Source organism: Actinokineospora globicatena, assembly GCF_024171945.1.
Classification (GTDB): domain Bacteria; phylum Actinomycetota; class Actinomycetes; order Mycobacteriales; family Pseudonocardiaceae; genus Actinokineospora; species Actinokineospora globicatena.
Genome location: NZ_JAMTCR010000003.1, coordinates 346,029 through 400,993, shown reverse-complemented (window position 1 = coordinate 400,993; position 54,965 = coordinate 346,029). Strand labels below are relative to the sequence as shown.

Genomic DNA, 54,965 nt, shown 5'->3' with positions numbered 1-54,965 from the left:
GCCGGTGCCGGGGCGGGGGCCGTTCCGGGGTTTCCGCGAGTTCGCCGACCGCAACTCGCTGCTGCGGGGGTGTCTGCGGACCCCGCGCGATTTCCATGACCTGGCGGTGGAGTTCTGCGCGGACGAGGCGGCGCAGGGCACCCGGTACGCGGAGGTCACGTTCACCGCGGCCTCCCACGGTGAGCGCCTCGGTGACCTGGGGATGCCGCTGGACGCCGTGATCACCGGGTTGCGGGAGGGGCAACGCGCGCACGGGGTGGTGGTGCGGGTGTTGCTGGACCACTCCCGGCGCCAGTCCGTGGCCCGCCTGGAGCGCACCGTGGAACTCGCCCTGGCCCACGACGAGGTGGTCGGGGTAGGGGTGGCCGGTGATGAGGCGTTCCCGTTGGCGCCGTTCGCGGGGGTGCTGCGGGAGGCGCGCGCGGCCGGGTTGCGGTTGGTGCACCACGCCGGGGAGTCGGCGGGTCCCGAGAGTGTTCGGGAGGCGGTGGAGCTCGGCGGCGCCGAGCGGGTCGGGCACGGGTTCCGGGCGGTGGAGGACCCGTCGGTGGTGGCGTTGCTGCGTGAGCGCGGGGTGGCGCTGGAGGTGTGCGTGTCGTCGAACGTGGCGTTGGGGTTGGTCTCCTCCGCCGCGGCGCACCCGTTGCCGCGGCTGCTGGAGGCGGGGCTCGTGGTCACGGTCAACACCGATGTCCCGGACGTGACGGGGCGCGCGTTGGCCGAGGAGTACGCGGTGGCGAGAGCGGCGTTCGGGCTCGACGACGGGGACCTGGCCGCGCTCGCGGTGGCCTCGGCGCGGGCGTCGTTCGCGCCGGACGGGGTGAAAGCCGAGGTGACGCGTGGGGTCGACCGATGGCTGGGGTAGGTCGGGGGCAGGCCAGGGGTGGTGATTCCTTGGCGGGCGCGCGAACCTGCCGATAAGGCCTGTGATCGGTGCCACGCGGTCGGCGGGGATCTGGGGAGGTCTTGTGATGACGGACGACGAGAGGCGCGCGCTGCGTCACGCCGCGGAGGGCGCCGTGCTGTTCCACTCCGGGCTGTGGGGTGTGCCGACGGGGTTCCTGTGGGCGGGGCCCGATGGTGGCCCGGCCGGTCGGGTGCCCCAGTGGGTGACCGAGGCGTTGACCGTGCTGGAACGCCGCGGCCTGGTGGTGTTCCGCGTGGTCCTGGGCACCAAGGACGTCGCGGTCCGGGTCACCGAGGCGGGCCTGCGGGCCCTGGGCCGCAAGAACACCGCCTGACCGGTTACTCGCCGGTGGTGCCGTCGAGGTGCTCGCGCAGGATGTCGAGGTGCCCGACGTGGCGGGCGGTTTCCTGGATGACGTGGGTGAGGGTCCAGCGCACGGTCCGGTCCGGATCGGCCCGCGCGGGGTCGCCCGCGCGCAGCCCAGCCATGGCGCGCTCGGCGAGGGCCCATTCGTCCCGGTAGGCGCCGGTCACCGCGGCGAGGGTGTCGGCGGGACCCAGGCGCCATTCGGCGTGGACGTCGTCGGGCTCCCACAGCATCGGCTCGTCGGCGCCCCCGGCGACGCGGGTGAGCCAGTACCGCTCCACGGCGGTGAGGTGCTTGACCAGGCCCAGCACGCTCATCAGCGGTGAGGTGGTCAGCGGGGTCTCGGTGGCTTGGGCGGGGGTGAGCCCGGTGGTCTTGATGAGCGCGGTGGCGCGCAGGAAGGCGAGGAACTCCCACTGGAGTCGGAGTTCGTCGTCGGCGTCGGTGCGGGGCCAGGCGCGATCCGGCCCGGTGATCGACATGGGCTCGATTCTAGGCGAACCCGGGCCTCGTCGCGGGCCGCGAACATAACCGTGAAGTCGAGGGTTGCCCCACCCGAGTGTGAACCTCAAGTTGAGGTTGATGGTCGGGTCAGGGCAGGTAGTGGACCTCGGTGGTGTCGGCGTCGGGGTCGGTGACCGCCAGCAGCCGCCGTGCCTCGGCCTCCACCTCGCGCTTGGTCCGCGCGGTGAGCTTCCCGAACTGGGTCACCTCCACCACCGCGGTCCGCTTGACCCGCCGGGTGCCCCACATGCCCACCACCCGACCGTCGACCAGGACCGTGGGCCGGACGTTGCCGTTGCCCGTGCCCATGATCACCGGCTTGCGGTGCTCGTCGTCGATCACCCGGGTCCGGTCGGCGTGGGAGAGGACCAGGTTGTCGAACGCGGCCACCAACCGCACCGGCGCCGGGGTGTCCTGCGGTGGGCGCGGTGCCTCGGGCAGGTCGTAGAGGACCCGGCCGGACTCGTCGTGGAACACCAGCAGGTCGGGTTGGCGCTCGAACACCTCCCGCAGCCCCGTGAGCCCGCTCCACGCCTGCGCGTCAGCCGGGCTCGCGGGCCCGAACGCCGCCAGGTACCGGCGCACCAACACGTCCGGCGACAGCGGGGACACGGCCCCCTCCCCCAGCCACGCGCCGAGGGTCGTGTGCCGGGCCTGCCCGGAGGACCCCCACAGCCCCCGCGGCGGCACCTGCACCAACCCGACCCGGGTCCGCACGAGCGCCGCGAGCCGGTCCGGCTCGTGACCGGGCCACCGCACCGCCAACCGCCTGCCCAACTCCGCGGCCGTCAACGGCTCCCCCGCCACGATCTCGGCACCCATCGCCGCGACCTGCTCGTGGTCGACGTCGTCGAACGCGCGCCCCACCGTCGAGCGGAACCCCCGCTCGAACACCGGGCCCAGCACCGCCCGCAACGGCTCCGCGTCGACCGAGGCGACCAGGTGGATCGTGGAGCGCATCAACGCCAACCGCACCACCCGCCGGGAGCTGAGCAACTCGGCCAGGTCCGCGAACGCGAACCCCGCCAACCGCGACCACAACCCCACATACGGCGGGTTCGGCGCCTGCGCCTGCATCCCCACCAGGTGCGTCACCGCCTCCAACGGCGAGAGCGGCACCCGCTCCAGCAGGAACTGGCGGGCGAGCAGGGCGCGGTTGAGCGCGCGTCGGGTCAGCACCGGGGTCGTCACGGTGGGAGAACCTACCGAGCATTGCGGACCGGTGTGGTCCGCAACGGCTGTCAGACTGGACGGCATGTTGGAGACCTCCGCGCGGCTGCTGCGCCTGCTCTCGCTGCTGCAGACCCGCCGCGACTGGTCCGGCGCCGACCTCGCCGACCGGCTCGGCGTCACCGACCGCACCGTGCGCCGCGACGTCGACAAACTCCGCTCCCTGGGCTACCCCGTGCACGCCAGCACCGGCACCACCGGCGGCTACCGGCTCGGCGCCGGGGCCGCCCTGCCGCCGCTGCTGCTCGACGACGAGGAAGCCGTCGCCGTCGCCATCGGCCTGCGCGGCGCCGCGGGCGGCACGGTCGCCGGGATCGAGGAGACCTCCGTGCGGGCACTGGCCAAACTCGAACAGGTCCTGCCCTCGCGGCTGCGCAACCAGGTCAACGCGCTGCAGTCGGCGATGCTGCCGCTACCGGGCCGCGGACCCACCGTCGACCCCGCCACCCTCTCGGTCATCGCCGCCACCTGCCGCGACCACGAACGGCTCCGATTCGACTACCGCGACCACGACGGCGACCACACCCTGCGCCAGGTCGAACCCCTGCGCCTGGTCCACACCGGCCGCCGCTGGTACCTCGTCGCCTTCGACGTCGACCGCGACGACTGGCGCACCTTCCGCGTCGACCGCCTCACCCCCCGAACCCCCACGGGCCCCCGCTTCACCCCCCGCGAACCCCCCGACACCGACCTCGCCGCCTACACCTCCTACAAGCTCTCCAACTCCGCCTACCGCTACCAGGGCGTGTTCACCCTCCACATGCCCCTGGCCGCCGCCACCGAACAGATCACCGCCACCGCGGGCGTCCTCGAACCCCTCGACGACACCAGCTGCACCCTGCGCGCCGGATCCAACTCCCTCGACGGCCTCGCCATGTGGATCGCGATGATCGGCTGCGAGTTCCAGGTCCACTCCCCACCCGAACTCGTCACCCGCCTCGCAGGCCTCGCCGCCCGCCTCACCCGCGCCGCCACCGACACCTGAACCCACCCGCGATGCTCCAAGTGGACGGTGAGAGGTGCTGGGGTGGGAAACCACGGAGGACCCTCCAGCCTTCGTGAACGGCATCCCGGTGGGATGGGTGTTGGGGTGCGACACCCGAGCTTCACTCGGCGGATACCGGCGGTGCACTCGAACGGCGGTATCCGCCGTGAGAGCCTTGTGCCGATGGCCACCTCACCCCCGGCGCTGCCCGCCACCGCGTGTTCCGCGGCGTCCCGCGCCCACGACGAACCCCTCGCGGGTAGCGCCGCGACGGCCACCACCTGGCTCTGCCTGGAACAACCAGGACCCTGGGGCCGCGACGCCCTCACACAGAGCCACCTCGACACCGGTCTCGCCGCCGAACTCGCGGCCCGCGCCAAGGGGACCGGTGTCCGCGTCCTGCTGATCCGCCGCCCAGGGCCCCACCCCGACCGGCACCGCCCCACGCCCCGCCGCGTCTATCTCGCCCACACCGTGCCCGGTCGCGCGTTCCTGCGCCGCGACACCTTCGCCGACCCGAAGCTCCTGCTCGACCTCGATTTCGCCGCCGCCGGGTCCGGTGAGGTCGGCGGTTTCGGTGATCCCGTGACCTGGCCCGTGCTGCTGGTGTGCACCAACGGCCGCCGCGACGTGTGCTGCGCCGTCCTCGGCCGCCGCGTCGCCGCCGACCTGGCCGCGACCCACGGTGACGCCGTCTGGGAGTGCACCCACATCGGCGGTCACCGCTTCGCCCCCACCGGTGTCCTGCTGCCCACCGGCTACACCTACGGCGACCTCGACACCACCCGCGCCCGCGCGCTGCTCACCGACACCGCCGTGGTCACCGACCGCTGCCGGGGCCGTTCCACCTGGGCCCCCGCCGGGCAGACCGCCGAACTCGCCGTCCGCGACCTCACCAACACCACCCACCCGGACGTGTTGCGGGTGCGCGACCCCGAACTCGACGACGACGGCAACTGGCGCGTCACCGTCCGCCACGTCGACGGCCGCGGCTGGCGGGTCACCGTCGCCGAGCACACCACCGGCCCCGACCGGCCCGCCAGCTGCGGCGCCTACCCCGGGCCCGTCACCACCCACCACGTCCTGCGCATCGACTAAGGGGTGGACATGGACATCCCCCGCCACCAGGTCCTCGCCCACCGCGCCCTCCGCCACGGCCTGCACCGCGACCAACCCGACCCCGCGCGCCTGACCGTGTTCGACCTCGGCGTCCAAGACGCGGGCGCCCGCTCACCGCAGGTCGCCCTCGCCGCCCGCCTCCCCGCCGACGCCCCACTCGACGGGTTCACCACCGTCTGGGCCCACCGCGGCGCACCCCACCTGCTGCGCACCACCGACCTACCCGCCCTCGCCACCGCGTTGTGGCCGCGCACCGACGCCGACGCCATCGCCCGCCTCAACGCCAGCGGCACCACCCTGCGCCGCGCCGGGATCCCCGGCCTCACCGCCTACACCACCGCCGCCACCGCGATGCGCGAGGTCGTCGACACCGAGAAACCCCGCGGCCAGGTCAGCACCGAACTCACCGCCCGGCTACCCGCCGACTACTCCTACGACTGCGCCCCCTGCGCCGCCACCCACGTCTACGGCAGCATCTTCCAGATCGTCGGCCTCTTCGCCGGGGTCACCGTGCACGCCGAGTCCCGCCCCACCCTGCTGCGCCCCCTCCCCCACCGGCACCCCGTCCCCACCGAGTCCACCGGGCCGGGCCCGATCATCGACGCCTACCTGCGCCTGCACGGACCCGCCACCCCCGCCGACGTCGCCGCGTTCCTCGACACCACCCAAGCCCAGGTCAAACCCGCCTGGCCCGCTGGCCTCGTCCAGACCACCGACGGCCGCTGGTTCCCCGAAGCCGAACTCGACGCCCTGCGCGACGCCCCACCCCCGGACTTCCTGCGGCTCCTCCCGCCCCTGGACCCGTGGCTGCAAACCCGCGACCGCGCCCTCATCGTCCCCGACCCCGCCCACCACAAACGGCTCTGGCGGATGATAGGCAACCCCGGCGCCGTCCTGCACCGCGGCGAGATCACCGGCACCTGGCGCACCAAGACCACCGGCAAGACCCTCACCATCACCCTCGACGCCTTCGACACACCGATCCCCACCAAAGCCGTCGACGCCGAGGCCCACCGCGTCGCCGCCGCCCGAGGCCTCACCGACGTCCGCGTCACCACCACCTGACCCCGCCGGTACCGTGCCCCGGTGGCCAGGTCCAGCAGCGACACCGCGATCCAAGACGCCTTCACCGCAGCCGACCTGACCCGCCACCAACGCGCCCTCCTGCACCACACCCTGCGCGCCCTCGACCCCGGCTCCGCCCTCGGATTCCACGCCTCCACCACCGACAGCGCCCTCGCCGCCCTCATCCGCGCACACGACGCACTCGACAACCACGCCGCCCACGAGCAACCCCAACGCCCCCTGCTCCTACGGGTCTTACGCACCAGCGCCCTGTGCCTGCGCGCCGCGCTCCCGATCTTCCCGCCCCGCACCGGACGCCCCCACCTGCGCGCCGCCATCACCGAACTCACCACGACCACCACCGCGCTCAGCGACGCCGAACCCGCCCACCACCGCGCCCTCGCCCGCCACAGCGCCACCACCCTCGAACCCCTGATCACCGCCATCACCGACGCGATCACCGACCACCTCCGCACCCTCTGGGACACCACCACCGGCGACCCCACCCGCGACACCCGAGCCGCCGCCGAGATCGCCGTGTCCGTCTACCTGCGCGGCCGCGACGGCGAAGCACTCAAGAACGACCTCACCGCGCTGCTCACCACCCGAACACCCACCGCCGACGACATCGCCGCCCTGCTCTGGCCACCACCACGCCGCCACCACCTCACCGCCCTGGTCAGCGGCGCACGCCACCTCACCGACTCGACCACCTGCTCCCCGGCTCCCGCCAGTGGCCCGTCACCGTCGACGACACCCGCCCCCGACCCGCCCCGCACACCGCGCTCCTGGCCACCCTCGCCCCCATCACCCGCGCGGGCGCCCTCATCGAGGTCCCCGTCGACGCCACCGACCTCGGCACCGCCGCCGTCCTCGGCCGCCGCGCCATCAGCGAGGCACTCGACCAGTACGTCGCGGGCAACCGCGTCGCCGACCTCACCCTCACCGGCCCCGACGACAACCCGGTCATCGGCGCACCCACCCGCGCGGGCGTCTACCGCGCCACCCCGCTGTCACCCTCCTGGTCCGAGGCACTGCGCCCCGCCCTGCGCATCGCCCACATCGCCACCCAGGTCGAGGCCCCCATGGCCAGCGCCGCCCTGAGCTGGAGCGCCATCGAGGCCACCGGCCTGCTCGTCGAGAAAACCGGCCGACTCGCCCGCGCCTGCGCACTGCAAACCCTGCGCCACCAGATCATCGACGCCCACACCCAACTGCGGCTGCGCGTCACCGAGGAACTCCGCCGCCTCGCCGACCGCGCCGACAAGGCCCACACCGCCCACCGCCGCGCCGAACGCGTCCTCGCCCGACGCACGGAACTGGACCGCACCACCCCCGCCGAGACCCAGGCCCTCACCGACACCGTCGCCCGCACACGGCAGCAGTGGCACGACCACACCACCACCCACGACCACGCCGCCACCGACACCGCCGCGCTCATGGCCCTCGTCGACGCCCACGTCCCCAGGACCACCGGAAACCCACCCTCGTCGAACCCGACCGCTGGCTCGACCTGCTCCTACCCGCCCGCGACGACGACACCCCGGAACTCCACGCCGCCCGCCACGCCGTCACCACCCTCAGCGCCTTCGCCGGGGGACTCACCGAGCACACCATCGACCTGTGGCGCCACCGCCTCGCCACCCCACCGCTGCTCGCCACGTGGCTGCAAGACAAGCAGGACACCTTCCACGCCCAGCTCGACTGGCTCTACACCACCCGCAACATCACCCTCCACCACGGCCGCTTCGCCGGACCCGTCGACCTCGCCACCGCCCACGCCGGACGCGCCATCGTCGACGTCACCCTCGAGATCCTCGGCCGCTGGCACAGCACCCAACACGCCCGCGGCCAGGACCTCACCCCACCCGAACAGATCCTCAAGCTCCTCGCCCAACGCAAGGACACCCTCAGCACCGCCCTCGCCAAGGCCACCACCTGCCACCCGCTGTCCATCCAGCACCTCACCGGACCCGACGAGGTCCACTGGACGACCAACCCCTGACCCAGGAGACCCATGCCCGTCAAGACCCTGCGGATCCCCACCCCCGACGGCCACTCCGACGCCATCGCCGCCACCCCCGACCACGGCGACCACCACCCCGCGGTGCTCATGTACGGCGACGCCTTCGGCATCCGCCCCGCACTCCGCGACATGGCCCTCGAACTCGCCCGCCACGGCTACTACGTCCTCGTCCCCAACTACTTCTACCGACACGGCCCCACACCCGTCGTCGACCTCCCCGACCACATCGCAGGCGACGCCCGCACCGCGATCATCGACCAACTGATGCCCCTCATCCACGCCCACACCACCGACCGCGTCCACCGCGACGCCGACGCCTACCTCGAGTTCCTCGCCGCACAACCCGAGGTCAGCGCCGGCCCCGTCGCGGTGACCGGCTACTGCATCGGCGGCCTGCTGGCCGTGCGCACCGCCCGCACCCACCCCGACCAGGTCGCCGCCGTCGCGGCCTTCCACAGCCCCGTCGCCGCCTTCCACAGCCCCGTCGCCGCCGACGGACTCGACAGCCTCACCGAACTCACCGCCCAGGTCCACTTCGGCCACGCCGAAACCGACCTCACCCCCGAAGCCCTCACCGACCTCAACCACGCCCTCGACACCGCAGGCATCACCCACACCTCGGAGATCTACCCCGGCACCGTCCACGGCTTCACCATGGCCGACACCGACGCCTACCACCCCGACGCCGCCCAACACCACTGGGACCGGCTCCTGGCCCTGCTCGACCGCACCCTCACCAGCTGACCCCGGGTCGTCCGGCGAAAACCGCGTGCGGCCGCCGATACCGTCGAACCATGGATCATGACACCCGGCTGCCCGCCGACTACGTCACCCGAGTCCGGGCCTGGCACGAACACGCCTACCAGGAGTCCCGCGCCCGACCCGACACCACCGTCGACTACCTCGGCCGCACCCTCGTGATCCCCAACGGCATCCAACCCATCACCCCCGTCTCCCACCTGCTCGGCGACGCCGTCCTCACCGAGGTCCGCCCCGACGACCGCGTCCTCGACATGGGCACCGGCAGCGGGGTCAACGCCATCCTCGCCGCCGCCACCGCCCACCACGTCACCGCCGTCGACCTCAACCCCCACGCCGTCACCACCGCCCGCGCCAACGCCGAACGCAACAACGTCACCATCGACGCCCACCACAGCGACGTCTTCAGCCACGTCACCGGCCAGTACGACCTCATCGTCTTCGACCCGCCGTTCCGCTGGTTCGCCCCCCGCGACACCACCGAACTGGCCACCACCGACCACGGCTACCGCGCCATGAACACCTTCTTCGCCCAGGTCGACACCCACCTCACCACCCGAGGCCGACTCCTCATCTTCTTCGGCACCTCCGGCGACCTCGACCACCTGCACACCCAGGCCACCGCCGCCGGGCTCACCAGCGAGACCCTCGCCACCGCGCACCACACCCGAGACGGCTGGACCGTCGACTACTTCACCTACCGCATGACCCGCGCCTGACTCACACCACCGAGCAGAACAACGACTCCCCCGCGTCCCGCGCTGCCCGTGCCACCCGCACCAACGACACCACCCACTGCACGACCTCCGCCCCCGGCTCCAACTCCTCACCCCGCGCCCACGCCACCGCCACCCGCGCCACGTCCTCATCGGACACCGATGCCAACGCGGCCAACGCGTCCCGGGTCGCGACGTCCCACTCGGACACGAACGGCCCCGTCAACCACGGATCACCCGCAGCCACAGGCCCCTCAGGGTCCGGACCCGCGGGCCACACCTGACACTCCACAATCACGTGCTCGTCCACACCACGCGCCAACGCCACCAACCGGTCCATCGCCGCGTCGAACCCGAACCACTCCGCCTCGACACCATCGAAATCCGGGAACGTCGCCCGATCCGCCACACCCGCCAGCACCGCCCCCACACCCGGCGCCTGGAAGTACACCGCCGCGACACCCACTAGAGGCACATCCAGCAGTACAACCGCTCCCCCGCCGCCCGAGCCCGACGCGCCAACGCCGCCAACTCGGCCACCACCGGCTCCCACTCCCCCGCCGACGCCCCGTCCAACTCCTCGGCCGTCGCCACCAACCTCGCCGCCACCACCCCGGGATCAGTGATCGACGCCAACGCGTCGTGCGCCTCGACCCCCACCTCGTAGACCCACGGACCCTCCGCCCACGGATCCCCGTCCTCCGGGACACCCGTCGGCTCCGGCGTCGTCGGCCACACCGCCTCGTGCTCACCGACCCGGTACGACTCACCAGTCGCGGCCACCACCAACCGACCCAACACGACCAGCACCTCAAGCCACTTCGCCGACACACCGTCGAACTCGCCAACAGGCGAATGGCCGCCGGAACGCTGCACGGCGGCCACCACCACGGCCGCCGACGGCGCCCGGAAATAGTCAGTCAGCAAACCCATGGGCGCAGTACACCAGCACCCACCGACACCTCACAGCTGAGGCGGCAACAACGGGTCGACCTCCTTGCGCGCCACGGCCTCCGCCGCCCGCACCGCCTTCGCCACCTCCGGATCGGTGGACGTGTCGAACCAGTCCGAGACCTCCTCGTCATCGCCCTGCGGCGCCGACGCCACCGGCTCGTCCGACGGCTCGTACCGGAACACCCCGTCGTCGGACTTGATCCCGAACTGCCGCGCGAACCCCTCCAACGCCCGGCTGAAGTCCGTGGGGATCATCCACACCTTGTTCGCGTCACCCTTGGCCATCTCCGGCAACGTCTGCAGGTACTGGTACGCCAACACCTCCGGCGTCGGCCGCCCCGCCTTGATCGCCGCGAACACCTTCTCGATCGCCTTCGCCTGACCCTGCGCCTGCAGGTACCGCGCCGCCCGCTCACCCTGCGCCCGCAGGATCCGCGACTGCCGCTCCGCCTCCGCCGCCATGATCGTCGCCTGCTTCGCGCCCTCAGCCGCCAGGATCTGGCTCTGCTTGCTGCCCTCCGCGGTCTTGATCGCCGCCTCCCGCTGCCCCTCCGCGGTCAGGATGATCGCGCGCTTCTCCCGGTCCGCGCGCATCTGCTTCTCCATCGAGTCCTGGATGGACGGCGGCGGGTCGATCGCCTTCAACTCCACCCGCGCCACCCGGATCCCCCACCGACCGGTCTCCTCGTCCAACACCCCGCGCAGCTGCCCGTTGATGTGGTCGCGAGAGGTCAGCGTCTCCTCCAGGCTCATCCCACCCACCACGTTGCGCAGCGTCGTCGTGGTCAACTGCTCCACCGCGATGATGTAGTTCGCGATCTCGTACACCGCCGCCCGCGAATCGGTGACCTGGAAGTACACCACCGTGTCTATCGACACCGTCAGGTTGTCCTGCGTGATCACCGGCTGCGGCGGGAACGACACCACCTGCTCCCGCAGGTCGATCCGCGCCCGGATCCGGTCGAAGAACGGCACCAGGAAGTTCAACCCCGGCTCCGCCACCGTCCGGAACCGACCGAGGCGCTCGATCACCGCCGACTGCGCCTGCGGGATCACCTTGATCGACTTCACCATCACGACCAGGACGAAGAACACCACCACGATGCCCACGATCAGCGGCACACTCACAACACCCTCCAACCTCCGGGCCTACTGGTCGGCCCACACCACCGCGGTCGCCCCGGCGATCTCCATGACCGTCACCGACGACCCGGGTTCCAACACCTGAGTGGCGTCCAGTGCGCGCGCCGACCACTCCTGGCCGCGCAGCTTCACCCGCCCACCGTGCTCGTCGACCCGCGCGAGGACCACCGCGCGCTCACCGACCAACGCGGCCACGTTGTCGCGCACGTGCGCCCCGCCCAGCCGGCGGCGCAACACCGGCCGCGCCACCGTCGTCAACCCCAACGACACCAGCGCGAACACCACCACGGTGAGCACCGGCTCACCGAAGAGCGCCTCGGTACCCGCGCCGAACAACCCCGCGACCCCCAGCATGACCAACACGAAGTCACCCGAGAGCACCTCGGCGGCGATCAGCAGCAACCCACCCACGAGCCAGACCAGAGCCGCCATGCGATCATCCTCCCAGACCGCGCGCCCACCCGGGTCCCGATCAGGCAGAACCCGGGTCGGACACGAAGTCGATCAACCGCTCGACCGCGCCGACCAGCGGCGCCTCCAGGTCGCGGAACCCGCGCACCGACCCGCGCACCCGGCGCCACCCGTCCGCCGGGTCACCCCAGCCGAGCGCCGCGCACACACCGTCCTTCCACGGTACGCCCCGCGGCACCACCGGCCAGGCCGCGATCCCCAGCACCGACGGCTTCACCGCCTGCCAGATGTCCACATAGGGGTGTCCGGTCACCAGCACGTGCTCGTCACGCACCCCGTCGACGATCCGGGACTCCTTGCTGCCCGCCACCAGGTGGTCCACCAGCACCCCGAGCCGACGCCCCGGGCCCGTGCCGAACCCCGCCACCAACTCGGCCAGGTTGTCCACACCGTCCAGCGGCTCCACCACCACACCCTCGACCCGCAGGTCGTGGCCCCACACCAACTCCACCAGCTCCGCGTCGTGGATGCCCTCCACCCAGATCCGGCTCTCCCGCGCCGTGCGCGCCCGCAGCCCCTGCACCGCCGTCGACCCCGACGCCGACCGCTTCGGCGCGACCGGTGCCCGCACGGGCGCGGGGCGCACGAGGGTCACCGCGCGGCCGTCGACCATGAACCCGGCCGGGGTCAACGGGAACAAGCGGTGCCTGCCGTGCCGGTCCTCCAGCACCACGTTCCCGTACTCGAACCGCACCACCGCACCGCAGAACCCGGTGGCCGCGTCCTCCACCACCAACCCGTCCTCGGCCACCACCTCGGGGATCTGCCTGCGCGGCCTGCCGGAGGTGATGTCGCCGTAATCCTGAGAGCGCACGCCGCCACGCTAGCGACCCACCCGCTCCCCCAGCCCGAGGCACGCCGAGCCGACCCGCTCCCCTGTGTCGAAGCTGTTTTTGGGCAGTGCCGTTTCGGTTTCCGGTGGGCCAGGTTAGAGTAATCATCGGTAATCTTGATAGTTAATAGCGGATAATGAGTCTCATGGGGGAGCGGGACCGGAGACTGCGGTGAGAGCACTTGGCCTGGTGGGTCGCGGGGATCGAGAATCAGCCGTAGACGATCACCAGGAGGTTGGCTCGTGGAGTTGGGCGTGTACGGGTTGAGCGCGAAGGCCACACTCCGGCCTGCCGAGACCGGGCGGCTGGCCGCATTGGCCGAAGACCTCGGGTACCGGTCGTGGTGGTGTGGCGACCACGTGGTCCTGCCCAGCCCGCGGGTGCCCGAGTCACCGATGGCGCCGGAGGACCCGATCCTCGACCCGCTGATCCACCTGACCTACGTGGCCGCCGTGACCACGCGGATCGAGCTGGGAACCGGGATCGTCATCCTGCCGCAGCGCAACCCGCTGGTCCTGGCCAAGCAGGCGGCCAGCCTGGACGTGCTCTCCGGCGGCAGACTGCTGCTCGGCGTCGCGGGCGGCTACCTCGAACCCGAGCTGGCCGCGCTGGGCGTGCCGCTGTCGGAGCGCGGCAGCCGCACCGACGAGTACATCGACGCGATGCGCGCGTTGTGGAACGACCCGGCCCCGGTCGCCTTCACCGGGAAGCACGTGTCGTTCCACAACGTCGACGCCAACCCGCGACCGGCGACCCCGGGCGGTCCTCGCATCGTCGTGGGTGGCCACAGCCCCGCCGCGTTCCGCCGAGTGGTCGCCCGCGGCCACGGCTGGTTCGGCACCGGCTCCTCCCCCGACGACCTCGCCCGGCACCTGCGCGGCCTGGTCGAGGCGGCCCGAGTGGTCGAACGCCCGGCGGCCCTCGGCCAGCTGGAGATCAACTTCATGCAGGTCGACCCGGTCGAGGTGACCGCCACCGCGGCGGCCCAGTACGCCGACCTCGGGGTCACCCGGCTCACGCTGTACCCGCTCCCCCTGGAGGACACCGACGACGTGGCCAGGTTCCTGGAGCGCCACGCCGCCCTCTCCCCCAGCTGAGCCCCTCCCCCGCCGGTTCTAGTTCGGTGCCTGGAAGCCGCCGATCTCCTGCTCGAGCAGTTCGGCCAGCCGCAGCGGGGTGCGGTCCTCGAACATCGGGCCGATGAGCTGCACGCCCACCGGCAGACCCTCGGGTGACTGTCCCGTGGGGATGGCGGTGGCGGGCAGGCCGGGCATGGTCGCGACACCGGCCCAGACGAGCTGGTCGAAGTACGGGTACTCGACACCGTCGATGTCGATCCGGCGGGCCAGCAGGTCTGGGTTGTGGTCGTGCGGGAACGCGGGAGTCGGCGTGATCGGGCACACCACGGCGTCGAACTCGGCGAACACCTGCCGCCAGCCGTGCCGGTGGAGCTCGCGGCGGTTGCTGACCTCCAGCCAGTCGTGGTGGCTGAACACCATGGCGCGCAGCCTCGCCGCGTCGAGACTCCGGTCATCCGCCGCCAGCCTCGCCGCGTGGACCCGAAGTTGCTCGAGCGCGTCGACCGGGAAACGCGCGACGAAGCTCGAGAACAGGAACTGGGTGTAGAGCGTCGCGGCTTCGGCCAGGTCGGGCAGCAGCGAGCTGTGCCGTTCGACGCGGGCGCCGCTGCTGACGAGCGCGTCGGCCACCCGGTTCACGCCCGCCCGCACGGCGGACCCGGTCGGGATGAACGGGTGGTCGTCGAGGACCAGGACCCGGAAGTGGCTCAACCGCTGGTGGCGCGGGGGCGGCAGGGTCAACTGGTACGCCACGCCGGACGTCAGCGGATCCGGCCCGGCCATGACGTCGAGCAGGAGCGTCAGGTCGCGGGCGGAGCGCGCCATCGGACCGACGACTGCGAGGTCGTGCTCGGTCGGCAACGCCCACGCAGGCGGCGCGACCATGCCTCGGGTCGGCGCCAGCCCGAGTGTCGGCTTGTGCGCGTAGACGCCGCAGAAGTGGGCGGGTGTGCGCAGCGAACCGGCGAGGTCGGAGCCGATGGACAGTGCGCCGAACCCGGACGCCAGGGCCGCCGCGGACCCGCCAGAAGACCCGCCCGACGTGCGGTCGTGGTCCCACGGGTTGTTGGTGGTGCCGTGGATCTCGTTGAACGTCTGGATGTCCTGCAGACCCAGGGGCACGTTGGTCTTGCCGAGCACCACCGCCCCGGCGGCCTTGAGCCGGGACACCTGCACCGCGTCCTCGGCGGGCACGAAGTCCCGGTGCTGCGGCATGCCCCAGGTCGTGGGCAGACCAGCCACGTTGTAGGACTCCTTGACCGTCACCGGAATCCCGAGCAACGGCCGGTCCTCACCGCGAGCCAACGCCTGGTCGGCACTGCGCGCGGCGGCTCGCGCCCGGTCGAAGTCCGGCACGCAGATCGCGTTGATCGCCTTGTCGTCCCGCTCGATACGGGCGATCGCCTCGTCGGTCAGGTCCACAGAGGTCACGTCACCGGCGCGCAAAGCGGCCGCCAACTCCTCCGCCGTCTGAGAGATCCACTCCATGGATCCGACCGTACGGCTCCCTGGAGCAGGCCATAAAACGCCGACTCGGACAACCGGAATGATGTCCCGGCGTATCCACCCGAGCGTCCGCACCGCCCGCTCCCCCATGTCCTTGCCTCTCTTGTTTTGTGGTGTCCAGGAGCAGAGCTATCGGATATCTTGATAGTCGATAGCTGATAATGAGTTTGTGGGAGAGCGCTGGAGGGAGGACCTGGTGAGAGCGGGTGACTAGACCGAGTGGGCTAGAAGGCGGGCCACGGGATGGGGCGACCGTCCTCGTCCGGGACGGGGTACACCGGGGCGGCGAGCAGCGCCTTCACCCGGGCGGTCAGTGCCGCGATCTCGGCGCGGGTGATGTGCTCGGCGAGCTCCCCCGGCAGCGGTCCGCGCAGCGCGGCGTTGAGCGCGTGCAGGGCGTCGACGGCCTCGTCCGGCAGGGCCTCCCCCGCCCAGCCCCACAGCACCGTGCGGAGCTTGTTCTCCTGGTGCAGGCAGATGCCGTGGTCGACGCCGTAGACGCCGCCGTCGGTGCCGTGCAGGACGTGCCCGCCCTTGCGGTCGGCGTTGTTGAGCACCACGTCCATGGCGGACATCAGCGCGACCGGCGCGGCGTCGGAGTGGGCCAGGACCGCGGGGTCGCCGAAGCGGTCGTGGGCGTGCAGGATCGGCCGCCACCCCTGCGGGACCTCGTCGGGGGGTACGACGTCGACGAGGTCGTCGCCCTCCTTGGTGTCGATCCACAGCTGCGCCATCCCCGGTCCGAACGGGCCCTCGCGCAGCACCGTCGGCGGGATCAGCGGCAGGCGGGCGGCCTGGGCGACCAGGTACGCGGCGACCTCGCGGCCCGCCAGGGTGCCGTCGGGGAAGTCCCACAGCGGGCGTTCCCCGCGCACCGGCTTGTAGACGCACTGGGCGGTGACCCCGTCGGCCTCGATGGCGCAGAACAGGGTGGCGTTGGAGGCGTCGACCAGCCTGCCCTCGATCTCCAGGGAGCCGTGCAGGAGGAACTCGCCGACACCGGGGTCGGTGGGCAGCACGGGTGTCCTCAGTCCTCGTCGTCGCTGCGGCGGTACCCGTTCTGCCGCGGGCAGACGTGGTTGCCGGGGTCGAGCGGCTCGCCGCACAGCGGGCACGGCTTGCGCCCGGCGTTGACGACCCGGTCGGCGCGCTCGGCGAACGCCCTGGCCTCGGTCGGGCTGAGGAACACCCGCACGGCGTCGGGGCCTTCCTCGGTGTCGTCGAGCACCACCGACTCGTCGACCTCGCCCTCGGTCGCGGCAAGCAGCTCGATGACCACGGCGCGGGTCTCGGCGTCCCAGCCCAGGCCCATGGTGCCGACCCGGAACTCCTCCTCGACCGGCACGGTGAGCGGCTCGGCGTCGACGTCGGTGTCGGGCACCCCGTCGGGGACCTCGGCGCCGAAGCGGCGGTGGACCTCCTCGAGCAGCGAGCCGATGCGCTCGGCGAGCACGGCGACCTGCTGCTTCTCGATGGTCACGCTGACGGTGCGGGCGCTCTCGACGGCCTGCAGGTAGAACGTGCGGTCACCGGGTTGCCCGACGGTCCCGGCGACGAACCGGTCGGGTTGGCGGAAGACGTGGATGACACGGGCCATGGCACCTCCGACTTTATGGGACATCCCGGCGGCGAGCAGGCCGTACCCACCGCAGTCCCCGCACCGGTCCACCGTATCGGGCCACCACAGCGGGGTCTGTAGGGTCCTGCCTGTGGCGAAGATCGCTCCATACGGTACGTGGGTGTCCCCTCTCGGCGCGGCCGACGTGGCCAGGGCGGGCAGTGCCCCGTCGTGGGTCCGCAGGCACGGCGACGAGGTGTTCTGGACCGAGGGCCAGCCCCTGGAGGGCGGCCGGTCGGCGTTGTTCCGGCACGACGGCGAGCGCGTGCGGCGCGTGCTGGCGGCGCCGTGGAACGTGCGCAGCCGGGTGCACGAGTATGGCGGGCTGCCGTACCTGGTGCTCGGTGACCGGGTCGTGTTCGTGAACTGGGACGACCAGCGGGTCTACCTGACCGACCGGGACGGTGTGGACCCGGCGCCGATCTCGGCTGAGCCGTCGACCCCGCAGGGGTGGCGGTACGTGGACCTGGTGGCGGGGCCGGGCGACGCCGAGGTGTGGTGTGTGCGCGAGGACGCCTCGGACTACCGCGAGCTGGTAGCGCTGCCTCTCGACGGTGGTCCTGCCCGCGTGCTGGGTCGTACGCACCACTTCATGACGGCGCCGCAACCGAGCCCTGATGGGCGGCACGCGGCGTGGATCGGCTGGGAGCACCCGAACATGCCGTGGGACGGCACGGAGTTGTGCGTCGCGGCGGTTGGCGCGGACGGGACGTTCGGTCCGCACCGGGTGGTCGCGGGTGGTCCGCGCGAGTCGGTGTGCCAGGTGCAGTGGGAGGCGCCGGACTCGCTGCTGGCGATGACCGACCCGCAGGGGTGGTGGAACCTGCACCGGATCGGGCTCGACGGTTCGGTGGTCGCCTTGGCGCCCGGTGAGCACGAGCTGGGTGGCGCGCTGTGGCAGTTGGGTTACCAGTGGTTCGCGCAGCTGGGGCGTGGGCGGTTCGCGGTGCTGCGGCGGAACCGGTTGACGGTGCTCGACGAGCGGTCGGGCACGGTGACCGAGGTCGAGACAGACCTGCCGGTGTGGTCGAACCTGGACGCGGGCACCGACGGTGTCGTGGTGGCGTCGGCGGCCGGTCCCCGGTCGGACTGGACGCCGGTGCGGCTGGACCTGTCGACCGGTGAGCTGGCGGTCCTCGGGACCCCGGGTGACCCGCCGTCGGTGGCGTACCTGCCGGAGCCCCGGACGGTGCTGTTCGACGCGCCGGAGGGGCACCGGATCCCGGCGCACGTCTATGCGCCGACCAACCCGGACTTCGTTGGTCCTGACGGTGAGCTGCCGCCGTTGTTGGTGTGCGCGCACGGTGGCCCTACCTCGCACGACGTGCCGGCGTTGTCCTACGACATCGCGTACTTCACCAGCCGCGGGTTCGCGGTCGTCACGGTCGACTACGCGGGTTCCACCGGGCACGGTCGGGCCTTCCGGGAGCTGCTCAAGGAGCAGTGGGGCGTGGCGGACGTGCGTGACTGCGCGACGGTGGCGACGGCGTTGGTCAAGGAGGGGCTGGCTGACCCAGGTCGGATCGCGATCCGCGGCGGTAGCGCGGGTGGGTGGACCGCGGCTGCGGCCATCACGTCGGTCGACACGTTCCAGTGCGCTGTGCTGCGGTACCCGCTGCTGGACCTGACGCCGTGGGCGGACGGGGGCGTGGAGAGCCACGACTTCGAGTCGCGGTACGTGGAGGGCCTTGTCGGGTCGCTGCCCGAGCACCGTGAGCGCTACCTGGAGCGCTCCCCCATCAACCACATCGACACGTTGTCCGGTCCGGTGCTGTTGTTGCAGGGGCTGGAGGACCAGGTGTGCCCGCCCGCACAGGCCAACCGGTTCGTGGCCGCGCTCGATGGCACCGGCGTCCCCCACGCGTACCTGACCTTCGCCGGTGAGCAGCACGGGTTCCGGGCGGCGTCGACGATCGCCACGGCCGCGGAGGCGGAGCTGTCGTTCTACGGGCAGGTGTTCGGTTTCGCGACCGACGCGCCCGAGGTGGAGCTGCACCGGTGAAGCGCGCCCACCCACCCAGGCTGCGCCGCGGTTCCACGGTCGCGGTCGTGGCACCGTCGGGTCCGGTCGACCCGCGGTTGCTCGCCGAGGGCGTCGCGGTGCTGGAGTCGTGGGACCTGACCGTGAAGGTCGGCGACCACCTGCTCGGCCACCACCCGAAGCTGCCGTACCTGGCGGGCAGCGACGCCGACCGGGCGGCGGACTTCCAGCGCGCGTGGTGCGACCCGGCCGTCGAGGCGGTGATCTGCGCGCGCGGTGGCTACGGCGGGCAGCGGGTCCTGGACCTGTTGGACTGGTCGGAGCTGGCGGCGGCGGGCCCGAAGGTGTTCGTGGGGTCCAGCGACGCGACGTGCCTGCACGACGCGCTCGGGGCCCGGTTGGACCTGGTGACGCTGTTCGGGCCGATGATCGCGGGCGTGCTGTTCGACGCCGACGCGCAGCGCCACCTGCAGGACACGCTGTTCTACCCGGAGAGCGCGCGGCGGTTGATCGGTCCGGCGACCGCGACGGCCGGGCACGGGGTGGCGGCGGGGGTCACCGTCGGCGGGAACCTGTCGTTGATCACCTCGGGGTTGGGCGCCGCGGACTACTTCCCGCCGCCGGACGGGGCGATCCTGCTGCTCGAGGACGTCAACGAGGCGCCGTACCGGGTCGACCGGATGCTGACGCAGCTGCTGCGGGCCGGGTGGTTCACCGGGGTCTCGGGGGTCGCGTTGGGCTCGTGGGCCGGGTGCGGGCGGCCCGAGGAGGTCTACTCGGTGATCGAGGACCTACTCGGGGGGCTCGGTCTGCCGATGGTGTGGGAGCTGGGGTTCGGGCACTGCCCCGGTCAGCTCACCATCCCGCTCGGGGCCGAGGCGGTGCTCGACGCCGACGACGGGACGCTGACGGTGACCGAGGCCGCCCTGTCCTGAGGGTCGGGTCTTGCCCGAGGGGCGGGCCAGGGCGAGCAGCAGGACTCCGGCGGCAGCCATGATCATCGACATCAGGTAGGCGTCGCGGTAGCCGATCTGCTGGGCGAGGCCGAGCAGCGGTCCGGCGACCATGGTCCCGGCGACGGTGGTGTTGCCGAACAGGGCGGTAACGGCGCCGGGGCGGCCGGGGTCCAGGGATTGGAAATAGGAGATCCCGACGCCCATCACCGCGGCGATGACCACGGCGTTGAGCAGCTGCGCCACGGCGACCTGCCAGATGGCGCCGGTCGCGGCCATCACCGCGTGGTAGGCGACGGCGACGACCATGCCGACCATGACCAGGCGGTGCTGGCTGGTGCGCACGGCGAGGGCGCCGAAGGCGAGCATCAGCGGGATCTCCAGCGCGGCGCACAGGCCCATGACCAGGCCCGCGTCAGCCGCGGTGCCGCCGAGCTCGGCGGCGACGAACAACGGCAGCGCCATGATGCCCAGCGCGCCCGCCGCCTGGATGAGCGCGAAGGCCGGTACCGCGAACAGCAGTTTGCGCTTGGCGGCCGGAGCGGGGCGGTCCTGCCGTTCGCCGTGGTGCTCGGCGGCGGGTTCGGGGAGCAGGCAGGCGACGGCGGCGATGAGGGCGTAGCAGACGGCCACGGCGGCGAACAGGCCGGTGAACCCGGCGACCGAGACCAGCAGGGCGGCCAGCGGTGGGCCCGCGACCCAGGACACGGACACCAGCATCCGCAGGGTGCTGATGATCAGCGGGGCCCTGGTGGAGCCGGAGCGCTCCAGCACCAGGCCCGCGTAGGCGAAGACCTGCGATATCAGCGAGGTGCTCGCGGCGACGAGGGTGATCGACAGGGCCAGCAGCAGCCAGTAGTCGCGGGTGATCGTGTAGAGGCCGTAGCCCGCGGCGCCCGCCACGCCCGCGCCGACCATCAGCGCCCGGCGGATCGCCCTGGTGTCGGACAGGCGGCCGAGCAGGCTGCTGACCAGGACGCTGGCGATCGGCCCGGCCAGCAGGAACCCGCCGAGCGCGACCGGGTCGGCGGTGACCTCCTCGGTGAGGAACAGCGGCAGGAACGGGACACCGAGGGCTCCGGCCACGCCGACGGCGGCCGCGGTGGTGGCCAGCGGGGCCAACGACGGGGTTCGGACGGGAGCGGGGGGAGAGGCCACACCAGTCACGCGATCATCCTCACCGCCGGGTGGGCCCCCGCGCGAGCCGTTTTGGGAGCGTTCTCCGCCACACTCACTCCAAACGGGACACCGCCGCCCGCAGAGCGGACGCCCCGCCGGTCAGCACCGGTGCGCCGTGCCCGAAGCAGACGGTGTCGGGGCCGAGGTCGGCCTGGACCCGCATGGACGCGACCGCCAGAGCCGGGTCGGTGTTGATGACGCCCAGGATCACCTCGCCCTCGTGGGAGGCGATGGTGTCGCCGGTGAACAGCACGCCGTGCTCGGGCAGGTGGACCGCGAGGCTGCCGTCGGTGTGGCCGGGGACCGGCACCAGGTGCGCCCCGCCGCCGAAGTCGAGCACCTCTCCCCCGGTCAGCTCCACATCGACCGGACAGGGTGGCGCTGGCGGCACGTGGGGCAGGGTCGCCGCGAAGATCTCGACCTCCCAGTCCGCCATCACCGGTACCCCCGGCGCCGCGATCCCCCTGACCACGTCGGCGTCCCCGCGGTGCGCGTACACCGTCGCGCCGTGCCACCCCCGCACCTCGGCGGCCGACCCGATGTGGTCGTTGTGCCCGTGAGTCAGGACCACCCGCTTGATGGCGGCGGTGTCCAACCCCATCTCCGCGACAGCCGCGGCGATCCGCGCCCCAGAGCCCGCGATCCCGGTATCGATCAAGGTCAGTGCCGAGCCGTCCCGCCACAGGTAGGCCTGTCCAATCGGGAAGGCCAACATGGTCAGCCGCTCAGAGATCCGCATGCTTTCGACGCTAGGACCGTGCGCCCGCCGTTGGCTCGCGCGTTCGCTTAGAGCAGGTGCGCATCGTCAATGGACCACCGCACACCACCCACAGTGGACATCCGCCGCACGTGATCGGCAAGAGCCACCCGGTAGGGCCACCGACGCTCGACAAGCCGCGCGGCCCCTTCGCCGATCTCGGGGAGGTCTTCAGCGATGCGCTGGTAGGACATGCTGGGCGCGCGCGGCCCGTCGTCGTCCACCGGATCGGGCTACCACGTGGCGAACCTCGGCCCGCGAGGGACCACGCAGGTCACGCCAGGGGACACCCTCTGGATCCTCGTTCGCCCGACAGTAGCGCTCTCAGCGAGCTTTCCACCCTACGTGCTCGTGGACGATGATCGTCGGCGCTGCCACGACGTACACCACCGCTCTGGCTGCTCGATGCAGCGACGCAGCACGTCACCGTGCTACACGATGAAGGACACGGACCGCTGGGCGTAGTGCAGGGCCCTATGGCGTGGCCGAGCGGGTGGCAGTAGACGAAGTTGACCAGGATCCGCACCTGGTCACCCTGGCCGGCGTGGCGCGGCCAGGGCAACCGGGTTTCAGACCTTCGTGGGGGCGTCCACGGTGACCAGCTCGTGGCGGTCGTTGAACAGCCGCAGCGGGTCGTGGCGGACCAGGGAGATGCCTGCCAGGATCGACACCGCGATGGCGCAGGCGATGAACGGCCAGTTGTAGAGCAGGTCCTCACCGGCGGGCGAGTACGTCAGCACCAGGAACACCGCGGCGCCGACCAGGATCGCGAGCTGCCTGCGCTGCCACGGCAGGGCGGCGGCGATGACGAAGCCCCAGGTGAGGTACCACGGCAGGGTCGCGGGCGAGAGGATGGCGACCGCGAAGAGCACGAACGACATCCGGCGGACCGCGTCAGCGCCACCGTGGCGGGAGAGCCACCACTGGCGGATGGCGATGGCGAAGAACAGCAGGCCACCGATGACCCGGGTGGTGTTGACGAACCAGCTCTTGTTGACGTCGAAGAACAGGTCGACCACGGTGTGCACGGCCTCGCCGACGGCGGTCGGGATCGACAGCCAGTTGACGATCATCGTGGGGGCCTGCAGCGCGTTGAACCAGCCCAGGTTCACCCCGGCCAGCAGCGTCGTCGCGGTGAACACCACGGCGGTGGTGGCGACGGCGGCAGCCACGGCGCGGGTGAAGTTCTTCCAGAACGTCGACTTCAGGTGCCCGGCCCACACCCACACCAGGAACGGCAAGGCCAGCGCGGCGGTCGCCTTGACGGCGGCGCCGAGGGTGACCAGGGCGATGCCGAGCACGTGCTTGCGGTCGAGGACGCACAGCGTGCCCGCGGCGAGGAAGCCGACCATCAGCAGGTCGTTGTGCGGTCCGCCGACCAGGTGCACCACGGTCATCGGACCGGCCACGGCCAGCCACAGCGTGGTGGGCAGGTGCCCGCCGAGGTGGCGGACCAGGCCGGGCAGCGACCACAGCAGCAGCGCGAGGCCGCCGAGCAGAACCAGGCGCATGAGGACGACGCCGAGGATCATGTTCGTGCCCGACACCCAGGCCACGCCCTTGGCGAGCATGATGAACAGCGGGCCGTACGGGGCCGCGGTGGTCTGCCAGAACGGGTGGACGTTCTGCACGACCTCCTGCAGGCCGAGCACGATGGGCCCGACCGCGTACGGGTCCTGCCCGTAGAGCGGCAGGGTGCCCTGCGCCAGGTAGGAGAACACGTCGCGGGTGAACACCGGCGGCGAGAACAGCAGCGGGGCCATCCAGCAGGCGGCGCCGATGAGCACCGGTCGCGACCCGACCCGCCCGGCGAGCACGTGCCTGCCCAGCCGGACCCACGCCCACACGACCAGGCCGAAGCCGAGGTAGAGGGTGGCGGTGGCCAGCATCTGGCCGTGGCCGTAGCGGATCCACGACAGCGGGCCGTGGCCGAGGACCGGGTCGCTGACCAGGACGCCCGCGGCGCCGAAGGCGCTGAGCAGGATCAGCAGGCTGCCCGCGGTGCCCAGTGCGATCGTGCGCACGGGCAGCGGGTTGGGCCGCCGGTCGACCTGGTCGTCGCGACCGTCGGCGACGGTCTCCGCCTGGTCGGGCAGGGTGTTCGCGGTGTCCGCTTCGTCAGCGCCCAAGGGGTGATCCACGTGTGGGGACGGTTCTGTGCTGGTGGCCATCGGGAGATGAGATTACACAGGCGCGCGCGACCGCATCCGCGTGATGGCCGTTCCGGGCGCACCTGTCGCGTGCGGATGGTCACACCTCGTTGCTCCGTTGGCCTGCCGCCGTTCGGCCCACCTGCGCGGTTGTTCACGTTGCGCACCCCGGGCGGATGTGGCCAGGGTGGAGCCGAACGGCCCTAGCGCCACCGACCCCACGAGGAGGCCCCGCCCCATGACCGAGCCGGTCGAGGACCTGTGCGCGCGGTTGATCCGCTTCGACACCACCAACCGCGGTCACGGGCAGGGGCGGGGTGAGCGCGACGCGGCGGAGGTGGTCGCGGACCTGCTGACCGACGCGGGTCAGAAACCGGTGCTGCTCGAGCGCGCGGCGCGGCGGTCCAACGTGGTGGCGCGGGTGGCGGGGGCGCGCCCGGACCTGCCCGCGCTGCTGGTGCAGATGCACCTGGACGTCGTGCCCGCCGATCCCGACGAGTGGTCGGTCGACCCGTTCTCGGGTGAGATTCGCGACGGTTTCGTCTGGGGCCGGGGCGCGGTGGACATGAAGGACATGTGCGCGTCAGTGCTGACGGTGCTCGGTAGGTGGTCGGAGGAGGGGCGGGTTCCGCAGCGCGACATCGTGGTCGCGTTCGTCGCGGACGAAGAGGACACCGGCTACTACGGGGCTCACTGGCTGGTCAAGGAACACCGGGAGCTCTTCGAGGGATGTGTCGCCGCGATCGGCGAGTCCGGTGGGTACACCGTGCCGGTGCGACGCGAGGACGGGTCGCTCGTACGGCTCTACCCCGTCGGTACGGCTGAGCGCGGCACGGCGCACTTGCTGCTGACGGCGACAGGTAGGGCTGGGCACGGCTCTCGCCGCAACGACGACAACGCGGTCGTGAAGCTCGTGGACTCGCTGCACCGGCTCTCGGCCCACCAGTGGCCGGTAGTGCTGACGCCCGCTGTGCGCGCGTTCATCGAGCGGACCGCGGCGGCGTTGGACGTGCCGGTCGATTGGGACGATGTGGACGGGACGATCGCCCGGTTCGGTCCGGCGGTGAAGCTGGTGGAGAACACCGTCCGCAACAGCACGCGTCCGACGGTGTTGTCGGCGGGCTACAAGGTCAACGTAGTACCCGGGGTGGCACAGGCCCAGGTGGACACCCGAGTGCTGCCGGGCACGGAGGAGTGGATGTTGTCCGATATCGACAACCTGCTCGGTCCGGGTATCCGGCGGGAGTTCATCGCCAACCAGCCGCCGGTGGAGTCCAGGGTCGACTCCCCGTGGTTCGACACGATGGCGGCGGCGATCCGCGCCCAAGACCCCGACGGCGTGGTCGTCCCGTACTGCATGGGCGGCGGCACCGACGCCAAGGCGTTCAGCAAGCTGGGCATCGAGTGCTTCGGGTTCGCGCCGCTGCTGCTGCCGGAGGGTTTCGACTACCGGGCGATGGCGCACGGGGTGGACGAGCGGGTGCCGGTGGAGGGGCTGCGGTTCGGCGTGGAGGTGCTGGACCGGGTCATGTCCGGCTGACGCTGTCATGTCCGGCTGACGCTCAGGTCGCGTAGTGGGCCAGCTGCTCGTAGGCGCGTTCGGCGTCGAGCAGCGGCGGGCCGCTGGGGCGGTGGCTGGCACCGATGAGGAGCGCTGACCGGACCTGGGACGCGGTCGCGGCGGGGAACATCGTCCAGAGCAACGCGGCGGTCGCGGCGACGACGGCCGCGGCGACTCCGTTGCCCGTCGTGGGGCCTTGCGGGCCGGGGACCTCTTCGCCTGGCGCGAGGAGCCCGCGCGCGTCCGGGTCGGGGTCGACGAACCAGCTGGGGCGGCCGGAGGGGGTGCAGGACAGGACGGGGATGGACCAGGGGTGGTCGGCGACGGCGGTGTCGCCCGCGGTGACGACGAGGATGTCCCGGGTGGCGGTGTCATCGAGTGCCGCGTGCAACGGGTGCTCGTCACCCTCGCCGACCGCCAGGCTCACCAACGCGATCCTGGCCGTCACGGCACGCAGCACCCCGGCTAACTCCCCCGGTGGCCGCGACTGCCCCACCGCCCGCGTCAGCACCGGCGACAACGGGTTGATCGCCAACCCGTCCCGACCGCCCACCCCGCTCAGGAACGGCGTGTCCGCCTCCGTGGCGATCACCTCGACCGCCTCGGCGCCCGACCCCCACCGCACCACCCGGGTCAACCGCACCAGGTCCACCAACGGCGACCGAACCCGCCCACCGACCCCAGAGATCACGGCCCAACCACCTCGCCAGTGCACGATCGAGTGACACCCGACTGCCAACCCTAGACCGCCCGTGCAGATTCACGTGCACGCCATCTGAGTGACATCTCCATCGACTCTCTGTAACCGTCTTTCCGCTCGTCCCGGCGACGGAGGGTGTCGATACCCAGGTCGCCACCGGACACCGGCGCGGACGATTTCGGAGCTCGAGGCAGAGCCTGACGGTTCACGCTGTGGTGCGATCTCCGACGGAGGTACCCCGTTCGGTGCCCCTCGATGGACGCACGAGGCCATTGAGTGCATCCACCCGGCGTCGGAGCGCGAGCGGTACGGCTGCGGTGCCGCCTAGGAGATGCGCAGTGAGCCGTGGGAGTAGTCGCGCAGTGCGGTGATGATCTCGTCGCGGTCGCGGGTGAACAGGCGGGTGTCGAGCGGGAGGCCCGGGCCGGAGGCGACCGGCCAGGCGTCGCGGCGGTGCAGGCCGGTGACGCCCGGGGTCGCGGGGGTGACGCTGGGGCGGACGCGGAACCGCAGGGTGGGGCCGTCGACGACCACGGCGCGCAGGGTGTCCCACGGCAGCAGCGCGGGCCCTTGGGCGGTCGGCAGCGTCACGCCGTCCAGGTCGATCATCAGCGGGCTCGAGCGCCGCTTGCGCCGGGCCACGTAGCCGCCGACCTTGGCCGCGACCACGCAGGCACCCGCCAGCGCGACCACGATCCCGAACCAGCCCACGAGCAGCAGCGCCAGCCCGGTCAGGGTGACGACAGCGCCACCGACGACCCATGGCACGAGCGGGCGGCGCCAGGCGTCGCGGTCTACCTCAGCGATGAACAGTTCCCCGGTTCCCGGCGGCACCAGCCCCTCCTCCCCGCCCTGGTGGCCGACCCTACTGGCGCGGTCGGCGGCGGATCGGGGGAAATGACCTCCGTCACGATCGGCCATCCGGGCAGAAGATCACTTCGGCGCCGCCGCCCGGGCGTAGCGTGATCCGCATGCCAGGGTTCCGCACGTCCTTCGAGGCGGCCGATCCGGTTCCGACCTGGACCGACACCCCGGAACTGGGTGCCCGCTCCCCCGCGATCGCCCTGCGCACCCGGCTCGGTCCCGGCCCGGCGAAGGCGCCCGCCGCGAAGCCGGGCGTCGGTTTCACCGGCCTGCGCGCGCTGCGCTACGAGGGCGAGGGATCGGGGGCGGCCGCGAACCGGTTGTTCTGGTCAGATCAGCCGGTTACCGCTGACTGCGTGTTGTCGTACGTAGTGTTTCCCGAGTTCGATGAGCGCTACCTGTCCACGCACGTCGCGCTCGATCTCGTGTTCAGCGACGGGACCCGGCTATCGGACCTAGGGGCGGTAGACCAGCTCGGCTACGCACTCACGGCCCGCGCGCAGGGTGAGTCGAAGGCGCTGTTCCCCGACCAGTGGAACCACCGCGCCGTGCGGCTCTCTGTCGCTGACGGCAAGACAATCGCGCGCGTGTTGTTGGCCGTCGACATCCCCGACGGACCGGCGTCGTTCGCGGGGTGGGTCGACGACCTGGCTATCGGTCCGGTCGCGGCTCGGCCGACGGCTCCGGTCGAGCGGATCGTCACGACGAGGGGCACACACTCGACGGGGTCGTTCTCCCGGGGCAACACGATCCCGGCGACAGCGGTGCCGCACGGGTTCAACTTCTGGATCCCGGTCACCAACGCGGCGGTGACGAACTGGTCCTACGAATACCACCGGGGCAACGCGGCAGAGAACCGGCCCGCGGTGCAGGCGATCGGGTTGAGCCACATGCCCAGCCCGTGGATGGGTGATCGGCACACGTTCCACTTCATGCCCACGACCGGCACGAAGGTCGGTGGGCAGGCGCGCGCGCTCACCTTCGACCACGCCAACGAGCACGCTCACCCGTATCACTACCTGGTCGAGTTCGATAACGGCGTGCGCGCCGAGGTAGCGCCATCTGATCACGCTGCCGTGCTGCGGTTCACCTATCCCCCGGGTCCGGCGCATCTAGTGCTGGACAACGTCGGTCTGGGCGGGAAGGTCAGCGTCAACGGCGACACGATCACCGGGTACACCGATGTCCGTAGTGGACTGTCGGTGGGCGCGGGCCGCATGTACGTCCACGGGAAGGTGGACACACCGATCGCGCGCGCCGATCACCGGTGGCGGGGTCTAGCGCGTGATCGCACGATGCTGGTGCGGTTCCCCGAGGGCACGACCCAGGTGACGCTGAGGGTCGCGACCTCGCTGATCAGCCCGGAGCAGGCAGCGCGCAACCTGGACGAGCGTGACTTCGACGCGGTGCGCGAGGACGCCAAGTCCCAGTGGGCCGCGATCACCGACCGTGTAGAGGTCGAGGGCGCCACTGACGACCAGCTGACCACGCTCTACTCATGCCTGTACCGGTTGTTCCTCTACCCGAACTCGGGGTTCGAGCACACCGACGCCGGAACGCGCTATGCGAGCCCGGTAAGCCCGCCTGCGGTCAAGGACGGGCAGATCTACGTCAACAACGGGTTCTGGGACACCTACCGCACGTGTTGGCCCGCCTACGCGTTGCTGGACCCGGTCCGCTGCGGCGCCTTGGTCGACGGGTTCGTGCAGCAGTACCGCGACGGCGGCTGGGTGTCGCGGTGGTCCTCCCCCGGCTACGCGAACCTCATGACCGGCACGAGTTCCGACGTCGCGTTCGCTGACGCCCACGGCAAAGGTGTGTCCGGGTTCGATGTGCGCGACGCCTACGACGCGGCGATCCGGAACGCGACGGTAGTGCCGCCGGACGAGAGCGTCGGCCGCAAGGGGATCGACCGGTCGATCTTCTTGCACTACACGCCGACGACGGTCAACGAGGGCATGTCGTGGGCGTTGGAGGGTTGCGTCAACGACGCCGGGATCGCGACCATGGCCGCCGCGCTCGGTGACACCGCCAACCACGCGTACTTCCTCGACCGTGCTCGCCACTACGTGCACCACTTCGACCCCGCTGTCGGGTTCTTCCAGGGCAGGGACAAGACGTGGCGGTGGTCTCCGCAGCAGTTCGACCCGCGCGTGTGGGGTTACGACTACACCGAGACCAACGGGTGGACGGCCGCGTTCGGCGTGCCTCACGATCCGATCGGTCTTGCGGCGCTCTACGGCGGTCCCGCTGCGTTGGCCGACAAGCTCGACGAGTACTTCGCGACCCCGGAGACGGCCGCGTTCCCCGGCTCTTACGGTCGCCCCATCCACGAGATGATCGAGGCGCGCGACGTCCGGCTTGGGCAGTACGGGCACAGCAACCAGCCCGCGCACCACATCGCTTACCTCTACACCCAGCTCGGCCGTCCTTGGCGCACGCAGGAGATCGTGCGAGACGTGCTCGCTCGGCTCTATCAGGGCAGCGAGATCGGTCAGGGCTACTGCGGCGATGAGGACAACGGCGAGATGTCGGCCTGGTACCTCTTCAGCGCGTTGGGCCTCTATCCGCTGCGTGTCGGGTTGCCCGTCTACGCCATCGGCTCGCCTCTGTTCCGCCGCGCCGTGGTGCACTTGGACGGCGGCGACCTCGAGGTCATCGCGCACGGCAACAGCCACGACAACGTCTACGTGCAGAAGCTCGTGGTCAACGGTGAGCCCCACGACCACGCGTGGATCGACCACGACGTCGTCGCGGCGGGCGCCCGGCTGGAGTTCACCATGGGGCCGACGCCGTCGCTGTGGGGCGCTGACCGGCTTCCCGAGCCGCTGGGGTCGGGTCCGCCCCTGCGGGACCTCACCGCGAGCCTGCCCGGTCCGCTGTTCGACGACACGGCCCGCACCGAGACCACCGTGGACGGTCCGGTCACCGTCGACGTCGCCGGGCGCGTCCTGCTCTACACGCTGACCTCGGCGTCGGCCGGTCCCGACCCGGTCGCCTGGACGTTGCTCGGCTCGTCCGACGGGCGCGAGTGGCGGGAGCTGGACCGGCAGTCCGACCAGGTTTTCCGCTGGCGTCGGCAGACTCGCCCGTTCGAGGTAACAACACCCGAACACCACCGGCATTACCGTCTCGTGTTCGACGGTCCTACCCGACTCGCCCAGGTCCAACTACTGGCCGACCACGAGGACCCCGGCACGAGCTGAGGTGGCCCCATGCTGAGCGTGGAGGCAGTGAGCAAGCGCTACGGCGGCGGTAACTGGGTGCTGCGCGAGGTAGACCTGACTGTCGAACCCGGTGCCGTGGTCGCGATCGTTGGCGGCAACGGTTCGGGCAAGTCGACGTTGCTGCGGTTGATGGTCGGGGTCTCACGGCCGACAGCGGGGACGGTGAGCGGTCGCCCGGACGTCGTCGGGTACGTACCGGAGCGGTTCCCGCCCAACGAGCGCCTGTCCGCAGCCGCGTACCTCGAGCACCTCGGGCGGATCCGGGGCATGAATTCGATAGCGGCCGCCGAGCGCGCCGAGGAGCTGCTGGAGCGGTTGGACCTGCAGGGCGGGTTCGACGCGCAGGTGCGGACGCTGTCGAAGGGCAACGCGCAGAAGGTGGCGCTGGCGCAGGCGTTGCTGGTCCCGCCGGGGCTGCTGGTGCTCGACGAGCCGTGGTCGGGCCTGGACGCCGACGCGCACGGGGTCCTGGCGACGATCATCGCCGAGGTCGCGGCCGCCGGCGGCGCGGTGGTGTTCACCGACCACCGCGAGTCGGTGACCAGGGCGAACGCGACCCGGATCCACCGTATCCACGACGGCAGGATCGCCGAGGCGACCGCACCCGGGCGTGCGATCGTCGAGGTAGCGCTAACGCAGTCCGGTCAGGACACCGAGGACCCCGGCTGGGACGAGGTTGACGGCGTGCTGACCGCCGTCACGCACCAGGGCCAGCTGTTCGTCCGCGTCGACCGCGACCACTCCGACGCCCTGCTCACCATCGCACTGCGCCACGGCTGGTCGATCGACAGCGTGACCCCGGAGAAGGCGGCCCCATGATCGCGCTCATCCGCTACACCCTGGCCACGACCATCCACGGTCAGCGCTACCTGGCCCCGGTCCTGCTGTTCTGCGCTGGCGTCGGTATCTCGTCCGGCAGCGACTCTGGCCCGCTGCCGGGGGTCTACGCACTCAACTCCGGCATCCTGCTCGTTTGCGCTACCTGGCTCACCATGGCCGTGATCAGCGTGGAGGACCCGACCCACCGCGCGATCACCGTGGTAGCCGCGCGCGGCCCGGTCAAGGTGCTAGCGGCGACGATCGCGGTGAGCGCCCTGTTCGCGGTAGGGCTGACCATCATCGGTCTTGGCCTGCCGCTGTTGATGAACCCCCGCCCCATCACCGCCGCCGACCTACCCGCAGGCGCGTTGGCCCACCTACTGTGCGCATCCCTAGGCCTCGCCGTCGGTCTCTTGTGCTCACGCCTGGTAATCCGCCGCCAGGGCTATGCCCTCCTCACAGCCCTAGCACTCGTCACCGCCGCGTTGCTGACAACAGGCTCGCCCCCCAACACCCTCTTCAAAGGCATGGCCAACACCAACAAAGCCGCCGACGTCCTCCCCACCGCCGCCGCACTCCTCCCCATCGGCCTAGCCGTCCTCGCCGTCGCCGCGGTCATCACCCACGTCATCTCCATCCGCCGGGACTGATCCCGGCTACACCTGCCCGATCCCCCGCAGATACGGCTCAAGAAGATCTCGACCCTCTGCTCGTGGTGTTCGCGCGGCGAGGCCACCATCGCCAGATCAGGCCCGTCCTCGCGGTAGGGCACCCCGATGATGCGCCGCACGGTCCGCTGCGAACCATCCCGCCGCCGCGCCCACCCGAGGATGGCCTCGAAGTACTCCGCTGAGGCCGGAGTGGTGAACACCGTCGGCGGATATTGCCGCACATAGGTCACCCGCACCTCGGCGCGCGCGGAAACAACCCGCCGAGCACCGACCCGGTAGAACTTGGGTTTTTCGCGGTAATAGGTGGCCGGAACCATCGTGGTCGCCGTGTGCGCGCGTTCGAACGCCACCCCGACCGCTTCCACGGGTGGCGCGGTGGCGGCCGCCAGACCGTGCTTGTGCGCGTCCATCTCCTTGCGGGCGACCAACCACCGCTGCCGAAACTGGGTCTCCAGGCCCGCAGCGCCCGCGCACCGGCGCGGCGCGCCAACTCCTTGTCCGTCGGCTGCCCGTACTGGGCCTAGCGGTCCCTCAAGTAGCTCGCGAGCACGTGCTGAGGCAAGAAGAAAAGGCGGTGAGGTGGATGCAGCCACGACCGAGACATGAGAACCCCGACGAACAGGAGCGCTGATCACTTTGTTCGCGACCTACGACCTATCGCCACTGTCCAGGGTCATGGCGCTGAGCGCCGTGCTGATCGCCGAACTCATGCTGGTGTTCTCCGGTGCGGCCGCCACCGCGCCGGGGTTCGCCTTGCTGCCTCCCGCGCTGCTCGCGATGGTCACCGCGACGTCGACCGAGCGGGCGCGCGGGCGTCGTGGCCGTCGCCGCGGGTGAGGGTGGTGAGGGGTGCGGGGTGAGCCGCGCACCCCTCACGCGGGTGAGGAAATCCGCACGATCGTGTGGTTGGCCGGGTCGGTGCGGACCTCGGCGTTCGGGGGCGGGTACGCAGGGACGGTAGGGCGAAGTCCAGAGACTCCCGGGATGTGGTTCTCCATGCGCAGCACCGTGCTCACCAGTGTGCTCTTGGCGGGGATGGTCGTGGGTAGTGCCGCCGCCGCTACCGCGACGACGGCGAGCCAGGCCGAAGAGGTGAGGGTGGCGGCTGAGCCGGGGGCGTCGTTCGTGCTGACGACCCAGTGGCTCAACAGCGGCAACACCAAGGCCGCCATCCTCAACTGCGACCCCACCGACGGCAGTACCCACGCGGACCCGCAGGCGGCGTGTGACGCCCTCAAGTCCGTCAACGCCGACTTCGACGCACTGCCCGACACCAGCAGGCCCTGCCCGTACAACTACGACCCGGTGGTCGTCACGGCCAAGGGTGACTGGTACGGGGACTACGTCTTCTTCACCCGCGAGTACTCCAACCAGTGCGTCGCCATCGTCAGCAGCAACGACGTGTTCGGCTACTAGAGACACCCGAGAAGTGCAGGCAGAGCACAAACCAGGCTTGCGGACCTAGAGCGAAGCGCTGCCTTACCGTCACTCGCTTGACCGCGACGCACACGACAACCACTCGATCGACCACTCACGAACCCGTCTGGCCTCTTCCTCGGCCACGACACGACCTTGTTCACTCCTCCGGACAACGGGAGGAGAACCGATAAGGACCGTCGGTCGAAGATCATTGTTCGTCGCGCTGGCAACGTGCGCCGTCGTCACCACCGGCCTACCCGCCCAAGCGGCACCGAACGACCCGTACACGGGGACGAACCCCCAGACAACGGGCTGCGGAGCGGACGCGATCACTATCGCCACCCGGAACATCGCGAGTCCGCAAGCAGTTCACGGCACCATGGAGCTTCGGTACTCGCCCACCTGCGGCACGAACTGGGTCCGGGCGAACATCTTGGTCAACGACGGCGCCAACACCGTCACCAAGGGGATCCGTCGGATGTCGAGCCAGCCCGACGGGAATGGCGGGTGGCTGGGCTACTTCGAGCAGTACGAGCCGGACCCGGCGGTCGGGTCGAGCTACGGGATGCAGGTCTATGCGCCCGGCACCACGTGCGTCGACGTGTCAGCCGTGGTGCGTGCTCCCTCCGGTGCTGTCATCGCGTCGACGAACCGGCCGGACAACCCGTGGTTCACATTCTGCTGACCGACGGACACCCACCCAAGCGCTAAGGCAGCGGTACGACGGACGCGGTACCAGCGACGGGTACCGCGTCCGGACCGGACAGCACTAGCGCCCGGTAGTGCCACCGACCGTCGCGTCGCCGCTGGGGGCCTCGTCCGGCTTGGGTTCCGGGGGGACAACGGAGGCGAACTCCTTGCCCGCGTCGTTCATGCGCAGCACGAACGGGCGGGTCTCGGTGTAGCGGATGACGCTCACCGACGCCGGGTCGACCACGATCCGCTGGAACGTGTCCAGGTGCTGGCCGAGGGCGTCCGACAGGATCGACTTGATGACGTCGCCGTGGCTGCACAGCAGCCAGACAGCGCGCTCACCGTGTTCTGCGGTGATCCGCGCGTCGTGGGCCCGCACGGCCCGCACGGCGCGGGCCTGGACGTCGGCCAGGCCCTCCCCGTCGGGGAACACCGCGGCGGACGGGTGCTGCTGCACGACCTTCCACAGCGGTTCGCCGACGAGGTCCTTGATGGCCTTGCCGGTCCAGGCGCCGTAGTCGACCTCGGCGAAGGCGTCGTCGACGACGGGGTCGATGCCGCGGGCGGCGGCGAGGGCGTTGACGGTCTGCTCGCAGCGCGGCAGCGGGGACCGGACGATCCCGTGCAGCGTCACCTCGGCGAGCCGGTCGACCAGGTCGGCGGCCTGCCGCTGACCGGTCGGGTCGAGGGTGACGCCTTCGCTGCGACCCGCGAGCACACCGGAGCCGTTGGCGGTGGAGCGGGCATGGCGGAGGAGGACGAGTGTTGCCATGGGCGATCAGCCTAGGCAGTGGGTGATCACGTCGGTGCGACGACCCCGGTGGCGAGCAGTCCGCACAGGACGGCGCCGAGGGCGATGCGGTACCAGACGAACACCATGAAGTTGTTCTTGGACACGTAGCGCAGCAGCCAGGCGACGCAGGCGTAGCCCACGACGAAGGACACCGCGGTGGCCACGACGGTCTGCGGGATGCTGGCCTGCACGCCCGGTCCACTGCGGTCCATGACGTCGGGGATGCTGAAGATGCCCGCGCCGAACACCGCCGGGATGGCCAGCAGGAACGAGTACCGGGTGGCCGCCTCGCGCTTGAGGCCAAGGAACATGCCCGCGGTGAGCGTCCCACCCGAACGCGACACCCCGGGCACCAGTGCCATGGCCTGGGCGAAGCCCATGACGATGCTGTCGCGCATGGTCAGCTGGTCGCGGCGCTGCTTGCCCAGCTCGTCGGCGATGGCGAGGACGACCGCGAAGACCATCAGCACGACGGCGGTGATCCACAGGTTGCGCAGGCCCGAGCGGATGAGGTCCTTGAACACCACGCCGAGCAGTGCGATCGGCGCGGACCCGATGATGACGTACCAGGCCAGCTTGTAGTCCGGGTCGCTGCGCGCCTCGGACTTGAACAGGCCCACGAACCAGGCGCGCAGCAGCCGCCAGATGTCCTTGGCGAAGTAGATGATCACCGCGGTCTCGGTGCCGAGCTGGATGACCGCGGTGAACGAGGCGCCCGCGTCACCGCCGAACCACAGCTCCGAGACGATCCGGATGTGCGCCGAGGACGAGATCGGCAGGAACTCGGTGAGCCCCTGGACGATGCCGAGGACGATTGCTTGCAACCAGGTCAACTACCGACTCCCGCGAGATCCAGAGCGTCCACGGCCACCCTGAGGGCCGCCTTGCTGCGCTCCAAATCTTGCAGGATGGGTGAAACGGTCAGCGTGGTGACCCCCGACTCCGCGAGCGCCTGCATCCTCTCCGCGATGCGCTCCTTGGGGCCGAGCAGCGAGGTGGAGTCGATGAACCCGAGCGGCACCGCGGCGGCCGCGCCTGCGTAGTCCTTGGCGAGGTAGCGGTCCTGGCACTCGGCGGCCTCGGCCTCGTAGCCCATGCGGCAGGCGAGGGCGTTGTAGAAGTTCTGCTCGCGGCTGCCCATGCCGCCGACGTAGAGGGCGGCGTAGGGGCGGACGGTGTCGGCCGCGACGCGCCAGTCGTCGTCGACCACCAGCGGGGAGGTGGGCACGACGTCGAACCCGTCGAGGGTCTTGCCCGCCGTGGCCCGGCCCCTGGCGATCAGCTCCAGCGACTCGCGGCCGTGCTCCGGGGAGTAGAAGATCGCCAGCCAGCCGTCGGCGATCTCGCCGGTGAGCTCGAGGTTCTTCGGGCCGATGGCGGCCAGGTAGATCGGGATGTGCTCGCGGACCGGGTGGACGGTGAGCTTGAGGGCCTTGCCGGGGCCGTCGGGCAGCGGCTGGACGAAGTGCTTGCCCTGGTAGTCGACCCGTTCCCGGCGCAGCGCCGCGCGGACGATGTCGACGTACTCACGGGTGCGGGCCAGCGGCTTGTCGAACTTGACCCCGTACCAGCCCTCGGAGACCTGCGGGCCGGACACGCCGAGGCCGAGCCGGAACCGGCCGCCGGAGAGGGTGTCGAGGGTGGCGGCGGTCATCGCGGCCATGGTCGGGCGGCGCGCCGGGATCTGCAGGATGGCGCTGCCCACGTCGATCTGCTCGGTCTGCGCGGCGACCCAGGCCAGCACCGACGGCGCGTCGGAGCCGTAGGCCTCGGCGACCCAGGCCACCGAGTAGCCGAGCCGGTCGGCCTCGCGCGCCAGCTCGAGGTTCGCCGCGTCGTTGCCCGCACCCCAGTAGCCCATGTTCAGTCCGAGTCGCATGACCGGCAGGTTACTCACCGGTAGCGGTGGTTGGCCAGTGGGCCTCCGGTGGCGGTACCCGGGTGGCCGCCTAGGCTCGGTGATCGTGGAGCAACGACACCTCGGGCGCAGCGGGCTGCGGGTTTCCCGGCTGGGCCTGGGCACGCTGACCTGGGGCGGGGACACCGGCGCCGATGAGGCGGCGGCGCAGCTGGCGGCGTTCACCGAGGCGGGCGGGACGTTGGTCGACACCGCGGACATCTACGCCGACGGGGAGGCCGAGAAGCTGCTGGGCTCGTTGCTGGGCGACCTGGTGCCGCGCGAGCGCGTGGTCCTGGCGACCAAGGCGGTCGCACGCAGGCACGACGGGCCCTTCGGCGGCGGGGCGTCGCGCGGGGCGCTGCTGACGGCGCTGGAGGGGTCGCTGCGGCGGCTGGACACCGACCACGTCGACCTGTGGCAGCTGCACGCGTGGGACGAGTCGGTGCCGTTGGCGGAGACGCTGGCGGCGGTCGACAGCGCGGTGCGCGCGGGCAAGGTGCGGTACGCGGGGATCTCGAACTACTCGGGGTGGCAGACCGCGACGGCGGCGGCGCATCAGGCGTCGGTAGGTCTACCGCTGGTGAGCACGCAGGTGGAGTACTCGCTGCTGGAGCGCGGGGTAGAGCGGGAGGTCGTTCCCGCATGCCTGCACCACGGGCTGGGAGTGCTGCCGTGGGCGCCGTTGGGACGCGGTGTGCTGACCGGCAAATACCGGACCAACACGCCCGCGGACTCGCGTGGGGCGTCGCCGGTGTTCGCGCGGTATGTCGAACGGCACCGCACGGAGCGGGCGGCGCGCATCGTGCAGGCGGTGGCCACGGCGGCGGACGGACTGGGGACCTCACCGTTGGCGGTGGCCCTAGCGTGGGTGCGTGACCGTCCTGGCGTGGTGGCGCCGGTGGTGGGCGCGCGGGACACGACACAGTTGAAGGGGTCGTTGGCAGCGGAGGAGTTGACGCTACCTGCCGCGATCAGATCCGCGTTGGACGACGTCAGCGCGGTGGAGTTCGGCTACCCCGAGCGACGTCTGCACTAGCGGCCCCGCCAGCGCTACCGGAGTCGGCGCCGTCAAGGTCAGTGCTGTCAGAGTCAGTGCCATCCAGGTCGGTGTCGTCGCCCAGCACGAAGTAGTCGCGCACGTCCGTCCGGTACATGAGGTGCGCGGCGGACACGACCAGCAGCGTCGACAGCACCAACGCGGCGGTCCCCAGGACGCCCTCGGCGATGCCGAGCATCAGCAGCAGCGCGAGCCCGGCGACCAGCAGCGACGCCACCCTGGCCCAGTCGCGGCCGGACCGCACGCACAGCGCGAAGCCCATGGCCAGGCAGATCGGCACGACCGAGAGCGACACGTCGTGATCGGTGCGCGCGGAGACGACGGCCAGGTGTGCGGCGGTCAACCCGACGTTGAGCAGCAGCAGGACCATCGCGGCGCGGACCGGCGCGGGCGCGTCGACGGGCTCGGGATCGCCGAAGATCGGCAGGTGAGCGGGGTCGATCGCCATGGCTACCTCCCTGCGCTGGTGCCTGCTCCGTCGGCCGCGCCACAGTCGGTGTTACAAGTTGGTTTCGACATCACTCGCCCGGCGCAACACAGTCCCGGATCTAGTGAACCCGACCTGCGTATTTCGTGTCAAAGCGAACACTGTCCATGTACTTAGTAGCCATGTACTGTGTCTGGTGTGGCTGCGATGGGAACCCCGGTGTCCGGGCTGCTCTGGCGGGTGTCGACGCGGTGGCGGGCGGCCATCGACCGGGCGGTGACCCCGCACGGCCTGACCCACGCCCAGTACGCGGTGCTGGCCCCGCTGCTGACGTTGCACCGATCGGGCACCCGGCCGAGCCAACGCCGCCTGGCGGACTTCACCGGTCTGGAGCCGCTGTACGTGTCCAAGCTGGCCCGGTCGCTGGAGCAGGCCGGGCTGCTCACCAGGACCCCGGACCCCGACGACAGCCGGGCGATGCTGCTGTCGCCCACCGACCACGGCCGCGAGTGCGCCGAACGGGCCATCGCCGCGGTTCGCGCGCTCCAGGACGACCTGACCGCACCGCTCGGCGGACTCGACAGCCCCCGCACGCGCGCGCTGGTCGACGCCTTGCACACATTGCTGGACGACGGTGATCCAGCGGACCACATGCCAGACAGCCCCACACTGGAGGAGACATGACCTACCCGTTCAACGGCCTCGTCATCGGCCAGGCGGGCCGCGCCACCCGCGCCCTGCTCGACCGCCTGCTCGACGACACGACGACCACCTTCTCCGAGTGGGTCGCCCTCGTCCTGCTCGCCGACGGCCCGATCCCCGAGGACGACCTCGTCGACCGGCTCGCCACCCGCCTGCGCGTCGACCGCATCGAGGCCGAAGCCGCCGTAGCGAGCCTCGCCTCGACCGGCCTGACCAGCACGGGAGTGGCGCTGACCGCCGATGGCCGCGTCCGCTTCCAGCACATCAGCGACGGTCTCGACCGCATCACCGAGACGCTTTACGGCGACCTGCCCGCCGAGGACAAGGAGACCGCGGGCCGGGTGCTGGCCGTCGTGACCGCGCGGGCGGAGGCCGAACTGGCCGCCTGAGCAAGGGGCTTCCGGTCGGCGGGATCGTGGGCGGACACACCCAGCCGGACGTGGCCTTGACGTCCTCGGTGCGGGATGCTGGGGAGACGTCCGTCCCCGCCGTCCGGAGGTCTGCTTGACCCGCGCCATCGTCCTGGTCACCGCCACCGCGCTCTGCGCCGCGTTCACCGCGGGGTGTTCGTCGGGTGATCAGCCGAGGGACGAGTTGATGGTCACCGACAACCCCGTCGCGGCCACCCCGGCCCAGTCACCCGCGCAGTCCGCGACCCCGGCCGGGACCGTGCTGCCGCTGTCGGCACCGGTCACCGCGGTCGCCACCGACGCGACCACCCGTGTTCTCGCCGTGGCCTCTGGCGCCGAACTCCGCCTCTATGACCTCGACGCGCCGGACAAGTCCCCGCGCGCTCTTACGCTGCCCGGCCCGGCCGACTCCCTGACCCTCGCCGGCAACGGTGGCGCGGTGCTCGCGACCATCCCGGGCCGCGTGGTCCGGGTAGCGCTACCTGACGGCACCTTGGACGAGTCCGCTGTAGACGGATTGCCGACCGCGACGGCGACCTTCGGCAATGACACCCTTGTCGCCGTCCGCGACCGCAAGCAGATCGCCGTCCTGGGCGACGGTCAGGTGCGCCGCGTGATCTCGGGCAGCCTGCTCAGCGCCGACCAGGTGTTCAGCACCGGCCCGCGCGCGCTGGTGCTCGACCGGCTGCGCAACGCGGTGTTCCAACTGGACGTCGCGCAAGGCACCCTGGGCCAAGGGCTGCGCGCCGGGCAGGGCTCGACCAACGGAGTCGTGGACCGGTGGGGACGCGTGCTCGTCACCGACACCCGTGGCGGCGCCCTGCTCGCGTTCTCGCTAGACCCGCTGTTGATGCGTCAGCGCTACCCGGTGGCGGGGTCGCCGTACGGGATCGCTTACGACGCCAAGCGCGACTTGGCGTGGGTGACGTTGACCGAGACCAACGAGCTCGTCGGCTACCAGGTCGGCGGCGAGGAGCCGGTGGAACGGCACCGGTACCCGACCGTCTCTCAGCCGAACTCGGTGGCGGTCGATCCAGAGACCGGGCGCGTGGTGGTCGCGTCCGCCAATGGAGGTGGTGTGCAGGTGGTGCGGCCATGAGCGAGACGATCGTCGAGGGCGACTGGGAGTACCTCCCGCTGCGCCTGCCGCCCGGGGTCTCCCGGCTCACGGCGGCGACGCAGCTGGCCATCCAGGCCGAGTTCAACGGCTGGGAGCTGTCCCGGGTCCGCCTCTACGCCGACGGCACCCGCAAGGTGCTGCTGCGGCGCAAGGTGCGCAAGGTAGGACTACCGCGGGTCGCGATCTAGTCGGTCAACAGGGCCTCTAGCCGCTGGCGGTCGAGAGGTCCGCCTGGGCCGGGCAGAAGTCCGGACAGGCCCCAGACCCTGCCGCGCGCCCAGGTGGCGTCGTCGACGTCGAGGGCCGCGCGGAACACGTCGCGTCCGCGCGGGGTCAGCACGGTCCAGGCGGCGATGAGGTCGGACGCGGGATCGCCCACGGCCAGAGTGCCGAAGTCGATGACGGCGGTGATCCGCGGGCCGTCACCCAGCAGGTTGCTCGCCGCCGGGTCGCCGTGGATCCACACGCCCGGCCGGGCCCACTTCGGCGCGGCCAGCCCGCGTTCCCAGACGGCGGTGATGGCGTCGGTGTCGACCACCCCGACCAGCGCGTCGATCTTCTGCTGCAGCACCCAGGCGACGACCGGCGAGTAGCTGACGTCGTCGAGGTCGACGCCGCGGAACCCGTTGCTCCACTCCGGCGGCGGACCGCCCGCGGTGTCGATGGACCAGAGGGCACCGAGGAACGCGGCGAGATCGGTCGCGGCTTGGCGCTCGTCGAGCCTGTCCGGGTCGACTCGGTCGCCGTCGAGCCAGCGGTAGATCGACCACGGCAGCGGGTAGCCCTGTCCTGGCACTCCACGCTCTAGCGGCTGGGACACGGTCAACGGCAGGTGTGGGGCCAGTCTGGGCAGCCAGGTCTGCTCGCGCTCGACCTGCCCCTCCCAGCGCGCGAACCTCGGTAGGCGTACCGACATGTCGGCGCCCAGGTGGTAGGTAGCGTTATCGACCCCCTGAGTCGACACCGGCGCTACAGGCAGGTCGGCCCACTGGGGGAACTGCGCGGCCACCAGGTCTCGGACAAGAGCGGTCGTGATGGTCACCTCGGTCGATGAGGTGTCACCTGCGGACAAGTCGCCTCCTCGGGTCAGGTCCATACCAACCTGCTCGAGCGCGACGTGTCCACCCGATTACCGAGCGGGTTGCTGGTCGATCCCGTCCCACACGGCGCGCGCGCCCGCGTCTCCCACCCGGTACGTGTGGATCCCGGCCGCGACGCCCGCGCCGACGCAGAGCACCGCGAGCACGATCACCGCGGGCTTCGTCCACGCCTCCGCCGAGCGGGTGCTGACCACCATCAGGGCGGTGACCACCACGAGCAGGCCGAGCACGAACCAGATCAGCGTGTCCCCGAGCTCCTCGTGCGCTTTGATGAGGTCGTTCTCCGGCAGCCGCTTCTCCAGGTCCTCGCCGCTGGACGACGCGATCGGCGTCAACACCGCCGCCACCGCCGCGAACCCCACCACCAACCACCCGAACCGCCGCCGCGCCGCGGGCCACACCGCGATCACGATCGTCCCCAGCACGGCGAGCGGCACCAGCACCACAACCGCGTGCACCACCAGCGCGTGCAACGGCAACCCATCGATGAACTCCGGCACGATCCACCTCCGATAGTCGCCCCACCAAGTACGCACCAGCCCGCGGTCCGGTTCAGTCAACCGCGTCCGCGCTGGTCCCGCCACAACCTGACGCTGAGAATCCACTGTGCGAGGAGGGGCTCGATGCCGTACGGAACCCGAGGGGACCACCTACCCGCGTTCCTGGCGCGGGTGGTCCGATCCGCGCGCGCAGACCGCCTGCTGGAGTGGTCGGGCCGCCCGGGCGTGCACCTGCTCGACCACACCGAGCACCACCACCACGAACGCGAAAGCCTCAACCGCTTCCCCTGGACCACCGAGGCCGCCATCGACTGGTCCGCCGTGCCCGACCTGGTCCTCGGCACCACCCACCGCGACTCGCCCGCCGCGATCGCCATGGCCAACCAGTGGTTCACCCCGGCCCCACACGTGATCCTCATCTGGCAGACCCCGCTCGTCCCCACGGTGCGCGTGGACACAGGCCTTTTCCTCTCCCACCTCGCCCATCTCCTGGAGTCCACACCGGAGTTCTGGGCCTACTCCCCCACCACCCACACCCTGCTCGAGAGCGCCTTCTCCGGCCAAGTCACCCTCGCCCGGATCCCGCCCGAGCCCCAAAGCGATTCCCGCGCCGCGGCGGCGCGGGCATGATGCCCGGATGGCCATCACCGAGCACTTGGCTCGACTCGACCCGGCGGACTTGGCGGACCGCCTCCGATCCGCCGAGCCGATGGACGCACTGTGGGACTACGCCTCGACGCGGCGGGAGGACCCTCGCTCGCGACTTCCCCATCCAGGCCGCCCCCGCCACCTAGCCATCGCCATCCGGTGGGACTAGCCCCAGACAACGACCGCATCAGCCAGCACAGGGTCAGATCGGCGATAACGCGGGGGACGAACGGTCCCCTGAGGACAACGCTCGACGCGCACCAGCAACTTTTGCTTCTTGCGCCCGAACTCCTCAACGGTCAGCACACCGAGCTTGTGCAGGTGCTCGTTCATCCTTGGTGTGGACCTCAGCTGTCGGCGGGATCTGGACACCTTGACCCGCTGGGGCATCAGCGGGTGGGTGTTCGGTGTCAGCGGGGGTGGGGGGTTCTTGGCTGAGGGCGGCGAGGATGCCGGGGCAGGGTGAGAGGCACATCAGGACCTGGCTGTCACGTCGGTGGTCTCCCAGGTGAAGCCGTCCGGGTCTACGCAGGGGTCGATGGTCGAGCCGAGGCTGATGCGGTGGGAGCCGGTGCCCTCCGGCGGTACGCCCGCGTCCTTGGCGAGGGCGCGGCGGCGGTAGAGGGCGAGCTTGACCGCGCCTCCGTCGAACTCGGCGTACATGCGGGCAAAGCTCTTCGACACGGTGAAGCCTCGGTCGACGTAGAACCGCTTGCTCGCCGCCATGTCGGCCACGCCCAGCAGGAGCACGATGCTGTCGACCCGCGTGCTGGCCGGTCCCGTGTCCTTCTTGGCCGAGGTGGCGACCTTCCAGATCGTCCCGTCCGGTGCCCGCACCACGCCGCCGTAGCCCCACATCGACTTGGTGACAGGCTTGATCACCGTGGCCCCGGCGCCAACAGCGGCGTCGACCAAGGCGTTGACGTCAGCGGGCTGCGCCGCGATAAGAGACAGGGTGAAGCCCCGGAAGCCCGTAGTCGGTTCCTGCGAGGCACGGATCCGGACGTCCACTCCGAACGTCGCGTAGAAGTGCTCGGCGGCCGCTGGATCGGCCACCTCGATGGTGATGCTGTCGAGTGAGGTCATGCCGATAACGCTAAGTGCGGCCGCCTGACCTGTGCTTCTCCATTCATGACCGAGTGCGCCCCGCGCTAAGCACGGGGCGCACAGTCACGCGGCCTTCGCTCCGGTACGTCTACGCGCGAGGTGGTACGCGATAGCGACAACGGCCGCGGTTGACGCGAACAGCGCGGTAGCGACGGGACTGAGGTACTTGGACAGGCTCGGTGCGTCGCTAGGACCGGCCAGCCAGAGGGTCACCGGTACGACATAGACCGCGACTAGAGCCGCCGTCCACCACCGCACGCGGGGGTTCCGGAAGGTGCCGACGGCCGCCACGGCGATAGGGACAACGGAGAGGAACGCGAACCCGCCGACCACGAAGACCGGGACAGCGTAGGCGGCGATGAGCGCGGACAGCGGGATGCGGTCGGTGCTGGTCATCGGAGCGCTCATCGCCCGCAGTGGGACTCGGCGGCGGCCTTGAGGTCGGCGAGCCAGTGGTCGAGACCGGGCGCAAGGTACGTGAGCGCGGTCTCCGGGTCGGCCTCGACCTGGGCGCCGCGCCAGCTCTCCTCGGTGCGGACGATGACACCACCCCTGACCTCGGTGAACGTCCACACGTGGACGCCCTCGTCGATGCGCAGGCCCTCCCCGACGGCGGGACCGGTCCAGCGGACGCACTGCCCGGGCTTGACCTGCCCCACGGTGGAGGTGATCACCAGAGTGGTCTCGGGGGTGGTGGGCGTCGGCGGCGCCGGGGTGGTCCACCGGAAGCGCGACCCGGGGCGCAGCGGGCCGGGCTCGAGCCGCTTGACGCTGGTGACGGCGCCCTGCCAGGACGGCCAGGCCTCGACGTTCGTGTGCAGCCGCCACACGGTGCTCAGCGGCGCCTTGATGACCGTCTCGGTGCCGTAGTGGATCTTGGCGGCCGGGTTGATGCCCTTGCCCTGGCAGGTCAGCCCGGTCGGGGTGGTCGCGGCGGCGGTGGCGGGGGCCGCGCCGAGGAACCCGGCGGCCGCCAGCGGGATGGCCAGCAGGGCGGTGCGGAATCGACGGGCCTTGGGGGCGGTGGTCATGCAGACTCTCCTTGCTAGAGGCTCTCGCGATAGTTAGAACTTATAACTATCACTTCGCGAGAGTCAATAGTGATCGTGATAACCTCTAACCGACTTCGCCGACCAGGAGGACCACCGCATGACGGACCCGGGGCACAGCCCGCGCGAGCGCTACCGGACCCAGGTCCGCGCGGACATCAAGCGGCACGCGTGGGAGCAGATCGCCACAGCGGGCGTCTCCGCGCTCTCGCTCAACGCCATCGCCAAGCTGGTCGGCATGAGCGGCCCCGCCCTCTACCGCTACTTCGCCAGCCGCGACGACCTCATCACCGAACTGATCCGCGACGCCTACCGCAGCCTCGCCGACACCGTCGCCGCCGCCGCGAAGGACGGCGCCGACCTGTCCGGGCTGGCCTGGGTCATCCGGGACTGGGCGCGCGCCGACCCCCAGCGGTACTTCCTCATCTTCGGCACCCCCGTGCCCGGCTACCACGCCCCCGACGACACCACCGCGATCGCCGCCGAGGTCATGGCCGTCCTCTTGGACGCCGGCGAGCTCCTACCCGCGGGTGAGCCCGCGACCCCGCTCGAGACCCACCTGGACGCCCACCGCGCCTGGATCTACGACCACCCCGCCACCGGCAGCGCCATCCGCCGCGCGCTGACCTTCTGGACCCGCCTGCACGGCATCCTCTCCCTCGACCTGGCGGGTCAGTTCGCGAACATGGACCTCGACCTGGACCTGCTGATCGCCGAGGAGATCGACGCCCTCCGCAAGCACTGACCCCTCAGTCGTCGTCCTCACCGAGCGAGTCGACCACCGTCGGCCGAAGCCAAACCGCCGCGAACTCCCCATCGCGGTGCCCCAGCAGAACGTCCGTGGCGATCTCGACCAAGGCCTCGTCGACCGGGGAGCCGACCGGGGCCACCCGAAGCCACCCCGACGACACGTCACGCGTGGTCGCCCACTCCATGGGTGCCGCGACGCTGACCGACACGGCATAGGTGAAGTCCTCGTCGAATCGAACGATCCCGGGAGTGGCCACCGGCTGGGGCAAGTGTCCGTCCTGCCAGTTGATGTGGGGGTGGTAGCCCCACGCGAACAGCGCGGCCCCCGTCTCGGCGCCCACCTCGACCTGCAACATGCCGATCAGGACACTGGTGGGACCTTCATCTCCCGCCCGGTCGAACATCTTGCCCCGCTCCCCGGGATCGACCGAGTAGGCGAAGGAGTACTCATCCCGGACGTAGTTCAACAACCCCCCGATGGACGAGCCGGACTCAACACTGACCCGCATCCCACTTCCCCTGTCCTCCCAGCCGCCACCGCAGCGCCCACGAGCCAGTCTGTCGACCCCCACCAGCCCAAACCACCGATTTCCTGGCCCGCCGATCACAGCTGGTTGCACGACACCCCGGGCACCCGCCCCAGATCAGCACACAGAGCCGGGATGTCCGCGACGGGCACGGGGCCGAGCCACACGAAGTACTGGAACTCCCCCGCCGCCCCCTTGTCGCAGAGAGCATCCCCACTGCTGAGCTGTACCTGGTAGCTCGCCCACCGCGTCGACTGCCCGGACGGCGGGGTCCGCAGCGCTCGCTTGTCGTAGTCGAGGATCATGCGCCCGTCAGCGTCGAACTCCTCCTTCGTCAGCGACTCCAGCGCGACCACCCGCTTCTCGGCATCACCACACGGGACAGACGACGCGACGGTGAGTTCCGCAGGATCCGACCACTCGGAGCCGAGGAACAAGCCTGATACGAGCATGAACACCACCCCCAGGACGAGAACGCCCTGCGGGACGGACCGCCTCGTCCAGAACAACCTGCGCAGGTCCGCCGCGACGTCGTGCTGGGTGATCCGCAGCGGCAGGCCGCGCGTGCGGACCTCCGGGCGCTCGGTGCCGATCTCGACCGGAACGTGCCAGATCGTGACACCGGGCTTCCACGACGGGATCGTCACCCGGAGGTCGATGGTCGCCGTGGCGTCGGGAGTCAGCACCACAGCCGCCGAATCGAACTCGACGGCGTCCGCGGGCAACCAGTTCTTGTCGCCTTCCTCCTGACTGGTCCGCCGCCGCGGGACGACGCGCACCTGCGTGTTGCCGACGTTGCGGAGCTTGAGTGATCCGCTGTAGGGACCGGGCTTGGTCACCTGCACTAAGTCCAGCGTCACCTCGACCTCAGCGCTCGCTTCGACGAGCACCGGCTTCGGGTCGCTGCGCCACCAAGCTTTCCGGTCCGTCGTCGCCAGCACGCGCAGCTGCGCGGGGCCCACAGTCGGCCGCGCCGGGGTGCACCACACCGTGAGTGTCAGGTCCACGGATTCCCCGGCTGCCAACGACACCGAAGCGGCACCGGCGCCTCGGCGGGTGGTGATCACCCAATGGAGGCCCGGTACCCCGTCGAGGTCGAACTCGACTTCTCGCAGCTGGCCAGAGGCGTTGCGCACCGTGACATCGAACGGCGTCCGCTCACCGACGACCAGGGAGACCTCACGATCCCGGTGGCGCAGAGCCAGGCCGATGTCGTGGTTGCTCGCGCTGGTGAAGGTGACTTCACCTCGAATGACGTTGGCCTGCATGATATTCCCGGACACGGTGTCGACCCTGTTGTGAACCACCAAGAAGTTGTATCGGATCTCGGCGTGCCAGGGTTAGACAAATACCGGACAACCACGAGTCGGTCAGTCCAGGGCGTGCCGCTCGACCACTTCCCTCAGCCGCCGCACCCGACGCGGGGTGCTGCCGTAGAAGGCGAGCGCCGTCAGTGGGATCTCCCCGCCGGACCGGGTGATCAGCACCGGCACCCTGGATGGCAACGTATTCGCCTCGTTCCCCACGATGGCGATTCCGCTCACCTCCGCCCAAGCCACAACCCGCCCCACCCCGAACAGCGGCCGCTCCAGCACACCGGCCTCGTCAACCCGCACCCCGGCCCGCGACGCGACCACCACAAACACCGCGCCCATCACTAAAAGCCCCGCACCAAGCAGCACTGCGGCGATGTCATCCCTCGAATACGCCAGCATCACCACCCCCAACAGCGCGAAAGCCGTGCCGCACAACACCGCCAGCACCATCCACGGCGACCGGAACCGCTCAGTCATCGAACGAGATCATCGAGGGCACCGGCAACTCCTTCGGCTCATCATCGAGGTATCACGCGTACTCCAACGCCGCGAGCAGCCCGTGGCCGACCCACAGCAACAACTCCCCGGTCCCCGTCAGACACAGTCGCCCGCACCGGAACGGGCCCATTCCCCACCGGCGACGGCGTTACTCCCGCCGGCACCCGCAGGTCGACGCTGACCGACTCCTCACCCCACTTGGCAACGACCTCAGCCACGTCCACCTGCGCGCGCAACTCCTCCACGCCAACGAAGTCGGCCTCGAGCAACCGAAGTACCACCGCCCGCTCACTCGCTGTCAACAGCCTTGGCCCAACCGGTACCGCCATGACCTCACCGTCTCGTCAGAGGTCCCAGGGTGGGAAGAAGTCCGCGTCTTCTTCCACCGGTGTCGTCGGCGCGTACTGGCGCAGCTCACCGTCGCGGAACATCCACAGCCGAAAGAACGACTGCTCCTGGTCCATCATGAACAGCTGCACCTGGTTCGGGTGGGTCCAGGGCAACGCCCGCACCTTCGCCAGCACCGCGTCGAGATCGCCGTGGTTCAACGTCCCGGCCCACACCTCGCACTCCGGATGCTTGGGCCCGCCCCACCCGTTGTCGTCCCCGGTGATGCGCCGGAGCTGCCCACGCCCGGACCGCTCCGGATAGTCACGCTGCGGCAACCCTTCCCACAGCCAGACGTTGAACTCGTCAACGACCCGAAAGTCGCCCATGTCGGCCCCAAGCATCACGTTCGTGACCCAGCTCATCGCACCCCCCAAGTCACAGAATACCTTCAGTCCCGTCAGACCACAGTGGACTCAGGTCACTTCCGGCGACGGTGCCACGGGAAATGCGAGTCCGTGATGACCTTGGTCGAAGCGGGCTCCACCGGCGGCCCGAACCCGCTGATCGCCTTCGTCGTCCTCGGCGCCACCAGGAACGGGTACCCGTCGTTGTCGATCACCGTCGTCCCCCGCCTGCCGAGGTGGATCCAGTCCAGCTCGAACCGGAACTCGGTCTCCCACTTGGTCGTGATCGGCTCGACCACGAACATCTCCGGGTCCATCGGCGCCACGGCGAACGGGAAGTCTGCCACCCGGGCGCTGCGGAAGAAGAACCCGTCGAGCCAGACCGGCTTGCGCTCGACCTTGTTCGCCATCGGGACCAGGCGCGGGACGTCGTCGTCGAGCATCGTCCGGAAGTAGCGGACCTCCAACGCTCCCAGGGTCATCGAGCCGGATGTGGGCTGAGGTTGCCTGCGGCGCGACACAACCGGCCGCAACGCGGTCAACGCCACCGCACGCGCGGTACGCGCCTCCACGAAGATGGAGATCGAACAGTGCCCGCTGACAGCGAACTTGAGACCGTCGGTCCCCACCACGCCGAACTCCTGGTGGACCGACACCGTCGCCACCACAGGATCCTCATGCGGCCCAGGTTCGACGTCATTGACGACCAAGTGAACCCCGCCGTTGATGACCCTGGCCTGCACCACCGGCCCGTTCACCACCCCGGACAGCACGTTGGCCCCGAACACCTCAGCCAAGTCCGCGAAACCCAACTCCCCAAGCCGCGCCGCGACCCGCCTGCCCTCCACGGGACCCACCCGCCCGAGCCCGCCAACCGCGATCACCCGCCCAAGCACCTGATGCGCCAGAGACATCACCACGTCGGCCAAATCGCGGTAACCGAAGCGAAAGAAGGGATGGCCAACAACAGGCGCAACAGTCTCGGCTACCAGACGACGCAGATCCTCCCCCGTGGCGGACGCCCCGAGCCCGCTCGGCCGCCCCGACGTGAACACAGCACGGAGCTCACCCCGGAGTTCGTCGTACTTCTCCGGAAACAGACGACCGAGGAACAACACCGGCAACCCCCGCAACACCGCGTCGCGCAGCAGATCCCCGTCCTCCGCCTCCGGCACCAACCCCACCCCGGCGTCCCCCAGGACCCGCACAAACCAGTCCGCCACAACCGCGGCCAGCGCCTCGTCCTCGGGGCCCTCGAACTCATGATCCACACCCCGGATCCTGCCAGGCCGAGTCCCACTGGCGCCGTGTATTTCGACCGGTCCGACCGCAGCCACACCTGGGCGCCGCCCGTGACTTCCGATGACGACCCGCAGGCGACCATGCCAAAGGTGCTTACCGAACCAGCACAGGCGAATCTCACCCCTGGCTCCGCAATCACGTATGTCGCCGTTGACGCCACGTCCCTGGGCCGCTCGACCTCGCAGGCGGGTGACGGTAAACCCGCCACCCGCCGTGCGCGACGTCAGCTGCTGCGCAGGAAGCGGTCCAGCACCCGGGTGCCGAACTTCAGCGCGTCTACCGGCACGCGCTCGTCCACCCCGTGGAACAGCGCCGAGAAGTCCAGGTCGGCGGGCAGCCGCAACGGTGCGAAGCCGAAGCAGCGGATGCCCAGGGACTGGAACGACTTGGCGTCGGTGCCGCCGGAGAGCATGTACGGCATGGTGACCGCGCCCGGGTCCTCGGCGATCACCGACGCGGTCATGGCGTCGACTAGGGCGCCGTCGAAGGTGGTCTCGACCGAGGGCAGGTTGGTGATGTACTCGCGCTCGATGTCGGGGCCGAGCAGCTCGTCCAGCTCGCGCTCGAAGGCGTCGCGGCGGCCGGGCAGCACCCGGCAGTCCACCACGGCCTCGGCGACCGACGGGATCACGTTGGCCTTGTACCCGGCGTTGAGCATCGTCGGGTTGGCGGTGTCGCGCAGCGTGGCGCCGATCATCCGGGCGACGGCCCCGAGCTTGGCGACCGACCCGTCGAGGTCCGCCTCGTCGAACTCCATGCCGGTGAGCTCGGTGACCGCAGCGAGGAACTCCTTCACCGACTCGGTCATCACGATCGGGAACTTGTGCGTCCCGAGCTTGGCCACGGCCTGGGTCAGCTTCGTGACCGCGTTGTCCTCGTGCACCATCGACCCGTGCCCGGCCCGCCCCCTGGCCCGCAGCCGCAACCAGGCGATCCCCTTCTCGGCGGTCTCGATCATGTAGGCCCGGACACCGTCCTTGATGGTGATCGAGAACCCACCGACTTCGCTGATGGCCTCCGTGGCGCCTTCGAACAGGTCCGCCCGGTTCTCCACCAGCCACTGCGCCCCGTACTCGCCCCCGGCCTCCTCGTCGGCCAGGAACGCGAAGATCAGGTCCCGCGGCGGCACGATCCCGTCCCGCTTGAACCGCCGCGCCGTCGCCAGGGTCATCCCCAGCATGTCCTTCATGTCGACCGCGCCGCGCCCCCACACGTAGTCGTCCTGCACCGCGCCGGAGAACGGGTGCACCGACCACTCCGACGGGTCGGCGGGCACCACGTCCAGGTGCCCGTGCACCAGCAGCGCCCCCCTGGACGGATCCGCCCCCGCCAACCGCGCGACGACGTTGCCCCGTCCCTTGGCCCCCGACTCCACGTAGGTGGTCTCGAACCCCACCTCGGCGAGCTTCTCGGCCACGTACTCCGCCGCCGCCCGCTCCCCCACCACGGTCGCCGGATCCCCGGTGTTCGTCGTATCGATCCGGATCAACTCACTGGTAAGCGCGACCGCCTCCTCCTCGGACACCGACGTGTCATGGGCCTCGGCCAACGCACTCTGCTGCTCACTCACCCCGCCTTCCTACCACCCCCCGCCACCCCCGACAGCCCCGGTTTGGGACAGCCCCCCACCATCGGCTACGGTATGCCCACACCACGCGGGGCCATCCCCCGCGAGTCCGGGTGGCGGAATGGCAGACGCGCTAGCTTGAGGTGCTAGTGCCCTTAACGGGCGTGGGGGTTCAAGTCCCCCCTCGGACACGCACACTATTCACCCGTGGAGCGGCCGTCATCTCGACGGCCGCTTCGTCGTTGAAGTACCTGATCTCCAGGCCCATCGCGTCGTACAGGTTGGCGGGGTCGGCGTTGTCCACCATGGCTTGGACGTCGCCGAGTGAGTCGATCATGGCGTAGATCTCAGCGGCGCTGACCGTGCCCGGCTCTGGTGCTTCCCCCAGTTCTGCCTGTGCGGCGAACTTCTCGGCCTGGGCCTGGTTCATCGCGTCGACCAACGCGGCGGGGTCGATCCCGGCGCCGATGGCCTCCTGGTACCGCCGTAGGCGCCCCTCGGCGTCCTTGAGCCGCTTCCGCGCAGCCTCATGGTCGGCCGCACCGGTTGCCGTGCCTTGCGCGTCGAGTAGGGCCTGCACGGTGGCATCGACCCGGCCCGGGTGCAGGACTTCCATCAACCATTCGTTGACGATCTTCTGCAACGGCTCCTCGCGCAGGTACACCGTGGGCGGGTGGTTGGCCAGCGCCGGTGAGCCTGGTGCCAGGGTGCGCGCGGGGCAGCGGTAGTACATGCCGTGCTTGCGGGGGCTGCCCTCCATCTTCCGGGTACACACCGCACAGCGGAGATGTCCGCGGAACAGGTAGGTGCGTTTCGTGGGGCGTTCGGCGCGTTCGTTCTTGGCGGTGGCCCGTAGTCCTCCGGCGCCTTTGCCGCGTCTGCGCAACTGCACCTCGGTGAACACCTCCACCGGCACGATCACCGGGTGCGCCTGCTCCCGGGAGCGCACGACCTTGTCGGCCTCGGCGCGCTTGAACCGCACCACGTGGCCTGCGCTGACGTCGTCGGGGTCGAGCAGCATTTCTCGGCGCGTCCACCGGCCGAAGAACGCATAGCCGGTGTAGCGCGGGTTCTCCAGAATCGACCGGACGGTGGTGGCCTGCCAGCCATCGGCGATTCGGTGTCGGTTCTGCTCCGGTCGCGCTGCCGAAGGGCACGAGATGGCCTCCCGGTTGAGGGCGTTGGCGATGGCCCGGTCACCTTTGCCGTTGAGGTAGTCGGAGTAGATCCGTTCCACCACCTCCGCCGCCGATTCGTCGAGTGCAAGCACCCGCAGGCGGAACCCCTCGGCTGCCTTCCTCGGGTTCGGGTGTGGTCCGGCGTCGACTACGCAGTACCCGTAGGGCGGCCGACCGCCTTGATAGCGGCCCTCGTTGACCACCTGTGAGCCCATGGCCGCGCGGACCCGGGCCTGGACGTGCTGGCGTTCGGACTCGCTCATGCCGCCGAGCACGCTCATCAGCATCTTGTGCGAGGGGTTGCGCGAGTCGAACTTGCCACCCAACTCCGGCACCCACAGGTCCACGCCATAGGCGGCGAACCTGGGTGCGATCAGCGAGAACTGATTGCCGAACCAACACCGCGTGCCCTCACCCACCACCACACCGGTCCACGTGCGGCGCGGGTCCTTCAACGCCGCCAGCAACCGCGACGCCTCGTCCCGCCGCTCCCAGGGCACTGATCGGGACTGGCCGATGTCGAAGAAGTCCGCCACCAGCCGACCGCCGAGCGGCCCGACGAACTTCTCCGCGTTGCCGCGCTGCCAGCCGTGAGAGGTCTCCGGGTCCTGGTTGTCCTCGGTGGAGCACCGGCCGTAGAAGGCCAACTCACCCACACCGTCGTCCACAGGGCTGGCGTCGACCTCGACCCCGAACAGCTCGTCGAACCGTGACCACGGGCTAGCGCTCATGCTGGCTCCCCCTCTCCGGATCTCCCATGGTGGTGTAGTCGATGAGAATCGCAAGCAGAATCCGGTAGGCCCTCCTGTCGAGCACAGGAGGTTCACTCGGACGACGCACCGTGAGCCCGTATCGGGACACGGTCAGCATTCGGGGCTCTACCTGCCTACCGCCCAGGTCAGCGGCATCATGGCCGGGTCTACCTGCCTCTACCCGGGTAGACCTCACCGGCCGCCCCGATACAGCTCCCACGCGTCCCGCAACATCGCCCGGCGGTATCCGTTGCGGTTACGGCTACCGATCTTCACCTGGCCCGGTCGCACCTCCAGCGGTACCAACACCGCCGCGAGATCCTCAGCAGTCCACGCGCCGTACCGCTCATCCAACGTCCCCAGCCGAGACAACAGCGTGTCGGTCCACAAGCGATCATCAGTACCGAACGCGGTCAACACGTCCACCACAGCCGCACGGTCCACTGTGTCCACCTCGACCAACGGCACAGGCAGGCTGTCCACATCGACGCGCGGCAGTCCCCGTGCGGCACGGTGCGAGCCGTTGAGCCGAGCACGCGCAGCCGGTACAGGCCGGATCTTGTTCAGGATCGGGTCTCGCGCCCCAGCAGCGTGGACGTAGCAAACCCCGGCATCCTCGGGAGCCTCACCGGTGGCCGGGTTGAGCCGGTCCGGCCGCCAGCCCTCCGCGATCATGTTCGCCCCGAGTACCAGCCGCACATCGGCGTGCCGGCACGCGTGCATGATCTTCAACGCCGCGATCTCGGCCACCGCGGCCCCGAGCGCGTCCGACGTGGCCTCACTCGCCGCCAACACCAACGTCACCCGCGCTTTCCGACCGATCCTGATCAGGTCGATCGCCAGCGCCTTCGCCTGATCGGACAGGCGCGGGTACTCGTCGCAGAACACCACCACCGCCGGACGCTCCGGCGCCGCGTCCCACGCGTCACCCATGCCCAACCGGGTCAGCAGCTTCGGCCGCACCTGCGCCATCGCCACCGCATCGGACAACGCCCGCTCAATCCCGGCCTGGTCCCGCTCGGTACGGGCAACAGCGCCCCCGAGCACCTCCAGCCCGTTCCCCGCCGGGTCCAAGTCCCACACCACAGCGTCCGCGCACGCCGACACCGCGTCAGCCAACGTCCGCAGGGTCTGCGACTTGCCCGCACCCGGCCCACCAATCACCACGGCGTGCACCCCGTACAGCGACAACCGCAGGTCATCGCCACTCATCCGCGACCCAACAACGTGCGCGTCCTTGATCGACAACGACCCGGGCGCATGATCCGGCGCA

The 54,965-nt window shown here is 70.6% G+C and carries 61 protein-coding genes, 1 tRNA gene and 1 pseudogene (2 of these 63 cut by a window edge); 28 read left to right on the top strand and 35 right to left on the bottom strand.

Features of this window, described 5'->3' with window-relative positions; all coding sequences use genetic code 11:
- Window positions 1-865, top strand: the 3' portion of a protein-coding gene (gene add, locus LV79_RS15140; RefSeq protein ID WP_253836896.1) for an adenosine deaminase. 101 nt of this gene lie to the left of the window's left edge; 865 of the gene's 966 nt are visible here — the last part of the coding sequence; its start codon lies off the left edge, out of view; it ends in the stop codon at window positions 863-865.
- Window positions 866-971: 106 nt separating this feature from the next.
- Window positions 972-1,241, top strand: coding sequence for a hypothetical protein (locus tag LV79_RS15135; protein ID WP_253836894.1), 270 nt, complete (start codon window positions 972-974; stop codon window positions 1,239-1,241).
- Between the two features lie 4 nt (window positions 1,242-1,245).
- Here the strand turns inward: LV79_RS15135 and LV79_RS15130 are convergent, their stop codons facing one another.
- Together LV79_RS15130 and LV79_RS15125 are read right to left on the bottom strand one after the other, a co-directional pair.
- Window positions 1,246-1,755 (bottom strand): DinB family protein, encoded by a 510-nt coding sequence (locus LV79_RS15130; RefSeq protein WP_253836892.1) that lies wholly within the window; start codon window positions 1,753-1,755, stop codon window positions 1,246-1,248.
- A gap of 109 nt (window positions 1,756-1,864) precedes the next feature.
- Window positions 1,865-2,968 carry a winged helix DNA-binding domain-containing protein gene (locus LV79_RS15125; protein WP_285470150.1) on the bottom strand — a complete coding sequence of 368 codons (1,104 nt, stop codon included), beginning with the start codon at window positions 2,966-2,968 and terminating at the stop codon, window positions 1,865-1,867.
- 64 nt (window positions 2,969-3,032) lie between these two features.
- On the opposite strand from LV79_RS15125, the gene LV79_RS15120 reads away from it, so the two are divergent.
- From LV79_RS15120 to LV79_RS15105, 4 genes are all read left to right on the top strand, one after another.
- A complete protein-coding gene (locus LV79_RS15120) occupies window positions 3,033-3,992 on the top strand; it encodes a helix-turn-helix transcriptional regulator (RefSeq protein WP_253836890.1) in 960 nt (319 codons plus the stop codon).
- Between the two features lie 183 nt (window positions 3,993-4,175).
- Complete coding sequence (locus tag LV79_RS15115; protein ID WP_253836888.1) at window positions 4,176-5,090, top strand: ferredoxin family protein; 915 nt, start codon at window positions 4,176-4,178, stop codon at window positions 5,088-5,090.
- A 9-nt stretch (window positions 5,091-5,099) separates the two neighbouring features.
- Complete coding sequence (locus LV79_RS15110) at window positions 5,100-6,176, top strand: DNA glycosylase AlkZ-like family protein (protein WP_253836886.1); 1,077 nt, start codon at window positions 5,100-5,102, stop codon at window positions 6,174-6,176.
- A gap of 21 nt (window positions 6,177-6,197) precedes the next feature.
- The gene (locus tag LV79_RS15105; protein WP_253836877.1) at window positions 6,198-7,280 is read left to right on the top strand and encodes a hypothetical protein; all 1,083 of its coding nucleotides are present in this window, start codon (window positions 6,198-6,200) and stop codon (window positions 7,278-7,280) included.
- Here the strand turns inward: LV79_RS15105 and LV79_RS15100 are convergent.
- Window positions 7,190-7,567 carry a hypothetical protein gene (locus LV79_RS15100; protein ID WP_253836869.1) on the bottom strand — a complete coding sequence of 126 codons (378 nt, stop codon included), beginning with the start codon at window positions 7,565-7,567 and terminating at the stop codon, window positions 7,190-7,192. The two genes, LV79_RS15105 and LV79_RS15100, sit on opposite strands and share 91 nt — an antisense overlap.
- Here LV79_RS15100 and LV79_RS15095 point away from each other — a divergent pair.
- From LV79_RS15095 to LV79_RS15085, 3 genes are read left to right on the top strand one after another with little or no spacing between them, the layout of a single operon-like run.
- The gene (locus LV79_RS15095) at window positions 7,561-8,181 is read left to right on the top strand and encodes a hypothetical protein (protein ID WP_253836863.1); all 621 of its coding nucleotides are present in this window, start codon (window positions 7,561-7,563) and stop codon (window positions 8,179-8,181) included. The genes LV79_RS15100 and LV79_RS15095 overlap by 7 nt on opposite strands.
- A gap of 12 nt (window positions 8,182-8,193) precedes the next feature.
- Complete coding sequence (locus LV79_RS15090; protein WP_253836862.1) at window positions 8,194-8,946, top strand: dienelactone hydrolase family protein; 753 nt, start codon at window positions 8,194-8,196, stop codon at window positions 8,944-8,946.
- 50 nt (window positions 8,947-8,996) lie between these two features.
- Complete coding sequence (locus LV79_RS15085; RefSeq protein WP_253836860.1) at window positions 8,997-9,680, top strand: methyltransferase; 684 nt, start codon at window positions 8,997-8,999, stop codon at window positions 9,678-9,680.
- A 1-nt stretch (window position 9,681) separates the two neighbouring features.
- Here the strand turns inward: LV79_RS15085 and LV79_RS15080 are convergent, their stop codons facing one another.
- The 5 genes from LV79_RS15080 to LV79_RS15060 form a co-directional block, all read right to left on the bottom strand.
- Complete coding sequence (locus LV79_RS15080) at window positions 9,682-10,152, bottom strand: hypothetical protein (protein WP_253836858.1); 471 nt, start codon at window positions 10,150-10,152, stop codon at window positions 9,682-9,684.
- Complete coding sequence (locus LV79_RS15075) at window positions 10,143-10,610, bottom strand: hypothetical protein (RefSeq protein WP_253836856.1); 468 nt, start codon at window positions 10,608-10,610, stop codon at window positions 10,143-10,145. The genes LV79_RS15080 and LV79_RS15075 overlap by 10 nt, the downstream gene beginning before the upstream one ends.
- 30 nt (window positions 10,611-10,640) lie before the next feature.
- Entirely contained in the window at window positions 10,641-11,705 is a 1,065-nt protein-coding gene (locus LV79_RS15070) for an SPFH domain-containing protein (protein WP_253838509.1), read from the bottom strand.
- Between the two features lie 75 nt (window positions 11,706-11,780).
- Entirely contained in the window at window positions 11,781-12,206 is a 426-nt protein-coding gene (locus LV79_RS15065) for an NfeD family protein (protein ID WP_253836854.1), read from the bottom strand.
- 40 nt (window positions 12,207-12,246) lie between these two features.
- Window positions 12,247-13,059: a DUF3097 domain-containing protein gene (locus tag LV79_RS15060; RefSeq protein WP_253836852.1), complete on the bottom strand. Its 813-nt coding sequence runs from the start codon at window positions 13,057-13,059 to the stop codon at window positions 12,247-12,249.
- Window positions 13,060-13,320: 261 nt separating this feature from the next.
- On the opposite strand from LV79_RS15060, the gene LV79_RS15055 reads away from it, so the two are divergent.
- Window positions 13,321-14,175 (top strand): LLM class F420-dependent oxidoreductase, encoded by an 855-nt coding sequence (locus LV79_RS15055; RefSeq protein WP_253836850.1) that lies wholly within the window; start codon window positions 13,321-13,323, stop codon window positions 14,173-14,175.
- 18 nt (window positions 14,176-14,193) lie between these two features.
- Here the strand turns inward: LV79_RS15055 and LV79_RS15050 are convergent, their stop codons facing one another.
- The 3 genes from LV79_RS15050 to LV79_RS15040 form a co-directional block, all read right to left on the bottom strand.
- A complete protein-coding gene (locus tag LV79_RS15050) occupies window positions 14,194-15,645 on the bottom strand; it encodes an amidase (protein WP_253836841.1) in 1,452 nt (483 codons plus the stop codon).
- Between the two features lie 242 nt (window positions 15,646-15,887).
- Window positions 15,888-16,682 carry an SCO1664 family protein gene (locus LV79_RS15045; protein ID WP_253836839.1) on the bottom strand — a complete coding sequence of 265 codons (795 nt, stop codon included), beginning with the start codon at window positions 16,680-16,682 and terminating at the stop codon, window positions 15,888-15,890.
- Window positions 16,683-16,690: 8 nt separating this feature from the next.
- Window positions 16,691-17,260 carry a DUF3090 domain-containing protein gene (locus LV79_RS15040; protein ID WP_253836837.1) on the bottom strand — a complete coding sequence of 190 codons (570 nt, stop codon included), beginning with the start codon at window positions 17,258-17,260 and terminating at the stop codon, window positions 16,691-16,693.
- 112 nt (window positions 17,261-17,372) lie between these two features.
- Here LV79_RS15040 and LV79_RS15035 point away from each other — a divergent pair, with 112 nt between their 5' ends.
- The gene (locus LV79_RS15035) at window positions 17,373-19,283 is read left to right on the top strand and encodes a S9 family peptidase (RefSeq protein WP_253836835.1); all 1,911 of its coding nucleotides are present in this window, start codon (window positions 17,373-17,375) and stop codon (window positions 19,281-19,283) included.
- Entirely contained in the window at window positions 19,280-20,197 is a 918-nt protein-coding gene (locus LV79_RS15030; RefSeq protein ID WP_253836833.1) for a S66 peptidase family protein, read from the top strand. The genes LV79_RS15035 and LV79_RS15030 overlap by 4 nt, the downstream gene beginning before the upstream one ends.
- Window positions 20,198-20,215: 18 nt before the next feature.
- Here the strand turns inward: LV79_RS15030 and LV79_RS15025 are convergent.
- The 4 genes and pseudogenes from LV79_RS15025 to mptB all read right to left on the bottom strand — a co-directional run.
- Window positions 20,216-21,373 (bottom strand): annotated as a pseudogene (locus tag LV79_RS15025) (MFS transporter); the annotation flags it as partial.
- A gap of 73 nt (window positions 21,374-21,446) precedes the next feature.
- Window positions 21,447-22,133: an MBL fold metallo-hydrolase gene (locus LV79_RS15020; RefSeq protein WP_253836831.1), complete on the bottom strand. Its 687-nt coding sequence runs from the start codon at window positions 22,131-22,133 to the stop codon at window positions 21,447-21,449.
- 47 nt (window positions 22,134-22,180) lie between these two features.
- Window positions 22,181-22,375, bottom strand: coding sequence for a hypothetical protein (locus tag LV79_RS15015; RefSeq protein ID WP_253836829.1), 195 nt, complete (start codon window positions 22,373-22,375; stop codon window positions 22,181-22,183).
- Between the two features lie 345 nt (window positions 22,376-22,720).
- On the bottom strand, window positions 22,721-24,322 hold the full coding sequence (mptB, locus tag LV79_RS15010) for a polyprenol phosphomannose-dependent alpha 1,6 mannosyltransferase MptB (RefSeq protein ID WP_372495344.1): 1,602 nt from the start codon (window positions 24,320-24,322) through the stop codon (window positions 22,721-22,723).
- A 217-nt stretch (window positions 24,323-24,539) separates the two neighbouring features.
- Between mptB and LV79_RS15005 the strand changes: the two genes are divergently transcribed.
- Window positions 24,540-25,841, top strand: a complete 1,302-nt coding sequence (locus tag LV79_RS15005) for a M20/M25/M40 family metallo-hydrolase (protein ID WP_253836825.1) — start codon at window positions 24,540-24,542, stop codon at window positions 25,839-25,841.
- A 22-nt stretch (window positions 25,842-25,863) separates the two neighbouring features.
- On the opposite strand, the gene LV79_RS15000 is transcribed toward LV79_RS15005, so the two are convergent.
- Both LV79_RS15000 and LV79_RS14995 read right to left on the bottom strand, forming a co-directional pair.
- Window positions 25,864-26,553 (bottom strand): S8/S53 family peptidase, encoded by a 690-nt coding sequence (locus tag LV79_RS15000; protein ID WP_253836823.1) that lies wholly within the window; start codon window positions 26,551-26,553, stop codon window positions 25,864-25,866.
- Window positions 26,554-26,886: 333 nt separating this feature from the next.
- Window positions 26,887-27,396 (bottom strand): hypothetical protein, encoded by a 510-nt coding sequence (locus LV79_RS14995; RefSeq protein WP_253836821.1) that lies wholly within the window; start codon window positions 27,394-27,396, stop codon window positions 26,887-26,889.
- Between the two features lie 137 nt (window positions 27,397-27,533).
- Here LV79_RS14995 and LV79_RS14990 point away from each other — a divergent pair, with 137 nt between their 5' ends.
- The 6 genes from LV79_RS14990 to LV79_RS14965 all read left to right on the top strand — a co-directional run bounded on the left by LV79_RS14990 (window position 27,534) and on the right by LV79_RS14965 (window position 34,247).
- Window positions 27,534-30,632 (top strand): GH92 family glycosyl hydrolase, encoded by a 3,099-nt coding sequence (locus LV79_RS14990; protein WP_253836819.1) that lies wholly within the window; start codon window positions 27,534-27,536, stop codon window positions 30,630-30,632.
- A 9-nt stretch (window positions 30,633-30,641) separates the two neighbouring features.
- On the top strand, window positions 30,642-31,472 hold the full coding sequence (locus LV79_RS14985) for an ATP-binding cassette domain-containing protein (protein WP_253836818.1): 831 nt from the start codon (window positions 30,642-30,644) through the stop codon (window positions 31,470-31,472).
- Complete coding sequence (locus LV79_RS14980; protein WP_253836816.1) at window positions 31,469-32,122, top strand: hypothetical protein; 654 nt, start codon at window positions 31,469-31,471, stop codon at window positions 32,120-32,122. The genes LV79_RS14985 and LV79_RS14980 overlap by 4 nt, the downstream gene beginning before the upstream one ends.
- Before the next feature lie 696 nt (window positions 32,123-32,818).
- A complete protein-coding gene (locus tag LV79_RS14975) occupies window positions 32,819-32,980 on the top strand; it encodes a hypothetical protein (protein WP_253836814.1) in 162 nt (53 codons plus the stop codon).
- A 159-nt stretch (window positions 32,981-33,139) separates the two neighbouring features.
- On the top strand, window positions 33,140-33,559 hold the full coding sequence (locus LV79_RS14970) for an SSI family serine proteinase inhibitor (RefSeq protein WP_253836812.1): 420 nt from the start codon (window positions 33,140-33,142) through the stop codon (window positions 33,557-33,559).
- A gap of 214 nt (window positions 33,560-33,773) precedes the next feature.
- Window positions 33,774-34,247 (top strand): DUF2690 domain-containing protein, encoded by a 474-nt coding sequence (locus LV79_RS14965; protein ID WP_253836810.1) that lies wholly within the window; start codon window positions 33,774-33,776, stop codon window positions 34,245-34,247.
- A gap of 84 nt (window positions 34,248-34,331) precedes the next feature.
- Here LV79_RS14965 and LV79_RS14960 read toward each other — a convergent pair whose 3' ends face one another.
- The 3 genes from LV79_RS14960 to LV79_RS14950 are packed head-to-tail and all read right to left on the bottom strand — an operon-like array spanning window position 34,332 to window position 36,927.
- Complete coding sequence (locus LV79_RS14960) at window positions 34,332-35,027, bottom strand: histidine phosphatase family protein (RefSeq protein WP_253836808.1); 696 nt, start codon at window positions 35,025-35,027, stop codon at window positions 34,332-34,334.
- A 26-nt stretch (window positions 35,028-35,053) separates the two neighbouring features.
- Window positions 35,054-35,881 carry an undecaprenyl-diphosphate phosphatase gene (locus tag LV79_RS14955; protein ID WP_253836806.1) on the bottom strand — a complete coding sequence of 276 codons (828 nt, stop codon included), beginning with the start codon at window positions 35,879-35,881 and terminating at the stop codon, window positions 35,054-35,056.
- On the bottom strand, window positions 35,878-36,927 hold the full coding sequence (locus LV79_RS14950) for an LLM class F420-dependent oxidoreductase (protein WP_253836804.1): 1,050 nt from the start codon (window positions 36,925-36,927) through the stop codon (window positions 35,878-35,880). Before LV79_RS14950 ends, LV79_RS14955 begins: the two co-directional genes overlap by 4 nt.
- Window positions 36,928-37,012: 85 nt before the next feature.
- Between LV79_RS14950 and LV79_RS14945 the strand changes: the two genes are divergently transcribed.
- Window positions 37,013-37,984 carry an aldo/keto reductase gene (locus LV79_RS14945; RefSeq protein WP_253836802.1) on the top strand — a complete coding sequence of 324 codons (972 nt, stop codon included), beginning with the start codon at window positions 37,013-37,015 and terminating at the stop codon, window positions 37,982-37,984.
- Here LV79_RS14945 and LV79_RS14940 read toward each other — a convergent pair.
- Window positions 37,941-38,453, bottom strand: coding sequence for a hypothetical protein (locus LV79_RS14940; protein WP_253836800.1), 513 nt, complete (start codon window positions 38,451-38,453; stop codon window positions 37,941-37,943). The genes LV79_RS14945 and LV79_RS14940 overlap by 44 nt on opposite strands.
- Window positions 38,454-38,639: 186 nt before the next feature.
- On the opposite strand from LV79_RS14940, the gene LV79_RS14935 reads away from it, so the two are divergent.
- From LV79_RS14935 to LV79_RS14920, 4 genes are all read left to right on the top strand, one after another.
- The gene (locus tag LV79_RS14935) at window positions 38,640-39,116 is read left to right on the top strand and encodes a MarR family winged helix-turn-helix transcriptional regulator (RefSeq protein ID WP_253838507.1); all 477 of its coding nucleotides are present in this window, start codon (window positions 38,640-38,642) and stop codon (window positions 39,114-39,116) included.
- Window positions 39,113-39,523 carry a winged helix DNA-binding protein gene (locus LV79_RS14930; RefSeq protein WP_253836798.1) on the top strand — a complete coding sequence of 137 codons (411 nt, stop codon included), beginning with the start codon at window positions 39,113-39,115 and terminating at the stop codon, window positions 39,521-39,523. The genes LV79_RS14935 and LV79_RS14930 overlap by 4 nt, the downstream gene beginning before the upstream one ends.
- A gap of 115 nt (window positions 39,524-39,638) precedes the next feature.
- Window positions 39,639-40,643 (top strand): YncE family protein, encoded by a 1,005-nt coding sequence (locus tag LV79_RS14925; protein WP_253836796.1) that lies wholly within the window; start codon window positions 39,639-39,641, stop codon window positions 40,641-40,643.
- Window positions 40,640-40,852 carry a DUF5703 family protein gene (locus LV79_RS14920; RefSeq protein WP_253836794.1) on the top strand — a complete coding sequence of 71 codons (213 nt, stop codon included), beginning with the start codon at window positions 40,640-40,642 and terminating at the stop codon, window positions 40,850-40,852. The genes LV79_RS14925 and LV79_RS14920 overlap by 4 nt, the downstream gene beginning before the upstream one ends.
- On the opposite strand, the gene LV79_RS14915 is transcribed toward LV79_RS14920, so the two are convergent.
- Together LV79_RS14915 and LV79_RS14910 are read right to left on the bottom strand one after the other, a co-directional pair.
- Window positions 40,849-41,736: an aminoglycoside phosphotransferase family protein gene (locus LV79_RS14915; RefSeq protein WP_253836792.1), complete on the bottom strand. Its 888-nt coding sequence runs from the start codon at window positions 41,734-41,736 to the stop codon at window positions 40,849-40,851. The genes LV79_RS14920 and LV79_RS14915 overlap by 4 nt on opposite strands.
- A gap of 57 nt (window positions 41,737-41,793) precedes the next feature.
- Complete coding sequence (locus LV79_RS14910) at window positions 41,794-42,264, bottom strand: DUF2231 domain-containing protein (RefSeq protein ID WP_253836790.1); 471 nt, start codon at window positions 42,262-42,264, stop codon at window positions 41,794-41,796.
- A 123-nt stretch (window positions 42,265-42,387) separates the two neighbouring features.
- On the opposite strand from LV79_RS14910, the gene LV79_RS14905 reads away from it, so the two are divergent.
- Together LV79_RS14905 and LV79_RS14900 are read left to right on the top strand one after the other, a co-directional pair.
- Window positions 42,388-42,894, top strand: coding sequence for a hypothetical protein (locus LV79_RS14905; protein ID WP_253836787.1), 507 nt, complete (start codon window positions 42,388-42,390; stop codon window positions 42,892-42,894).
- Window positions 42,895-42,901: 7 nt separating this feature from the next.
- A complete protein-coding gene (locus tag LV79_RS14900; RefSeq protein WP_253836785.1) occupies window positions 42,902-43,081 on the top strand; it encodes a hypothetical protein in 180 nt (59 codons plus the stop codon).
- Here LV79_RS14900 and LV79_RS14895 read toward each other — a convergent pair.
- From LV79_RS14895 to LV79_RS14880, 4 genes are all read right to left on the bottom strand, one after another.
- Window positions 43,078-43,245: a hypothetical protein gene (locus tag LV79_RS14895; protein ID WP_253836783.1), complete on the bottom strand. Its 168-nt coding sequence runs from the start codon at window positions 43,243-43,245 to the stop codon at window positions 43,078-43,080. The two genes, LV79_RS14900 and LV79_RS14895, sit on opposite strands and share 4 nt — an antisense overlap.
- Window positions 43,246-43,386: 141 nt before the next feature.
- Complete coding sequence (locus tag LV79_RS14890) at window positions 43,387-43,998, bottom strand: VOC family protein (RefSeq protein WP_253836781.1); 612 nt, start codon at window positions 43,996-43,998, stop codon at window positions 43,387-43,389.
- A gap of 84 nt (window positions 43,999-44,082) precedes the next feature.
- A complete protein-coding gene (locus LV79_RS14885; protein ID WP_253836779.1) occupies window positions 44,083-44,415 on the bottom strand; it encodes a hypothetical protein in 333 nt (110 codons plus the stop codon).
- 8 nt (window positions 44,416-44,423) lie between these two features.
- Window positions 44,424-45,050 carry an SRPBCC family protein gene (locus LV79_RS14880; RefSeq protein WP_253836777.1) on the bottom strand — a complete coding sequence of 209 codons (627 nt, stop codon included), beginning with the start codon at window positions 45,048-45,050 and terminating at the stop codon, window positions 44,424-44,426.
- Between the two features lie 118 nt (window positions 45,051-45,168).
- Here LV79_RS14880 and LV79_RS14875 point away from each other — a divergent pair, with 118 nt between their 5' ends.
- The gene (locus LV79_RS14875) at window positions 45,169-45,813 is read left to right on the top strand and encodes a TetR/AcrR family transcriptional regulator (RefSeq protein WP_253836775.1); all 645 of its coding nucleotides are present in this window, start codon (window positions 45,169-45,171) and stop codon (window positions 45,811-45,813) included.
- A 4-nt stretch (window positions 45,814-45,817) separates the two neighbouring features.
- Here LV79_RS14875 and LV79_RS14870 read toward each other — a convergent pair whose 3' ends face one another.
- The 6 genes from LV79_RS14870 to LV79_RS14845 form a co-directional block, all read right to left on the bottom strand.
- A complete protein-coding gene (locus LV79_RS14870) occupies window positions 45,818-46,327 on the bottom strand; it encodes a hypothetical protein (RefSeq protein WP_253836773.1) in 510 nt (169 codons plus the stop codon).
- 95 nt (window positions 46,328-46,422) lie between these two features.
- Window positions 46,423-47,628 carry a COG1470 family protein gene (locus LV79_RS14865; protein WP_253836771.1) on the bottom strand — a complete coding sequence of 402 codons (1,206 nt, stop codon included), beginning with the start codon at window positions 47,626-47,628 and terminating at the stop codon, window positions 46,423-46,425.
- A gap of 87 nt (window positions 47,629-47,715) precedes the next feature.
- A complete protein-coding gene (locus tag LV79_RS14860; RefSeq protein WP_253836769.1) occupies window positions 47,716-48,138 on the bottom strand; it encodes a hypothetical protein in 423 nt (140 codons plus the stop codon).
- A gap of 365 nt (window positions 48,139-48,503) precedes the next feature.
- Complete coding sequence (locus tag LV79_RS14855) at window positions 48,504-48,911, bottom strand: hypothetical protein (protein WP_253836767.1); 408 nt, start codon at window positions 48,909-48,911, stop codon at window positions 48,504-48,506.
- A 56-nt stretch (window positions 48,912-48,967) separates the two neighbouring features.
- Window positions 48,968-50,164 (bottom strand): hypothetical protein, encoded by a 1,197-nt coding sequence (locus LV79_RS14850; protein ID WP_253836765.1) that lies wholly within the window; start codon window positions 50,162-50,164, stop codon window positions 48,968-48,970.
- A 254-nt stretch (window positions 50,165-50,418) separates the two neighbouring features.
- Window positions 50,419-51,765: a M20/M25/M40 family metallo-hydrolase gene (locus LV79_RS14845; RefSeq protein WP_253836763.1), complete on the bottom strand. Its 1,347-nt coding sequence runs from the start codon at window positions 51,763-51,765 to the stop codon at window positions 50,419-50,421.
- A gap of 104 nt (window positions 51,766-51,869) precedes the next feature.
- Between LV79_RS14845 and LV79_RS14840 the strand changes: the two genes are divergently transcribed.
- Window positions 51,870-51,953 (top strand) — tRNA-Leu (locus LV79_RS14840).
- Here the strand turns inward: LV79_RS14840 and LV79_RS14835 are convergent.
- Window positions 51,935-53,671, bottom strand: a complete 1,737-nt coding sequence (locus LV79_RS14835; RefSeq protein WP_253836761.1) for a recombinase family protein — start codon at window positions 53,669-53,671, stop codon at window positions 51,935-51,937. The genes LV79_RS14840 and LV79_RS14835 overlap by 19 nt on opposite strands.
- Before the next feature lie 213 nt (window positions 53,672-53,884).
- Window positions 53,885-54,965: the 3' portion of a P-loop NTPase family protein gene (locus LV79_RS14830; protein ID WP_253836759.1), read on the bottom strand. 683 nt of this gene lie beyond the right edge of the window; the window shows 1,081 of its 1,764 coding nt (coding positions 684-1,764); its start codon lies off the right edge, out of view — the gene reads right to left on this strand; it ends in the stop codon at window positions 53,885-53,887.

What these genes read in the sequence shown, in the direction of transcription:
- LV79_RS15075 (WP_253836856.1), bottom strand. Translation starts at nt 10,610, where the DNA reads ATGGGTTTGCTGACTGACTATTTCCGGGCGCCGTCGGCGGCCGTGGTG.
- LV79_RS14870 (WP_253836773.1), bottom strand. Translation starts at nt 46,327, where the DNA reads ATGCGGGTCAGTGTTGAGTCCGGCTCGTCCATCGGGGGGTTGTTGAAC.
- LV79_RS14920 (WP_253836794.1), top strand. Translation starts at nt 40,640, where the DNA reads ATGAGCGAGACGATCGTCGAGGGCGACTGGGAGTACCTCCCGCTGCGC.
- LV79_RS14990 (WP_253836819.1), top strand. Translation starts at nt 27,534, where the DNA reads ATGCCAGGGTTCCGCACGTCCTTCGAGGCGGCCGATCCGGTTCCGACC.
- LV79_RS15020 (WP_253836831.1), bottom strand. Translation starts at nt 22,133, where the DNA reads ATGCGGATCTCTGAGCGGCTGACCATGTTGGCCTTCCCGATTGGACAG.
- LV79_RS15090 (WP_253836862.1), top strand. Translation starts at nt 8,194, where the DNA reads ATGCCCGTCAAGACCCTGCGGATCCCCACCCCCGACGGCCACTCCGAC.
- LV79_RS14885 (WP_253836779.1), bottom strand. Translation starts at nt 44,415, where the DNA reads ATGACCAGCACCGACCGCATCCCGCTGTCCGCGCTCATCGCCGCCTAC.
- LV79_RS15135 (WP_253836894.1), top strand. Translation starts at nt 972, where the DNA reads ATGACGGACGACGAGAGGCGCGCGCTGCGTCACGCCGCGGAGGGCGCC.
- LV79_RS14930 (WP_253836798.1), top strand. Translation starts at nt 39,113, where the DNA reads ATGACCTACCCGTTCAACGGCCTCGTCATCGGCCAGGCGGGCCGCGCC.
- LV79_RS14880 (WP_253836777.1), bottom strand. Translation starts at nt 45,050, where the DNA reads ATGACCACCGCCCCCAAGGCCCGTCGATTCCGCACCGCCCTGCTGGCC.
- LV79_RS14835 (WP_253836761.1), bottom strand. Translation starts at nt 53,671, where the DNA reads ATGAGCGCTAGCCCGTGGTCACGGTTCGACGAGCTGTTCGGGGTCGAG.
- LV79_RS15070 (WP_253838509.1), bottom strand. Translation starts at nt 11,705, where the DNA reads ATGGTGAAGTCGATCAAGGTGATCCCGCAGGCGCAGTCGGCGGTGATC.
- LV79_RS14905 (WP_253836787.1), top strand. Translation starts at nt 42,388, where the DNA reads ATGCCGTACGGAACCCGAGGGGACCACCTACCCGCGTTCCTGGCGCGG.
- LV79_RS14975 (WP_253836814.1), top strand. Translation starts at nt 32,819, where the DNA reads ATGGCGCTGAGCGCCGTGCTGATCGCCGAACTCATGCTGGTGTTCTCC.
- LV79_RS14940 (WP_253836800.1), bottom strand. Translation starts at nt 38,453, where the DNA reads ATGGCGATCGACCCCGCTCACCTGCCGATCTTCGGCGATCCCGAGCCC.
- LV79_RS14900 (WP_253836785.1), top strand. Translation starts at nt 42,902, where the DNA reads ATGGCCATCACCGAGCACTTGGCTCGACTCGACCCGGCGGACTTGGCG.
- LV79_RS14860 (WP_253836769.1), bottom strand. Translation starts at nt 48,138, where the DNA reads ATGACTGAGCGGTTCCGGTCGCCGTGGATGGTGCTGGCGGTGTTGTGC.
- LV79_RS15005 (WP_253836825.1), top strand. Translation starts at nt 24,540, where the DNA reads ATGACCGAGCCGGTCGAGGACCTGTGCGCGCGGTTGATCCGCTTCGAC.
- mptB (WP_372495344.1), bottom strand. Translation starts at nt 24,322, where the DNA reads ATGGCCACCAGCACAGAACCGTCCCCACACGTGGATCACCCCTTGGGC.
- LV79_RS14980 (WP_253836816.1), top strand. Translation starts at nt 31,469, where the DNA reads ATGATCGCGCTCATCCGCTACACCCTGGCCACGACCATCCACGGTCAG.
- LV79_RS14985 (WP_253836818.1), top strand. Translation starts at nt 30,642, where the DNA reads ATGCTGAGCGTGGAGGCAGTGAGCAAGCGCTACGGCGGCGGTAACTGG.
- LV79_RS15115 (WP_253836888.1), top strand. Translation starts at nt 4,176, where the DNA reads ATGGCCACCTCACCCCCGGCGCTGCCCGCCACCGCGTGTTCCGCGGCG.
- LV79_RS15120 (WP_253836890.1), top strand. Translation starts at nt 3,033, where the DNA reads ATGTTGGAGACCTCCGCGCGGCTGCTGCGCCTGCTCTCGCTGCTGCAG.
- LV79_RS14935 (WP_253838507.1), top strand. Translation starts at nt 38,640, where the DNA reads ATGGGAACCCCGGTGTCCGGGCTGCTCTGGCGGGTGTCGACGCGGTGG.
- LV79_RS14855 (WP_253836767.1), bottom strand. Translation starts at nt 48,911, where the DNA reads ATGAGCTGGGTCACGAACGTGATGCTTGGGGCCGACATGGGCGACTTT.
- LV79_RS14950 (WP_253836804.1), bottom strand. Translation starts at nt 36,927, where the DNA reads ATGCGACTCGGACTGAACATGGGCTACTGGGGTGCGGGCAACGACGCG.
- LV79_RS15130 (WP_253836892.1), bottom strand. Translation starts at nt 1,755, where the DNA reads ATGTCGATCACCGGGCCGGATCGCGCCTGGCCCCGCACCGACGCCGAC.
- LV79_RS14875 (WP_253836775.1), top strand. Translation starts at nt 45,169, where the DNA reads ATGACGGACCCGGGGCACAGCCCGCGCGAGCGCTACCGGACCCAGGTC.
- LV79_RS14970 (WP_253836812.1), top strand. Translation starts at nt 33,140, where the DNA reads ATGCGCAGCACCGTGCTCACCAGTGTGCTCTTGGCGGGGATGGTCGTG.
- LV79_RS15040 (WP_253836837.1), bottom strand. Translation starts at nt 17,260, where the DNA reads ATGGCCCGTGTCATCCACGTCTTCCGCCAACCCGACCGGTTCGTCGCC.
- LV79_RS14895 (WP_253836783.1), bottom strand. Translation starts at nt 43,245, where the DNA reads ATGAACGAGCACCTGCACAAGCTCGGTGTGCTGACCGTTGAGGAGTTC.
- LV79_RS15050 (WP_253836841.1), bottom strand. Translation starts at nt 15,645, where the DNA reads ATGGAGTGGATCTCTCAGACGGCGGAGGAGTTGGCGGCCGCTTTGCGC.
- LV79_RS14890 (WP_253836781.1), bottom strand. Translation starts at nt 43,998, where the DNA reads ATGACCTCACTCGACAGCATCACCATCGAGGTGGCCGATCCAGCGGCC.
- LV79_RS15085 (WP_253836860.1), top strand. Translation starts at nt 8,997, where the DNA reads ATGGATCATGACACCCGGCTGCCCGCCGACTACGTCACCCGAGTCCGG.
- LV79_RS15065 (WP_253836854.1), bottom strand. Translation starts at nt 12,206, where the DNA reads ATGGCGGCTCTGGTCTGGCTCGTGGGTGGGTTGCTGCTGATCGCCGCC.
- LV79_RS14960 (WP_253836808.1), bottom strand. Translation starts at nt 35,027, where the DNA reads ATGGCAACACTCGTCCTCCTCCGCCATGCCCGCTCCACCGCCAACGGC.
- LV79_RS15110 (WP_253836886.1), top strand. Translation starts at nt 5,100, where the DNA reads ATGGACATCCCCCGCCACCAGGTCCTCGCCCACCGCGCCCTCCGCCAC.